Below are 57095 nucleotides of genomic sequence, written 5' to 3'. Positions count from 1 at the left end.
CGCTATCTGGTGCGGCGCCAGCTGGAGGCCAACGGCCTGACCGCCGAGCAGGCCGAGATCGAGCCGGAGGCGCTGAGGCTGATCGTCAAGGGGTACACGCGCGAGGCCGGCGTGCGTAACCTCGAGCGCGAGATCGGCAAGGTGTTCCGCCATGCCGCGGTGCAGGTCGCCGAAGGCACGGCTGCGAAGGTCGTGGTCACGGCGAAGGACATCGCCGACGTGCTGGGACAGCCGCGCTTCGAAGGCGAGATCGCGCAGCGCACCAGCGTTCCGGGCGTTGCCACCGGCCTTGCCTGGACGCCCGTTGGCGGCGATATCCTCTTCATCGAGGCCTCGCGCGTGCCCGGCAAGGGCGGCATGATCCTGACCGGCCAGCTCGGCGAGGTCATGCGCGAGAGCGTACAGGCCGCGCTGACGCTGGTGAAGAGCCGAGCGACGCAGCTCGGCATCGACCAGTCGGTGTTCGAGAAGGGCGACATCCACGTCCACGTGCCGGCGGGGGCAACCCCGAAGGACGGACCGAGCGCGGGCGTGGCGATGTTCACGGCGCTGACGTCACTGCTCACCAATCGCACGGTGAGGAGCGACACGGCGATGACCGGCGAGATCTCGCTGCGCGGCCTGGTGCTGCCGGTCGGCGGTATCAAGGAGAAGGTGGTGGCTGCGGCCGCCGCCGGCCTGAAGCGGGTGATGCTGCCGGCGCGCAACAAGCGGGACTACGACGACATCCCGAAGAGCGCGCGGGACAAGCTCGAATTCATCTGGCTGGAGCGCGTCGACGAGGCCATCGCCGCCGCGCTCGAGCCGGCGCAAGCCAAAGCCGGCGTCAAGGTCGAAGCGGCGGAGTGATGCGATGAAGAAATTGTTGGAAGAAGCAAGGCGATCGCGCAAGACGCAGCGGCTGCGGCAGCTGCTGGATCGCGCTATCGACCGGGTGCGCGATGCGCTTGCAGGACCCGAGCCGCGGCTTCAGCCGATCCCGGTTCGGGTGAAGCGCCGCAAGGGCTGAACCCCTCCGCCTCAGCTCTCGCGGTCACTCAACTCAAAACCAAAGGCCCCCTCTCATCGAGGGGGCCTTTGCGTTATCAGGCCACAGCGTCCTTGGCAGCCTTGACCGGGCGGGCGCGGACGATCTTCCGGGCCGGCTTGGCCTTGAACATCATCTCTTCACCCGTGAACGGGTTGGTGCCCTTGCGCGCCTTGGTCGCGGGCTTCTTGATGACCACGAACTTGGCGAAGCCCGGCACCAGGAACAGGCCGTTCTTCTTGAGCTCCTTGTGGCCGACGTCGGTCAGCGTCTCCATGACGCTCTTGACGTCGCGCTTGGAAAGCTCGGTGGCGGTCGCAATCTTTTCGATCAACTGCGATTTGGACATTTGGGCTGGCATCGTGTCTCCTCTGATTCGTTGCCGGTTGCATATTAGACCAACCGGCGAAGGCCTATAGCCTTCTGCACAGTTTTGTCGCGGTTTTACGGGCTTTTTTGGCCCCCTGAGACAAAAAACCCTGCATTTTAGCGGCTTCCAGAGCGGCCGGCGCCTCAAGCAGCGGTTTTTGCCTTGTTTCAAAGGCCCGCAAGCAGCCTTGCTAAAGCTGATTCGATGCTTTCGACAAGCGACGACCGGCATCTTTGTAAGAGAGGGAGCGCGTTTCACCCTAGAAAATAAGGCTTGATCGTCGCTCCGCGGCGTCTTTCCCTGCGTTTTACGGGGTCGCAGCGAGCTAGATGCGCTCGATGATGACCGCAGGCGCCATGCCTCCCGCGGCGCACATGGTGACGAGACCGCGCTTGAGGTCGCGCCGCTCCAACTCATCGAGCACCGTGCCGATCAGGATCGAACCGGTTGCGCCAATGGGATGACCGAGCGCGATCGAGCCGCCATTGACGTTGACCTTGGCGCGGTCGAGCTTCAGATCGCGGATATATTTTTCCGCAACAACCGCAAAGGCCTCGTTGATTTCGAACAGATCAATGTCGTCGATCGTCAGGCCCGCCTTCGCCAGCACCTTGCGCGTCGCCGGCACCGGCGCGTTCAGCATCAGGGTCGGCGAGTCACCCATGTTGGCCATGGCGACCACCCGGGCGCGCGCTTTGAGGCCATGCGCCTTGGCGTAAGACGGCGATGCCAGCAGGATCGCGGCGGCGCCATCGACGACGCCGGACGAGTTGCCGGCGTGATGCATGAAGTCGATGTCGAGGTCGGGATATTTTTGCAGGATCAGGCCACGATAAGTCGTGCCCTTGTCGTCGAGCGCATAGTCGGCGATTGCCGGGAATGCAGGCTTCAGCGCGGCGAGCCCTTCCAGCGTCGTCTGCGGCCGCGGATATTCTTCATGGTCGAGCGCGAGGCTGCCGTCCTCGCGATGGACGGGAACAAGGCTCTTCTTGAAGTGACCGCCGGCGATTGCCTGCGCGGCGCGCTTCTGGCTTTCGAAGCCGAGCGCATCGACGTCCTGCCGCGTGATGCCTTCCAGCGTCGCGATCGCATCGGCACAGACGCCCTGATGCGACTGCGGATGCCGCGCACGCAAGCGCAGATTGCCCGAATCCATCATCATCGGACCGCCGCCGCGACGCCCTTCCATCGACATCATCTCGCAGCCGCCGGCGATGACGAGGTCTTCCGCCCCCGCCATGATCGAGGATGCCGCCATATTGACGCTGGTGATGCCCGAACCACAGAACCGATCCAGCGTCACCGCGCTGGCGCGCACGTCATAACCGGCATCGAGCGCCGACATGCGGCCGAGATCGCCGCCCTGCGTCGCGACCTGCGCGCTGCAGCCCCAGACGATGTCATCGACATCGGCGGTATTGATGCCGGTGCGGTCGGCGAGCGCGCGTAGCACCGTGGCACCAAGCTGCTGCGGATGAATGCCCGACAGTGCTCCCTTGCCGGCCTTGCCGATGCCGCGCGGAGTGCGGCAGGCATCAATGATCAGCGCGTCGGTCATGGGCGTTGTCCTCTTGTTATGAGTATTGGAGACGGTTTTGAATCACGGGGCGGGCGGAGTCAATGCGCGGTGATTGCGCTCCTCGCCCGCATTTTCCGCCGCGCGTAAATTGCAATTCACGCCCCGGCGGCGTTCTTTGCGATCACGTTGCGATAAAAGCTTGCGCTCAGCTTTGGCGTCCGCACCTGCGTGTCAAAATTGACGTGATAGAGCCCGAAGCGCTTGTTGAGTCCGAACACCCATTCAAAATTGTCCATCAGGCTCCAGAGGAAGTAGCCGCGCACCGGTACACCTTCCGCGGTCGCCCGCTGCAGTTGGGCCAGATAGTTGCGCAGATACATGATGCGGTCGGTGTCGTAGATCTTGCCTTCAGGGGTCACCTGGTCGTCGCCGGAGGTGCCGTTCTCGCTGATGTAGATCGCATCGGTCTTCCAGATCTTCGCGGCGAGCTTCGGCACCCAATAGATCGTCTCGGGGCCAACGCGGAGCCAGTCCGAGTTCATGTGCGGGAACGATTTCGGGATCGGCAGGGGCATGAAGCCCGCGCCCTGGTCGGACGCGACGATATAGTGCTGCGGCGCGTAGATGTTGAGACCGAGGAAATCCACCGGAGAGCCGATGATCTTCAATTCCGCATCCGTGTATTTCGGCGCATCGGCGCCTGCATACTTCAGAAACGCGTCGGTGTAGCGGCCGGTCATGATGACGTTGAGATAGCCCGCATTCAGCTCGCGCAGCGCAATCTCGGCGGCGCGGATGTTCTCGGGCGTGTCGATCGCGGGCATGCAGGCATCGATATTCTCGGCCGGCCCGACGCGCGTGCCACGGCGGCCATGGGCGCGCACCGCCTGCACCGCGAGACCATGCGCCAGCGCGCTGTTGTGCCGGATCTGGTTCACTTCAGCCTGCGGCAGCGTCAGGCCCGGCGCATCGATGCCGATGCCATAGCCGAAATAGACGAAGCGGCCGCTCTCGTTCAGCGTGAAGACATTCTTGACGCGATCGGTCAGGTGTTTTGCAACATAGGCCGCATAATCGCCGAAGATCTTGCAGGTCTCGCTCGAGCGCCAGCCGCCAAAACGGTCCTGCAGAGATTGCGGCAGGTCCCAATGATAAAGCGTGAGCCAGGGCTCGATGCCGTTCTTCAGGAGTTCGTCGACCAGGCGGTTGTAGAAATCGAGCCCTTTTGGATTGGGCTTGCCGTCGCCATCCGGAAACACCCGCGGCCAGGCCACCGAGAAGCGATAGGCCTTGCAGCCGAGCTCCCTGATGAGCGCGATGTCCTCCCTGTAACGGTGATAGTGCTCATTGGCACGATCGCCATTGGTGCCGTCCTCGATCTTGCCGGGAATGCGCACGAACTTGTCCCAGATCGAGGCCCCCCGCCCATCTTCCTCGACCGCGCCCTCGACTTGGTAGGACGAGGTGGCGGTGCCCCAGACGAAGCCCGCCGGGAAACCGCTGGCGGCTTGCGGCGCCGGCTTGGCTTCAGCGAACTCGAGAGGATTTGCGACACCGGCTGCGGACAGCCCCGCGATTTTCGCGAAATGGCGACGCGAGACCTTGTCCGACATTGATGCTGCCCCGAGATGATTGATGCGGCGGCACAATGACGGCGCACGGGCGGTTTGAGAAGCGCCGGCTCCGAGATTTGAGGATGCAGAATTGTGCTGCCCTTGCCTGGGCTTAAGTCGTCGTTAGGTGCCAATCCGGAGGATCGTCCGCAGCCGGCCTCAAGTTCCCTCGACAATGTCCGGGAAAATGCCAGCGCGAGCAGTTCGGGGCGATTTCGCGCGAACCTCGCCGCCTGTTGCACGCTCGGCGTGCTTTTGCTACACCGTGAGGTACGTGCCTCATTTCACCTCACGGGCCGGCTGGTGACCGCCCCCGCCGCTAGGATGCGGACGGCGGCTGACCTGCGCGGGCTGCGCGAGTTGAGGCGCGTGCCCAATTCGGGCTCAAGCAGAGTTGGCCCTCACGAAGGGCTGGCCGCACAAGGGGAGGATGGAATGCAGCGTCTCTTGATCGCAGGTGTATCTGTCGCGTTCGCAATGGCTCTGGGCCTCGGCTCGGCCAATGCGGCGGACAAGAAGGTTCTGGCCTTCGTCGTCAACGGCGCGTCCGACTTCTGGAAGATCGCGGAAGCCGGCGTGAAGAAGGCCCAGGGCGAGCTGCCCAACTACAACCTTCAGCTCAAATATCCGGAACAGGCCGCCGCTGCCGTTCAGCAGCGCATGATGGACGACCTCGTCGCCGCCGGTGCCGCCGGCATCATGGTCAGCGCGGTCGATCCGAAGAACCAGGTCGACCACCTCAACAAGATCGCCTCGCAGACGCTGCTGTTCACCACCGACAGCGATGCGCCGAACTCGAAGCGCATCGCCTATATCGGCTCGTCCAACGTCGACCTCGGCAAGGACGCCGGCAAGCTGATGCTCAAGGCGCTGCCGAACGGCGGCAAGTGCGTCGGCTTCGTCGGTCTGCCCGGCGCCGACAACGCGCGCGAGCGCATCGAGGGCGTCAAGGAGACCATCAAGGGCTCGAAGATCGAGCTGGTCGACGTTCGCGGCGACGAGATCGACCAGACCCGTGCCAAGCGCAACGTCGAGGACATCCTCGCCGCCATGCCTGATGTCAGCTGCATGGTCGGCTTCTATTCCTACAACACGCCGCGCATCTACGAGGTGCTGAAGGAGGCCGGCAAGCTCGGCAAGATCCAGATCATCGGTTTTGACGAGGATCCGATCACGCTGGGCGGCGTCAAGGAAGGCGCCATCGCCGGCACCGTCGTGCAGCAGCCGTTCGAGTGGGGCTATCAGGGCATGAAGCTGATGGCGAAGTACATCGAGGGCGACAAGTCCGGCGTGCCCGCGGGCGGCATCATCATCGTGCCCGGCAAGGTCATCGACAAGGCCAATGTCGACGACTTCATGGGTATGATGAAGACCATGCTCAAGAAGTAGGAGACGTGCGGGCGTTGCCCGCAAGCCTCGATGCCTGATCCGTTTCTCGAACTGATCGATATCAGCAAGAGCTATCCCGGCGTGGTCGCACTCGACCACGTCGGCCTTGCCGTGTCGCCAGGCGAGGTGATCGCGCTGGTCGGCGAGAACGGCGCCGGCAAGTCGACCTTGATGCGCGTGCTTGGCGGCGTGGTCGAGCCGAGCGGCGGCACCATCCGCGTCGACGGCGCCGAGCGGAGCGCACTCACGGTTGGGGATGCGATCAAGGCCGGCATCGCCTTCGTGCATCAGGAGCTCAACCTGTTCGACAATCTCGACGTCGCCGGCAACGTGTTCATCGGCCGCGAGCCGGTGCATGGCGGGCCGCTGCGGTTGATCGACCGCAAGGCGCTCTACGCCAGGACGCAGCCCCTGCTCGACCGCCTCGGTGCCGACTTTGCCCCGGACGCGCCGCTTGCCGATCTGTCGCTGGCACAGCGCCAGCTCGTCGAGATCATGAAGGCGCTTTCGCTCGACGCCCGCCTCGTCATCATGGACGAGCCGACCTCGAGCCTCACATTGACCGAGACCGACCGCTTGATGCGGGTCGTCGCAGCTCTCAAGGCGGACGGCGTCAGCATCATCTTCATCACGCATCGCCTCAACGAGGTGATGCAATGTGCCGACCGCGCGGTGGTGCTGCGTGACGGGCGCATCGTCGGCGCGCTGACCCGCGCCGAGCTGTCTCCTGCGGCGATGATCCGCCTGATGATCGGGCGCGACCTCAAATCGCTCTACGTGCCGCCGGCCGCCCCGCCCGGCGAGGCGGTGCTCGACATCGTCGCGGCCGTCACCGACACCTATCCGGAGCGCCCGGTGAGCCTGTCGGTCCGGCGCGGCGAGATTTTGGGACTGGCTGGCCTCGTCGGCTCCGGACGCACCGAGCTCGCGCGGGCGATCTTCGGCGTCGACCGGCTCCGGGGCGGCGCGATCAAGCTGAACGGCGAAGCCATCCGGGTGACGAGCCCGCGCGGGGCCATCGACCATGGCATCTATCTGATCCCGGAGGATCGCAAGGGCTGCGGCCTCCTGCTCGACGTGTCGATTGCCGAGAACATCTCGCTGCCGGACCTGTCGTCCTATCTGCGCTTCTTGCTGGTCAACACCGCGCTGGAGACGAAGAACGCGCGGGCCCAGCGCGAGCAGCTCAAGATCCGCGCGCCGGACGTTGCAACCTCGGTCGGCTCGTTGTCCGGCGGCAACCAGCAGAAGGTCGTGCTGGCCAAATGGCTGTCGATGCGGCCCAAGGTGCTGATCTTCGACGAGCCGACGCGCGGCGTCGACGTCGGAGCCAAGCAGGAGATCTACGAGATGCTGCGCCGGCTGACCGATTCCGGCGTCGCGATCCTGATGATTTCGAGCGACATGGAGGAGGTGATCGGGGTCAGCGACCGGATCGCCGTCATGCACGAGGGTGCGATCTCGGGTTTCCTCGATCGCAGCCAGTTCAGCGAGCACAACGTGCTCCAGTTGGCCGTCGGCCACGCCGTTGAGATGAGGGTACCTTGAACAAGAAAGATCTGAGCCTGCTGGTCCTGATCCTGGTGGTCGGCGCGGTCGTCGCCTTCATCAATCCGCGGTTCCTCTACGTCGGCAATCTCTCCAACACGCTGAACCAGGTCGGGATGTTCGGCATCTTCTCGATCGCGGAAGCTTTCGTCATCATCATCGGCGGAATCGAGCTCTCGGTCGGATCGGTGATCGCGCTGCTCGGCGTTCTCTTCATCGACCTCATCGTCAATCACGACGTCAACTGGATGCTCGCCTTTGCCGCGATCATCGCGAGCGGCCTCGTGATCGGCCTCGTGCACGGCGCGCTGGTGACGAGGATGCACATCCAGCCGTTCGTGGTGACGCTGTGCGGGCTTCTGATCTATCGCGGCGCGGCGCGCTACTACACCGAGGACGCGACCGCCGGCTTCGGCTTCGGCGCCAGCTTCCCGACGCTGGAATGGCTGACGGCCGGCCGCACCAATTTGCTCGGCTTTCCGCTGCCGCACAGCGTCGTGGCGCTGATCGTCGTCGCCGCCATCGCATGGGTGCTGCTGCATCGCTCGGTGTTCGGCCGCTATCTCTACGCCGTCGGCAAGAACGAGGAAGCCGCGCGCTATTCCGGCATCCGCTCCGAGCGCGTGATGGTCTCCGCCTATGTCATCTGCGGCGGACTGACCGCTTTCGCGGCGATCCTGTTTGCGATGTACACCCGCTCGATCTCGCCGGCCGTGCACGGCTCGTTCTACGAACTCTATGCCATCGCGGCGGCCGTGCTCGGCGGCTGCTCCCTGCGCGGCGGCGAAGGCTCGATCATCGGCGTCGTGCTCGGCACCGTGCTGCTGCAGGTGCTGCAGAACCTGGTCAATCTGCTGGGCATCCCGAGCTCGCTGAATTTCGCCGTGATGGGCGCGGTCATCCTGATCGGCGTGCTCGCCGACCAGTATCTCGTCCAGCGCCGGCAGCGCGTGGTGACGGCCAGGGGCCGTGAACAGGCGAGCGTCGCGTCGGCCCCGCTCGAGCCGATGAAGGTGGAGTGAACGACGAAAACAACCCCATGCACAGTAGCCGGGGATAGTAAAATCAAGGACTTGAAGCGCACTGACTCGGGATGATCCGTCATCGCGCGGGAGGACGGGGGCAGATCCCAGATTTTCTGAAAATCAGCATTCGACTTGACCCGTCGGGCAAAACAGGCGTATGGTGGCATCATCCGCAATATATGGCCGGGCCCGCGATCGACGCGATGCAACTGACTGACGCCGGCAAGGCGTCAGAAGCCACAAGCCGCATAGCCCTTGCGCGCCAGGTGGAAGTGCGATCCGTCGCCGACGAAATCAACGTCCAGACACTCGTTGCCGCGACGAAACGCACCCAGGCCCTCGCAGTGCAGATATTCGAGGTTGATGCGCCATCGCCTTTCCGACGGCAGGTAGGTCGCAAAGTCGTGCTGGGCGCGCGGGCGCCCCTTGCAAATGCCGGCAATATATTGCCGGACTTCGGCAGGAAGGACGTCGATGTGCTCTGAATTCAGGGGATCGTCATGACCAACGCCTCCCGACCGCGCGTCGGCTGGAAGCGCTGCACAAACCGTCAAGCTCAATGCCACCAGGGGTGCTCTGATCCACATTGTCTCTGCCTCATCGTGCCTGGGTCACACTGGCACTATGCGCCGCCGAGCTTACACGCAGCTGGCAGCACGCGCCTTGCGGCCGATCAAGGCGCTCTGCTGTCGCATCTGCCCTCGCGGATGGACAAAACAGGATTCCATCATCCGACTAGCTCGTCAGCGCGCTTAGTCCCGTGTCTTAGATTTCCTTGGACGTGCCATAACCTCGGCTGCACGAGACCGGCCAGATATTGGTGCGGAATAAATGCGGGCACTTGGGTTGCCGCCACTGGCTTACCAAGCAGATAGCCCTGCAGATAGTCGCAACCCAGCTGCGCCAATATCTCGCACTGCGCCTCCGTCTCGAGACCTTCCGCCACCACACGCAGCCCAAGGCCGCGTCCCATCGCAATAATAGCGCTCACCAGCGCAAGACTACGATCATCACTGGTAATTCGGTTGATGAAGCTGCGGTCGATCTTCAGCGTAGTCAGATCGAATTGGGACAAATAGCTGAGTGAGGAATAGCCGGTGCCGAAATCGTCGAGGGACAGCCCGAATCCCGCCTGCCTAAGTCGTTGCAGGAGGGCAACTAGATCCGCGCTGCCGGCAGCGAGCAGGGTTTCCGTCAATTCGAGTTCGATTTGATGCGGCTCGACATTGTGCCTGCGCATCGCGGCAAATAGGTGAGCTTCGAACCCCGGGCTTGTAAACTGACGCGCGGAGACGTTGATGCTCATAACCGGTGCGGCATCCTGATTGATCATTCGCCAGGTGGCCGCCTGACTGATCGCTTCGTCGAGAATCCAGTCGCCGATCTGCAGGATTAGGTCCGATTTTTCCGCCACAGCGATGAACTTGTCGGGCGGCACCCGGCCGAGCACCTTGCTGTTCCAGCGCGCTAGCGCCTCGACTTTAGACAGGCGCCCGGTGACCAGGTCGTAGATTGGTTGATAGTGCAATTCCAGTTCCTGCTTCCGGATCGCCCCTCGCAGCTCGGATTCAAGCCGCAATGATTCCGCGAGACGCTCTTCCATGCTGTGATGGTAACGGATCCACCGGTCGCGTCCCTGCCGCTTGGCCTCGTACATGGCGAGCTCCGCCCGCAGCAACATGAGCTTGGGCGTGAGCGGCTCCGTTCCGGAAACTGCGATCCCGATGCTCGCAGTGGCCTGGATGAAAAGCCCGTCATACCTGATCTCGCGTCGAAGACCGATGCATATCTCGCTGGCCCAGCGCTCGATCAGGTCATCCGCGTCGAGCGGCAAATCGGGTCTGACGATGACGAATTCGTCGCCGCCGAGGCGGGCCAGGATGTCGCCTTGCGCCCGGCTGTCGAGCAGGAACTGCCCGACCTCGGCGATGGTTTTGTCGCCACCGACATGGCCCATGGAATCATTGATATTCTTGAAATGATCGAGGTCGATCAGCAGCATCGCGCACTGGGTATGCTGGCGTTCGCTCTGCCACAGCAGGGTCGTCAGCTGTTCCTCCAGCAGCCGGCGGTTGGGCAGGCCGGTGACGTCGTCGGTCGTCGCCTGTCGCAGCCGTTCCTGCTCGGCTTGCTTGATGCGGCTGAGGTCGCGAACCTGCGTGAGCGTGATCGGGGTCCCGAATTCGAGGAATTTGGAATGAACTACCTCGGCCGGAAACGTCACTCCCGCGTCGGAAGTGGCCGTCTGTTCCTGAACCACCGGCGCCAGATCTTCCGAGCGAAGTATCGCGTCGTCATCCTGAAGCCCGGCGATGTTCGAGAGCTTTCGTCCGACCAGCTTGCTGGCCTTGTCGGTCCCCATCAGGCGGGCTAGCGCATCATTGCAGAACACGATTGTGCCGTCCGGCTGCCGCGCAACCACAGCGTCGGGCAGATGCTTGACGAGTTGATACAAACGTCGGCGCGACTGGGCGGCGGCGAAGGCGACGAGGGCAAATCCGAGCAGGATGGTGGTGGTCCAGTCGAGGACCGACAGCACGGCGGGCTTGTGCGTGGTGGACAGCGTCGTGACATCGACAAATTGCGGCAGATAGGACGCCGCCTTCAGCGCGAACGCAATACCGAGCAGGCGGTGTCGGGATTTCTGCAGAAACAGAACCGCGGACCATGCGTAGGTCAGTATCATGATCAAGCAGACGACCACGCGACCGGCCAGCTGGTCGCCGACAAAACCGACGGCGCCGATGACTGCCGAAAGTGCGAGACTCTGGAGAACCAATTGCTTCGCTGACGTCTGCTGACCGCGCATCGATCGGGTCCCGGCCACCAGCGTAACCAGGAACAAGCCCGTCAGCAGCGTTGCGGTCAGGGCCATCAGAAGGCTGCCGCCGAGCTGAAAACGGAAGCCCGTGAATGCCGCAATGGCCAAGGCCAGGTGGGAAACGCCCCAGAGGAACGCCGTGCGATTTTGCCGGTCACCGCCTGACCAGATCAGCAAGAACGCGAAACCCAACAATGCAACAAGAATAACCGCAACGTCATGAAATGGTATCATTGCTGATTTCCTAAAACGCGCTGATAGGAACCCTATCAAACCTGCATTTAGGACGCGTAAATCGGGCAGCCTGTGGGTTTATGGGGTCTAGCTTGGCCATTGGAGAGCGCACGTCTGCGAAAGCGAGTGCATGGCTCGTCTTGGTGATCGGACAAGCAGCTGGTCAATTGAAAGCCGCGCGGAGCCGGCTTCTCGCTTATCCTGATGAATTGTTCCCCGACTTTTGAAAAGCTTACGCAGCGCGCACCGTCTCGAGGAACTTACCGACCTCGAGCTTGAGACGGTTGCTATCACTTGACAGCGACTCCGCCGCCGAAAGTACCTGCGAAGAAGCCGAGCCGGTTTCGCTAGCGCCGCGCTGCACATCGACGATATTGGACGAGACCTGCTGGGTGCCCATTGCCGCCTGCTGGACGTTGCGGGAGATTTCCTGCGTCGCCGCACCCTGCTCTTCCACCGCAGCCGCGATCGTCGAGGATATCTCCGACAGCTTCTCGATGGTGCCGCTGATCTCCCTGATCGCACCGACCGATTCCTGCGTTGCCGACTGGATGCCGTTGATCTGCTGCCCGATCTCGCCGGTCGCTTTCGCGGTCTGCTCGGCCAAAGCCTTGACCTCGGACGCGACGACGGCGAAACCACGGCCGGCCTCACCGGCACGGGCCGCCTCGATCGTGGCGTTGAGCGCCAGCAGGTTGGTCTGACCGGCAATCGTGTTGATCAGCTCGACCACGTCGCCGATCCGGGCCGCCGCTTTTGACAGCTCTTCAACGCGTTGGTTAGTCCGGCGCGCCTGGTCGACGGCCTCATTGGCCATCCGGGCCGATTCCTGTACCTGGCGGCTGATCTCGTTGACAGACGAACTCAGTTCCTCCGTGGCCGAGGCCACCGACTGCACGTTGGTCGAGGCTTCTTCGGAAGCCGCAGCCACCATCGTGGTGAGTTCTTGGGATCGTGAGGCGGTCGATGTCAACGTGTTTGCCGACGCCTCGAGCTCGTTCGAAGCCGACGAAACGGTTTCGATGATGTCGCCGACCGCGCCTTCGAACTGGTCTGCGAGCTTGAGCATGTCCGCCTTGCGTTGCGCTGCGGAACGCTTTTCCAATTCCTTCTGCTCGGCCTCCAAGCGTATCTTTTCAATTCCGTTCTGCTGAAAGACAAGGGCAGTCCTAGCGACGTCTCCGACTTCGTCTTGGCGGTCGTCGCTGTGAATGGCGACATCGAAATTGCCGGCCGCAAGCTGCTGCAGGAGGGCCACGATTGCCCGGATCGGCCGAGCGATGCCGTATTGGCCGACCATAAAGCCGAGCGCGGCGCCAAGAACGATTCCGGCCGCCGCCAGCATGATCAGCAAGCGAGACGTCGACTCATAGCGTTGGTGCGCGTCCTTGTTCTTGTCTTGGACGCGGGTGTTCAGGCGGTCGGCAACCGCACGGACCTTGGCCTGGACGTTCTCGGCTGCCGCGCGGCTCTTCATTACCATATCACGCAGCCGTTCAGCGCTGTCGCCGAGCTTGGTCGATTTTTCCGCCTCGATCGCCTTCATGGTCGCGTCGAGTTGAGCCTCATAGGCCGCGAATGCGTCGTGGGCGGCGGGAATCATCGCCTTGGCTTGCTCGTCGGGGGTATGGCTGACCTCCTCGAACCGCTCGCGAAACTCCTTGCGCTGCTCGTTGATGATGCCCTGCGCCGCCAGCCGGTTTTCGTCGCGGGGATCGAGCGCGCTGCCGAATTCCGCGCGGCTCATGGCAATCACATTCTGGTTGGCTCGCGCTGCAACCAGCGCGCGACTGGCCGCCGCCGACATGAGGTTTGCCTCTTCGCTCAGTTCGCCGAGCGCCGAGATGCCGAGATATGCGATGATGGCGGCGATACCGCTGAGCAGAACGACGATGGCGAGAACTTTTGTCAGAATCCGGAAGCGACCGAGAAAATGCATTTTCGTTATCCAGAAATAGGAGGTGCGGCTGCTGGAATGCCGAACACTGAAACCGTATTCAACGGCTGTACATAAATTGATTATCAAAAGCGTTAACCTTCCCATCCGTAGGATTGCGGGGCATTATTCTGCACGAAACGTACGACAGTTTTGGCGAGCGGGTCGGCTAAGCCCTCCTTTCCGAGTTGGGCCATCCGCGTCGTTTCTGAAATGTTGCGGCATGCCCGCTATCCCGCTCATATCGGATAGGCAATATGGCGTTGCGAACAGGGAGATAGGCGTGATTCAAGCTCCCGAGACCTTGCCTTCATCAACCTCGCAGCCATTCTGATCTGGCTACGCGCTTGTGAGTCCGCGTCGTGAGTGCTGCTCTATTGGCGGCGATATCCGTTTCCGGGCTGTAAACTCGTCTGGGTCGACGTTCCCACCGCCTTCTCGCGCAACCGATAAAATTGCAGTGCCGTTTGCGCCGTCCTCGACTGCAACCGTGAGAAATTCGCGAAACAGACATCGAGCTGCTGGCGCGAGCTGCCATTCGCACCCGCCTGCAACAACAGCAGCGCCACGGTCGTTGCCCAGCTCAGATCAAGTGCTCTGGCCAGAACAATGATCTGATCGGTTTGCTGCTGCACGAAGACGCGCTCGACCGAGCCGAGCGGCAGGTCGGCCAGCAAAGAAAGCGCAACGGTGACCTTGTCGAAGCTCGCCTCGCCGGCGAACTTCGACAATTGGCTTTCGTCCAGCAGTCCAGACGCGTGGAGTTGTTTGACCAGCGTTTCAGCTTGGGCAAAATCGTCAGAGCCGATCCGCGCGTCCGCCTGAACGCGAGCCGACGCCTCAGTCATCGCGGCTCTGATAAGGTTGACGCGCCTGGGATCGGCTTCCTCCAATTGGCCTTTGACCGCCTCCGATACGTCCACGAACAGTTTTACCAGGTCCTGCCGGGGAATGTCCGGACGCGACCAGATGCGCAGAGCCAGATCATCATCGCTCCTGGCTTTTTCAACGAGCGAGGACATGCCAAGCGCGGAAAAGGCCGCTCCGGCATTCCTAACCGTTCTGACGACGACGGCCTTGTTGCCTCGCTCAACCAGCACATCCGTGACATCCTCGGGCAGGATCTTCCGTCCGGATATGGCGAGCAGGTGATCCTGTCCCTTGGCCTTCGCAACCTCGACAAGCGTTTGCGGCTCGAGCCGTTCGGAATGCTCCAGCACGGGCCCCGCGACCTCGATCGCATCGTGAAAGGCCAGCGTTCGCACGACCCGAGGTGGCGCGTCAGGGATCCTTGCGATCCTGTCGCCGAACTGAACGCGGACCGCGTGTTCGATGTTGTCGAGGAGCCTGCTCATGACATCATCGAACAGCTCGATTTGATCGTCATTGAACTTGCCGGAGCCAACGACAAAGAGATCCGTGACTTTCCGCAGGATTGCGGCGCGTCGCGTCACGTCCTTGCTTGCCAGGGCAGCTTCCAATTGCTCGATAAGGCTGGTTTCCATCGGGATCTCGCATCTGAAGACTTCGGACTGTGGTGGAGGTTCAGGCAATCATCTGATCCGGCCTTGCTGGGTCCGCATCGAGCTGGGTGGCTGGAGCAGGCCAGCCGAACAGATAGCCCTGGACGAAGTCGACGCCCGCCTCGCGCGCATAGTCGAACTGCGCTTCGGTCTCGATACCCTCGGCCGTCGTCAGGATCCCGAGCTCGCGCGCGAGCGCAAGCGTTGCTGCGACCACCGCTCTGAACTCGCGTCGATTCACGGCTCCCTGCATGAACGACTTGTCGATCTTGATCTTGTCGAACGGGAACACGGTGAGATAGTTGATCGACGAATAGCCGGCGCCGAAATCATCCAGCGCAATGGAGATTCCGAGGTTTTTGAGCTGCCGAATGGTCGTGAGATGGGCTTCGCGATTCTCCAGAAAGGCCGTCTCGGTGATCTCAAGCTCCAGGCGCTCCGGCCCAAGCCCCGTCTCGACCAAAGTGCAGAGGATCACATCCAGCAAGTTCGACTTCTTGAACTGGATCGCTGAGATGTTGACGGCAATCCTGACGTCCGCCGGGAACAAGCGAGCATCTCGACATGCCTGCTGGATGATCCATTCCCCGAGCGGGATGATCAGATCCGTCTCTTCCGCAAGAGGGATGAACTGATCCGGTCCGATCAGCCCCCGCTTTGGATGGCGCCAACGGATCAGGGCCTCGACGCCTCGAAGCGACCTCGTTCGGGCGTCGAACACTTGCTGATAATGCAGCTCGAACTGCTCGTGTTCGATGGCATCGCGCAGCTCCTGTTCGGCCGTTTCCCGTACGTTCACCGCCTGAAGCATTTCCGGCTGGAAGATCCGAAAATCATTGCGGCCTTTGGCCTTGACGTCATAGAGCGCCAGATCGGCCTTCTTGAGCAGATCTTCAGGATCGCAGCCGTGTTCGGGCGCCATCGCGATCCCGATCGACGTCCCGACGCTCGCTTGATGACCGTTCAGATCAAACGGCTGGGTGATGACTTGTATGATCCTCAACGCCAGCGCGATGGCACCTTCGTGCTGATTTTTTCCGCCCTCTTGCAAAATGGCGAATTCATCGCCGCCCAGCCTCGCCAACAAGTCGGTCTCGCGAACGACTGATTTCAAGCGACTTGCGACCTCGGCCAACAGCCTGTCGCCGGCGGGGTGACCCAGCGTGTCGTTGACCGCCTTGAACTTGTCGAGGTCGAGCATCAAGACGGTGACGGCATCGCCATTTCGCCGGGAACGCTTGCTGACCTCGTCAAGCTTGGCGTTGAATTGCGCCCTGTTGGCGAGCCCCGTCAAGGCATCATGTTTTGCCAGATAGGCGATTTCGGCCTGCGCACGCCTCTGCTCGGTGACATCCTCGTGGGTCGCGACCCATCCTCCGCCTTCGATCGGGGTCCGCCGTATCATGATCGTGCGCCCATCCGCAGTTAGGATGCTCTGCTGGACGAGCGTCGGAATTTCCTCGAGATTTTGTTCGACAGTCCGGTCATTATCCTTGACCCCCTGCTCGAACTGATACTGGAGCAAGGTCGTCAAGGGGGTTCCGGGTACGGTCAGCGCTTCCGGCAGGCGATACAGTTCTCGAAATCGACTATTGGAGATCACCAGGCGCTTTTCGGCATCGAACAGGCAAACCCCCTGGCTCATATTGGTCAAGGCAGCGTCGAAGCGGCTGTTCAGCCGCGCCAGCTCAGCGGTCTGGTCGAAGACGGCTTTTTCCCTGAAGACTTGATCGGTGATGTCTTCATGCGTCGTCAGCCATCCGCCTCCGTCGAGCTCCTGCCGGCTGAGCTTGATAATGCGTCCGTCAGTGAGTTCTGCGATCCGCGTCGCCCCCGGTACGGCTGCATCTTTCTGAGGATGTGATTCGGGTCGCGAATCCCCGCTCCAAGGAGCCGGAATCCGCCCCTTCGTGATGCCGCTATTGATGATGAAATCCACGATCTCCTGCTGCGGCGTGCCGACCTTCAGCAACTGCGCTGGAAGTCGGTACATTTCGCCATAGCGCGCGTTCCAGACCACCAGCCGCCGTTCGCGGTCGAACATGCTGACGCCCTGCGCCATATTGCTCAAGGCCGCGTCGAACCGGAGGTTCGTTTCGCGAAAAATTCTCGCACCTTTTGCGAACACGCGAGCGATGCGCCAGACGATCAGGCCGAGCAATGCGATAAACCCGACCATGATGACGGCGACGCCGAGTTGGCGGACTGCATTTTCCTGCCAGGGCGCGAGAAGCTCGTCGATAGTTTGAGCAACAGAGATGACGAACGGGTAATCCTTGCCCTGCTCAAAGCTGTTGAGCCGCCGGATGCCATCCGTAGTCGCGGTGATCTCGGCGCTGCCGACCCGCGCTTCCTTCAATTGCCGAAAAATGCCGCTCTTGGACATATCCCGGCCGACATTGGCTTCCACGAACGGCCTCCGCACCAGAAGACTGCCGTTCAAGGACGCCAACACGACGGCGCCGCTCTTGCCCAGTTCGAGCCCGTCATAGAGCCTTTGAAAATAATACGGGTCGAGCGAGGCGATCGCGACGCCCCCAAACCCACCATCGGCCCGGTTGAACCGGCGGGTGACCGGAATAATCCATTCGCCGGTGGTACGGCCGTGAACCGGTTTGCCGATCAGGAGATGACGATCATTATGCTCCCGGTGATAGGCAAAGTAATCGCGGTCGGAAACATCGGACTTAGCATTGGCCACAGTCGAGTTCACGATGATGCGGCCGTCGCTGCCCACCACGGTAAAGCTCACGAACTGGGAAGACTGCGTTACCTCCTGGATGAACCAGTTCCTGAGACGCTGCTGCGCAGGCGCATCGAACTCCGCCTCATTCTCCAGCCTCTCCACCGTCGCAATCAAAAGCGCATCCGCGTTTCGGAACGTCAGGTCTGCATGCTGCGCCAGCGATGCCGCCAGATTGGCGGTATCCCTGCGGGCGCGCGCCATCACCTCGTCGCGCTGTCCAACGACGTGGGATACCTCCAGCGCAAGCAAGGCCAGGCAAACCGTCGCAACGAAACCAGCGATCAGCCTGCTCACGGACAGGAAGCCAAGGATGCTGGCGCCTTGTTGCTCCAGCGAGGGGCCTTTCAATCGTTTATCTCGGCGACTCATTGCAACCCCATGGCCGATGGCGCGCGATACGGTCAGACGCGACGGCACGGCATCCGGGACGAGCCCCGCCAGCTTCGGCCAAGGTTACCGGTCCGTTCTTAAGCCTTGCTTGCGCCGACTATCGAAAATCGGAAACTATGCCCATCGTCCTGCGGTCGAGCGAGGTTTCCTCGTTTTAACGATTGCATCGATAGTATGATATAAATCATACAAACGGTAAAATATGCCTGTCGAGATCCGGCCGAAAGGCTTCTCGATGAACCGGGTGAGGTTCGCCAACGCTTCGCATCAGGGACAGCACCGGCGTCCTCCGACGTGAAGGTGCCGATTTACGCGTCCACGCCTCAGAACGTCACCCGTGCCCCCGCATAGAACGCCCTTGGCCTTGCCGGGCTCAGCGAGCGTGGGTCGGTGAAGGGGTTTCCGCCGTTGGTGAAGTTCGGCAGAGCGCCGGTGTCGAAGAACTGGCCGTAGGTCGCGTACCTGTTGTCAAAGACGTTGTCGACCTTGCCATAGAGCTGGACGTTCCTGGTGACCTGGTAGGACGTGTGCAGGTTGAAGACCGTGTAGGAGGGCAGCTTCGAATATTGATTGGATTCGTCGCCAACCAGATATTGGCTGGAGACGAACAGCGCATTGCCGCCAACCTTCCACGCATCCGTGATGGCATAGTCGACACCGACCTTGACGCGATGGCGCGGGATCGCGGGGATCTGGTTGCCGGGCAGGACCTGGATGTTGCCGGCAGCGTCAGCGAACGGGCTGTTCGAGCCGAGCGTCAACGCGTCGAGGAAGCGGGCATCGACGAAGGTGTAGCTCGCCTGGACCTGAAGCGCCGCCGACTTGATGTCGACCTCGGCCTCGAGCCCCTGCCGCCGCGTCCTGCCGACATTGGTGAAATAACCGAAGCCGGTGCGGCCGGGAACCGGGACCGCCAGGATGTCATCATAGTTTGTGGCGCGGAAGCCGCCGATCTTCCATCCGAGCGTGCCGATGTTCAGCTCCCTGGAGCCGCGCAGCCCCGCTTCCACGGTCTTGGACACGACCTGCTTCAAGGGCGGGTCGGAGACCAGGAACGCCGCGATGAGACAGGGATTTTTCGGATCGGCGCAGCCGAGCTCGAGCGGCGTCGGGACACGGTTGGCCTCGGAATAGCCGGCATAGGCGGTCAGCTCCGGCGCGATCTTGTAGGTCCCGCCGATCACCGGATTGAACCTCGTGTAGGTGTAGTCGCCGTTGAGCGCCGTGCCGAGCTGGTCCTCCAGCGAGATGCGCGCCACGTTGAAGCGGCCTCCGCCCGTGATCGCGAAGGCATCCGTGACGTTGAACGTGTCCATCGCGTACAGGCCGTTATATTGATTGACGGTGCGCAGCGAGACCGGACCGGCAAGCCCGGTCGCGAGCGTGCCCGATGGTCCCAGAAAGACGCCGCTGCCGCTCACGACATAGTTCTCTCCGATCGAACCGATCTCCGCCATGGCATTGTAGCGCGTGACGCTGGCATCATAGCTTGTGCCCATCACGAAGCGGTTGTCGTGCCCGAACAACTGATCGGTGTTGGTGGCCTGCCCGGAGACGCCAAAGCTCGTCGACCGTATCGAGCTGCGGTCGATCTCGCCCAGGATCGTGCCCGGCGCGAACGGATTGCCAAGCTGCGCGCCATCCGCGCCATTCGCAGGCGTCGTACCGTCGCCGAAGCACAGCAGCGTCGCGTCCGCCGCGCACGCGCCGACATTGGTTGGATTGCCGTCGACGATCTTCTGCTCGTACCTGCGCACATGGGCGCTGCCTTCGAGCGTCCAGCTCGGCGTCGCGTCGGCCTTGGCGGTCAGGTTGAGATAGCCGACGCGGTTCGAGCTGGTCTGCGGTGTCGTGTAGGTCGCGCCCCAATAATTATTCAGGAGCTCGGCCGGAACGGTGGCATTGGCGCCGAAATCGTTCTTGGCGGCCCCCACATTGACATGGAATTCGCTGTCGCCCGCCTTGTAGCCGACGTCACTGTAGAAGCGCCGCACGTCCGATTGGGAGAAATTGCGGAAGCCGTTGTCGTGCAGGCCTTCGAGCGCAGCGTAGATGCCCCAGTTCTGGTCGACCTGCTTGCCCCATTGCGCCGAGCCCTGCATGCGGCCGAACGAGCCGCCCATGACGTCGAGCTCCGCGCCCTGATAGGTGAAGCCGTCCTTCATCTGCAGGTTGATCGCGCCGCCGAGCGCGTTGAGGCCGAAGGCGGGGTTGTTGGTGACCAGCGTGACCGACCTGATCGCCGCGGTCGGGATCAGGTCCCAGTTGACGGCGTCCGAGAAGGCTTCATTGATGCGGACGCCATTCTGGTACACGGCCAGGCCCTGCGGCGTGCCTGTGATGGGCGAGGCGACAAAGCCGCGAAACTCGACGTTGGGCTGGAACGGGTTGCCGGTGACCTCGCTGATGCTGACGCCTGCGATGTTGTCGCGCAGCGCATCGGTGACGTTGAGCGAGCCGGTGCGCTTGATCTGGTTGGCATCAACCGCGTTGATCGCCGACGGGACCTTGTCGACCTCGAGACCCCTGCCGGCGCCAGGCGTTGTCGGATAGACGTAGATTCTGCCGCTGCTCCTCGGCTTGCCCGAATTCGCTTCTATCCGCGCAACGGGGCGCGGCCGCGCATGTCGCACGGTCGGCGACGGCGCCACCACTTCGACCGCGGGCAGGTTCTGGACGTTGGTCTCTTGGTCCTGCGCGGCGCGCGCATCTGTTGCGCAAACGAGTCCGGACATCAGCCCTGATGAGACCGAGGCCATCAAGAAACGTCGCGTCTGTCCGGTCCGGCGTAGTCCCATCGTCCCCACCGCAACCATCGGCTGTTTTCGATCGCGCCGTTTGGTTCGAGACGAGTGTAGTCGGCGGCACCTGATGCACTAGCTTCAAAAGGTCGTAGGCTATTCGCACCCGTTTTCCCGGCCGAATCGGGAATTATTCCCGACCTTGAATTTTCCCCGTTTGAACCGGGCGCGATCAGGCCGCTGCGGTTGGAACCAGCGCTTCCACGGTGACGCCGCCCTCGCCCGAGGCGACGTTGAGCGTGCCGCCGAGCGCGAGGATACGCTCGCGCATGCCGACAAGGCCGAAGCCGAGCTTCTGGTTCGGATCCATGCCGCGGCCGTTGTCGCTGACCCGCACCCGGGCGCAGCAGCGACCATCGCGGCCAGGTTGCTCCGCAGGCTCGATTGCCACGACGATCGCGGTCGCGCCGGCGTGCCGGAACGCGTTGGTGAGCGCCTCCTGCACGACGCGGTAGATGGTGAGGTCGGCGGTCTCGCCCGTGACGCCGAGCGCCGGCGAGATCGTGGTCTCGATCGTCACGTCGGGATGCGATTCACGCCAGAGCCGCGACAGCGATTCCAGCGCCTTGCCGAGGCCAAGCTCGGCGAGGCCGACGGGCCTCAAGCGCTCCAGCACGCGGCGGGTGAACTGCTGCAGGGCGTTGATCTGCTCCAGCAGCGCGCCGCCGTGCTTTCGCACGGCCTCTGCACTCGGAGCACGCCCGTCGGCGAGCTTTGCCAGCGCGCTGGCATGCGCGCGGAGCGAGAACAGATACGGACCGAACTCGTCATGCAGCTCGCGCGCGATTTCCTTGCGCTCGACGTCCTGCAGCGACACCGCGCGTTCGGCCAGCCGCTGCTTCTCCTCGACGGCCTCGCCAAGCCTTGCCGCCAGATGATTGAGCCTGGTGCAGATCGCAGCGAGTTCCGGCGCTCCGCCGGGCGTGACGCGCGCATCGTAGTGCCCGTCCTCGAGCTCGCCCATGGTCTGCGCCAGCGATTGCAGCGGCGCGAGCGCGCGGCCGACGACTGTCATCATCACCAGGAACAGGGCCAGCGCGATGACTGATCCGACCTCGAGCTGGGTGACGATGGCGTCCCAGATCTCGGCGATCTCGTCATTGGGATGCGAGGTGATCACCAGCGAGCCGGGCTTGCCATGAACGGACACCGGTACGCTGACAGCGGTCTGCTCGGGATGAACCAGGCTGACGAACCAGGCCGGCGGCCCGGGCATGTCGTCATCGGTCTCGGCCCGAGGTGGCGTCAATGGGTTCCCGCCGGCATCGTGCAGCGCGATGCTGACATGGCGAAGGCGATCGAGATCGCGCGCGATCTGGTTCAGCCTGGCATCGGGATCCGGCGCCTCGTTGAGATCGGCAACGATCATCTCGATGAACTCGCGCGCGAGCCGGATCACGCTCTGGTCCTCGGCCTGCACGCGGGGGCCAGCCTCCGCGACCTGGCGGGTGATGTTGACCGCGAGCCCGAGCGCCAGCAGCAGCGCCAGCAGAAGGTTGATGCGCCCGCGCAAGGATAGATTTTGCCACATTGCTTTCGCTCATGCCCCGCCAGAGATCACTCGCACCCGTCCGATGTCGTTGACAGGAGCGAAGCGCCCGATATCTAATCGGAAGCGTACAGCAATCCCGGCCGGGTTGCATGAGCCGGGAGGCTTCCTCGTTCGGTATCATGCGGCGCGAAACAGAAGTCCGACGCTGTCACGGGGAACGCCTATGCGCATTCTGATCGTCGACGATCATCCCATTGTCGCCTCCGGCTGCCGTGCCGTGCTGGCCGACGCAGGCGAGATCGAGATCCTGGAGGCCGCCGACGCTGAAGACGGCGAGAGCGTCTTCATCGTCGAGCGCCCCGACCTCTGTGTCGTCGACATCAACCTGCCCACGGTCTCCGGCTTCGAGCTCGCGCGCCGCATCCTGGAACGCGCACCTGACGCCCGCATCATCATGTTCAGCATGAACGACGATCCGGCCTTCGCGGCGCGCGCGATCGAGTGCGGCGCCAAGGGCTATGTCTCCAAGACCGGCGACCCCGACGATCTCGTCGAGGCGATCCGCACCGTCGGCAGCGGCGGCACTTATCTGCCGAGCGCGATCGCGCGCAGCATCGCCTTCGCAGGGCCTGCGCTGGCGCAAAGCCCGCTGTCGAAGCTGAATGCGCGTGAGATGGAGATCCTGCGGCTGCTCAGTGCGGGAAAGAGCCTGTCCGAGATCGCATGGCTGGTGCAATCGTCCTACAAGACGGTCGCCAACACCTCCTCGATCATGCGCCAGAAGCTCGGGGTCAAGACCTCGGTCGAGCTGGTGCGGCTGGCGATCGACAGCGGCGTGGCCTAGAAGAGCGCCACAAATTTCGGTCACACAAGCATTGCATTCTCGATGTGGTGAGATGCCGCGGAGCTATCAGACATGACGATCCAGACAGTCTCGACCAACGCATCCCATGGCGGCGTGCAGGGCGTGTATCGCCATGCGAGCCAGGCGACCGGAACCGACATGGTGTTCTCGGTTTATGTCCCTGCGCATGCCGAAGGCGCCAGGCTGCCGGTGGTCTGGTATCTCTCCGGGCTTACCTGCACCCATGCCAACGTCACCGAGAAGGGCGAATTCCGCAAAGCCTGCGCCGAGCTCGGCCTGATCTTCGTCGCGCCCGACACCTCACCGCGCGGCCCCGACGTGCCTGGTGATGCCAACAACGCCTATGATTTCGGCCTGGGGGCCGGCTTCTACGTCGATGCCACGCAAGAGCCGTTTGCGCGCAATTATCGCATGTGGAGCTATGTCACCGACGAGCTGCCCAAACTTGTGGCGGGACATTTTCCCGTCGATGGCAAACGGCAATCGGTCATGGGCCATTCCATGGGTGGCCACGGCGCACTGACCGTAGCGCTGCGCAACCCGCATCGCTATCGCGCCGCCAGCGCCTTCGCCCCGATCGTGGCGCCGTCGCAGGTGCCATGGGGCATCAAGGCGCTGACGGGCTATCTCGGGCCGAACAAGGATGCCTGGCGCAGCCATGACACGGTGGCGCTGATCGAGGACGGCGCGAAATTCTCCGGCTTCCTCGTCGATGTCGGCGAGGCCGACAATTTCCTGAAAGAACAGCTGAAGCCGGAGTTGCTGCAGGCGGCCTGCACCAAGGCCAACATCCCGCTGACGCTGCGCCGCCAGCCGGGCTACGACCACAGCTATTACTTCATCTCGACGTTCATGAGCGACCATCTGCATTGGCACGCGGAGCGGTTGAAGGGGTGAGTTTTCTTACCCTCCCCTGGAGGGGGAGGGTCGATCGCGCAAAGCGCGAGCGGGGTGGGGTGACGGTCCATCCGCGACGAACATTGCCCGAGTGGAGAGATCACCCCACCCCGTCACGCAATCTCGCTTTGCTCGATCGCGTGCCGACCCTCCCCCTCCAGGGGAGGGTAAGCACCGCCCTACTCCGGCTTGCCGTAATTCGGCGCGAGAATGCGGTTGCGGATCAGATAGCTCATCGTGCGCGACCAGGATTCATCGGTGTTGCCGCGCATGTCGGCGCTGGCCGCCGTGATCATGTTACCGGTCTTCACGTCGCGTAAGTAGACGTTGAGATTGATGATCAGGTTCGAGACCTTCTGCACCATGCCGGTGATCTCGAGGTCGGCACCGAGCTGTCCGGCCAGCTTGAGGTCGCAGCCGCCACAAGCCTGCAGATTGGCGTGATGGGCGGCATCCCTGACCGGCGCGATGTCGAGCACCTGGAACCGGCCTGACTCGGCCAGTTCCTTGCGCAGCTGGTCGCTGATATGCGCGAGCCTGATCTCTTCAGGCTTCGAGCCATAGAACTCGCCGGGCAGGCTGGTGTCGATCAGCTCGAAATCGAATATCGCAAGCTTCGGCGGATCGGCGAATGCCGGCGCACCCATCAGCAGCAAAGCTGCGCAACATATCAGCGCTCGCATGATCGTGATTCCGCATGTGGTGTCGCGACGACCAAATGCGGGGTTGCAAGCCCTGCCAAATCGGTCATGCTTGAAGAGAAACAATTCTCCACCGGCGGTCAAGCCGGGGAGAACGGCAGGAGGAAGCATGATCCGATGGTTGCTCGGCCCGATCGGCCTGTGTCTGGCGGCGATGCAAGCGCTCGCGGCCGACCCGGTCACGATCGGCGTCGGCTATCTCGGCGTCGCCGGCACCAGACCGACGCTGTCGCTGGTCGAGCAGCCCGCGGAGAACGACGGCACAGCCGGCGCCAAGCTCGCGATCGAGGACAACAACACGACCGGAAAATTCACCGGCCAGCGTTTCACGCTGGAGGAGCGCCGGATCAAGGAAGGCGAAGACCCGGTCCAGGCTGCGACTGCGCTTGCCGAGCGCAACGGTTTCATCGTCGCCGACCTGCCGGCCGATGCGCTCTTGAAGGTGGCGGATGCGCTCCGCGATCGCGGCACGCTGCTGTTCAACGCCGGCGCGATCGACGACCGGCTGCGCGAAGCCGATTGCCGCGCCAACATCATTCACGCTGCACCGACACGGTCGATGCTGGCGGATGCGCTCGGGCAATATCTGGTGTGGAAGAAATGGTCTCGCTGGCTGCTGGTTGTGGGCTCGCATGACGGGGACAAGCTCTATGCCGACGCGCTCCGCCGCGCCGCGACGCGGTTCGGCGCCAAGATCGTGCAGGAGCGGACCTTCGAGGACACCGGCGGCGCGCGCCGCACCGATAGCGGCGTGACGCTGATCCAGCGCCAGATGCCCGTCTTCACGCAAGCCGCGCCGGCGTATGACGTGCTGGTCGCCGCCGACGAGAGCGAGGTCTTCGCCGCGTACCTGCCCTATCGCACCTGGGATCCGCGGCCTGTCGCGGGTTCGGCCGGCCTGATGCCGCGCAGCTGGGATGCCGCGCAGGACCAATGGGGCGCGACGCAGATGCAGAACCGCTTCATGAAGCTGAATGCGCGTCGCATGACCGCGCTCGACATGCAGGCCTGGACCGCCGTGCGCATGATCGGCGAGGCCGCCTCCCGCACCAATTCCGGCGATGTCAGGAAGATCACCGACTTCATCAAGGGACCGAACTTCGAGGTCGCGGCCTTCAAGGGCACAAGGCTCACCTTGCGCGACTGGAATCTGCAATTGCGCCAGCCGATCCTGCTGGTCGACGGCCGCATGGTGGTGTCGGTGTCGCCGCAGGAAGGATTTCTGCACCAGGTCTCCGAGCTCGACACGCTCGGCTACGATCGCCCGGAGAGCAAATGCAGGCTGAAATGAGCGACGTGATGCGATGCAGCCGCCGCGGAGATGGTGTGCCCCCTCCCCCGCTTTCGGGGGAGGGTTGGGGAGAGGGTGTCTCCACGCGCGAGAGTCCCCAAGAGGAGAAAACCCTCTCCCGCATCGCATCTTGCGATGCGATGCGACCTCCCCCGCAAGCGGGGGAGGTAAGAACCGCCCGCGGACAAATATTGCCTCTGCTGAGGGCAACGGTGCTCGTGGCAATCGCCCTCGCCGCCATGCCCGCGCATGCCTTCATCGCCTATGTCTCGAACGAGAAGAGCAACACGGTGTCGGTGATCGACACCGACAGCTGGACCGTGACCAAGACCATCAAGGTCGGCCAGCGCCCGCGCGGCATCGAGTTCACCCGCGACGGCAAATTCGTGATGGTCGCGGTCGGCGACGACGACACCATCCAGATGATCGATGCCAGGACGCAAGGCGTCGTGGACACCCTGCCCTCCGGCCCCGACCCCGAATTGTTCACCCAGGATGCCGCCGGCAAGACGCTCTATGTCGCGAACGAGAACGACAACACGGTGACGGTGATCGACCTCGAGAAGCGCGCCCGCCTCGGCGACATCCAGGTTGGCGTCGAACCCGAGGGCATGACCATCAGTCCTGATGGCAAGACCCTGATCAACACGTCCGAAACCACCAACATGGCGCATTTCATCGATACCGGATCGCGCCAGATCGTCGCCAACGTGCTGGTCGATCCGCGGCCGCGCTTTGCCGAGTTCAAGCACGACGCATCCGAATTATGGGTCTCCTCCGAGATCGGCGGCTCCGTGTCGATCATCGATCCCGGAAAGCACGAGGTGATCGGCAAGGTCACCTTCGAGATTCCAGGCTTGAGGAAGGAGGCGATCCAGCCGGTCGGCATCGGCATGACCAAGGACGACAAGACCGCGTTCGTCGCGCTCGGCCCGGCCAACCGCGTCGCCGTGGTCGACACGGCCACGCGCAAGGTGACGAAATATCTGCTGGTGGGCCAGCGCGTCTGGCACATGGCGTTCACGCCGGATGAAAAATACCTGCTCACCACCAACGGCGTCTCCAACGACGTCTCCGTCATCGACGTCGCCGCGCAAAAAGTGATCAAGACCATTCAGGTGGGCGAATTGCCCTGGGGCATCACGATCGCACCATGACCAGCCCTGCCCCCATCGCCGAACCACTTCAGATGCCGAAGCCCGATCCGGCAGCGGTGCCGGCGCTGTCGATCGACGGCGTCAGCCATGCCTATGGCCCGCGCCGCGCGCTGATCGACGTCTCCTTCGGCGTAAGGCCTGCGAGCTTCACCGCGCTGCTTGGCCTCAACGGCGCCGGCAAGAGCACGCTGTTCTCACTGATCACGCGCCTGTTCGGCATCCAGTCCGGCCGCGTCGGCATCTTCGGCCATGACGTCAGCCGCACACCCGGCGAGGCGCTGCGCCTGCTTGGCGTCGTGTTTCAGCCGCGCACGCTCGATCTCGATCTGTCGCTGACGCAGAACCTGCTCTATCACGCAGCTCTGCACGGCATCATCAGGCGCGAGGCGGCCGCGCGCAGCGCCGAGCTGCTCGCGCGCATCGGGCTTGCCGACCGCGCCCGCAGCAAGGTGCGCGATCTCTCCGGTGGCCAGATGCGACGGCTGGAGATCGCACGTGCACTGCTGCACAGGCCGCGGCTGCTCCTGCTGGACGAGCCGACCGTCGGCCTCGACGTCAAGGCGCGCGCCGACATCATCAGCCATGTGCGCCAGCTCGTGACCGAGCAAGGCATCGGCGTGCTCTGGGCCACGCATCTGTTCGACGAGATCACGACTGGCGACGATCTCGTGGTGCTGCACCAGGGCAAGGTGCTGGCGCAAGGCCCGATGGGCCGCGTCATTTCCGAGGCAGGCGCGCAGGACGTCAACACCGCCTTCATGCGCCTGACCGGCGCGCAGATGATGGCGGGAGGCGGCGCATGAGCAGCATCACCACGCACGACGCACCGCGCGGCTTCTCTGCTCGCGAATACATGACCTGCCTCACCGGCATCGTCTGGCGCGAAGGCTTGCGCTTCCTGCATCAGCGCGAGCGCTTTGTCTCGGCGCTGGTGCGGCCATTGGTGTGGCTGTTCATCTTCGCCGCCGGCTTTCGGCAAGTGCTCGGCATTTCCATCATCCCGCCCTACGAGACCTACATCCTCTACGAGGTCTTCATCGCGCCCGGGCTGATGGCGATGATCCAGCTCTTCAACGGCATGCAGTCCTCGCTCTCGATGGTCTATGACCGCGAGATGGGCAATATGCGGACCCTGCTGGTGAGCCCGCTGCCCCGCGGCTTCCTGCTGTTCTGCAAGTTGCTCGCGGGCACCGCGGTGTCCTTGCTCCAGGTCTATGCGTTCCTGATCATCGCCTGGTTCTGGGACATTACCCCGCCGCTATCAGGCTATCTCACCGTGCTCCCGGCGCTGATCCTGTCCGGATTGATGCTGGGCTCGCTCGGCATGCTGATATCATCAGGGATCAAGCAGCTGGAGAATTTTGCCGGCGTGATGAACTTCGTCATCTTCCCGATGTTCTTTGCGTCCTCCGCGCTGTACCCGCTCTGGCGCGTGCAGGAGGGCAGCCCCTATCTCTATTATGTCTGCGAGGCCAATCCGTTCACCCATGCGGTCGAGCTGATCCGTTTTGCGCTGTATCGACAGATCAACTGGATCTCGCTCGCGGTGGTCGGAGCATGCACAATCGTCTTCATGATCGGAGCGATTTTCGCCTATGATCCCTCGCGCGGGCTGGCGCGGCGTGGGCCGGCGGGAGGCGAAGGATGAGCGTTCGGACATTTGCGCTTGTCGCCATTGCATGCGCGGTCTCGACCGTTGCGGCGCGCGCCGCCGATCCGCGCTATCCCAACTGGCCCTGCGCGCAGGCCAAGGTGCCGGAGATTTCGCTCGCGGCGGTCTGGGCCGGTCCTGCGCTTGACGATGCCGAGACCAAATGGAAGGAGGACGGCAAGGTCAGCGCGCTGGTCTCCAGGCTCGCGGCCCGCAAGACACCGCTGGACGAAGCCGAAAAATCGGTGAAGGAATTCTTGGCCGGCTCAGCCGCCGACAAGACCTCCAACGCAAAGCTGCTGTTCGCCGGCCTGTTCGACACGCTCAACGCCCAGCGCGCCCAGGTGATGAGCGGATTAGAGCGCGTCAGCCGCAAGCAGCGCGAGGCCGCCGACAAGATCCGCGAGGAGACGATCCAGCTCCAGGCACTCCAGGACGCCACGCCGCGCGACGACGGCAAGGTCGACGCCCTGAGCAACCAGCTGATCTGGGAAACCCGCATCTTCGAGGACCGCCGCAAGGTGGTGCGCTTCGTCTGCGAGGTTCCGACCGCGATCGACCAGCGCCTGTTTGCACTCGGTCGCGTGATCCAGCAGGAAATGGAATAACGCAAGTCTCATAGGGTCAGGCTTGCTGACAGCTTTCGTAAGAGTTCCCGCGATATCAACGCGATCATTAATGTTTGCGGCGCTATCGGCCGGAACCAAATCGATCTAGGATGTCTTGTCGATGTGAATCTCTCCAGTGCCGGGAGGCCTCGATGGGAAAAGCGAAATTCATCCTCGCGGGCGCAGCCATCACCCTGCTCGCCTCCAGCGCCTTTGCTGACGACCTGACCGGAACGGTCACCAGCATCAACAGGCTCAACAACACGATCGCGATCCAGCAGACGCAGAAAGGCACGGTCGGCGGCAGCGCCGGCGGCGCCGGCGCGCTGCAGCAGTACAAGGCTAAGGACGCCGCGATGCTGGATGCCGTCCATGCCGGCGACCGGGTGACATACACCGCGACCGACACGGATGGCGCAGCCATGCTGACGAAGTTGCAGAAGCAGTAGGGTTGGACCGACGCCGCAGTCCGACTAGCCGACATACGCGATGCTGCCTCCACGCCGTCATTGCGAGCGCAGCGAAGCAATCCAGAGTCCCTCCGCGGAAAGATTCTGGATTGCTTCGCTGCGCTCGCAATGACGGGGTGAGAGCTGGGCTCACTGCTCAGGCCGCGGCTCCGGCTGCGCCTCCTCCGTGGGCAGCTTTGCCTGCTCCCAGCCGTCGGTCCCCTCGGGATACCAGGCAACGTTGGAATAGCCGTAACCCAGCGCGCGCTTGGCCGCGTTCCAGGACATCCAGCAGTCGGCGAGGCAATAGACCACCAGCAACGCGGCCTTGTTGCCGTGCGATGCTTGCACGAGGCCGCGCTGGAAGTAGTCGTCCATCGCCGGCGGCAGCGCGCCGTAGCCGGTGTCGGGCAGCCAGATGCTGCCAGGAATATTTTTCCGCGGCATGTCACGCCACACGGTGCCCGCCGGAAGGTTCTTCGGCTTCGGTGCGCGCGGCAGCACATCGATGAAGGTGCCGCTCCTGGCTCGCCAGATTGCTTCTGCCTCCGACGTGGTGAGCACGCGCGCGCCTTCCAGCGTCGCCGGCACCGGCGCGCGGTAATTGTCGGTACGATAGCCCTCCGGCTCGAACGGCTCCTGCTGCCGGGCGGGGTTCTGCTGCGCCGACACTTGTTGCGCCGACACTTGCACCGCCAGCATGACGGCCAGCAGCGCGGCAACACGCGGCCATCTCATGGCGCCTTCCTGGCCGCCTCCACGCCGAGCGGCCGATCGTTCTCGTCGAGCAGAGGCACGCCAAAGTCGAGCAGGATCCTGTTGATCTCGCCCTGGTTCTCCTGGATCAACTTGTTGAGCTGCCGCTTCCAGTTCTGGTCGGCGGCACGCACGCCCATGCCGATGCGATAGACCAGTTTCGGACCGGTGGTTTCCTTCACCAGCGGCGTCACGTGCATCGAGCCGGCCTGCTTGGCGTAATAGCCGGCCATCGGACCCCACAGCACGCCGGCATCGATTTTCCCCGAGGTGAGATCGTCGATCATCGCCTGCGCCGAATTGTCGTAGCGCGTGTCGATCATCAGCGGATACGGCTTGGCGTCGCTCATCAGCCCGGCGATCGCCATGTTGGTCGCCGGCGGCGTGCCGGCGATGATACCGACATGCTTGCCCTTCAACCTCGGATCCTCGAGCGTATCGACATCTTCGAGCCCGCTGCCCGATTTGGCGACCAGCGCATAGGTCGTGCGGTAATAGGGATTGGTGCCCTGCACGATGTCGTCGCCCTGCGGGAAGCCCATGATGACGTCGCAGCGATGCGCCCCCAGCGTCATGCGCACGAAGCCCGTCGCTTGCGGGAAGTAGACGTAGTCGAGCTTCTTCTGCAGCTTGTCGGCGAACAGCTCGGCGAGCTTGTTCTCGATGCCCTCGCCCTTCTCGTTGGAGAACGGCATGTTCCTGGGATCGGCGCAGACCCGCAACACTTTTGGATCGACCAGCTCGAACGAGAGATCGCCACCATCCGTCGTCTGCGCGCGGGCCATTTCGCCGAACGCACAAGACGCCGCCGTCGCACACAGCAAGAACAACCAGCGACGAAGTCGTCGGGCCTCCATCGCGCTTTCTCCTCATTTCATTCGAATGCTATCCATGCAACGCAGGACGCACCCTATTTGCCAAGCTTGGTGTTGGCTTGTTGTGCTGCAGTGCAACGCGGCAAATCCTGAACCGAGGCGGAAAAGTGTCGCATCTCGTATCAAAGATCGCAGCCCTGTCCCTGCTGGCAGCAGCGACGCTAGCACGCGCCGGCGCGGCCGAATTGCCTGTGAGCGAAGTCGCGACCGGAATCTTCGTGCACTCCGGGGCCATCGCCCTGATGACCCGCGAGAACGAGGGCGACATCGCCAATGTCGGCTTCATCGTCGGCGCGGATGCGGTGGCCGTGATCGATACCGGCGGCAGCCTGCGTGAGGGCGAAGCGCTGCTCGCGGCCGTGCGCTCCCGCACCAACAAGCCGATCCGCTACGTCATCAACACCCACGGTCATCCCGACCATGTCTTCGGCAATGCCGCGTTTGTCGCAGAGGGAACCAGCTTCGTCGGCCACAGCAGGCTGCCGCAGGCGCTGGCGACGCGAGGGCCGTATTACCTCGACAATTTCCGCCGCATCATGGGCGGCGAGCTGATCGATCCCGTGAAGATCGTGCCGCCCACGGTGCTCGTGAAGGACACGGTGACGCTCGATCTCGGATCGCGCCGGCTCATCTTGCGGGCGTGGCCGGCCGCACACAGCGACAATGATCTGACTGTGTTCGACGAGACCACCAAGACGCTGTTCGCAGGCGACCTCGTCTTTCTCCGGCACATTCCGGTGATGGATGGCAGCATCCGCGGGTGGCTTGCCCTGCTGAAGGAGCTGGAGGCCGTTCCGGCGGTTCGCGCCGTACCCGGTCACGGCGCTGTGAGCGACTGGCCTGCCGCGCTGTCGGATGAACGGCGTTATCTCTCGTCTCTGCTGTCGGATGTCCGCACGTCGAACAAGAAGGGCGATCCGATCCGAACCGCGGCCGAGAAGGCCGCCGCGACCGAGCGCTCGCATTGGGAACTCTTCGACGACTACAACGCCCGCAACGCAACCGCAGCATTTTCTGAAATTGAATGGGAATAGTGGGCGCGCTACCTTATAAGTGAAACTGCTTCGTCCGCGCAGGACCTTGACCATGACGGGATGCACGCGCCGCCTGATCCTCGCTGCCGCATTGCTCGGCACCGCCTTCGCGCGGCCCGTGAGCGCCGAAGAGGCCTACGATCCCTGGCCGGGCCTGGTGCAGGACATCTTCAATAGCCGTCCCATGAACGACGGCAGCGATGTCATCGCCATCGAGATGCCCTATCGCGCCGAGGACGCCGCGATCGTGCCGGTGACGCTGCGCAGCAAGCTCTCCCCCGCTGACAGCCGTCGCATCCGATCGATCACGCTGGTGATCGATCGCAACCCGGCGCCGATGGCCGCCAAATTCGATCTTGGGCCGGATGCCAATGTCAGCGAAATCTCCACGCGCGTGCGCGTCAACAATTACACCGACGTCCATGCCGTGGCCGAGCTCAGCGACGGGCAACTCTACGTCTCCAAAGTTTACGTGAAGGCCTCAGGCGGTTGTTCGGCACCGGCCGGCAAGAACGCCGAGGAGGCGCAGAACCACCTCGGCCAGATGCGCTATCGGCAATTCGCACGGGAGGGCGCACCGGCAAGCCGCATCCGCGAAGCCCAGATCATGATCGGTCATCCCAACAATTCCGGCCTGCAGATGGATCAGGTCACGCAGCTCTACATTCCCGCCTTCTTCATCAACCAGTTGAAGTTGACACAGGACGACAGCCCGGTGCTGTCCATGGAAGGCGGCATCTCGATCTCGGAAGATCCCAATTTGCGCTTCACTTATGTCTCTAACGGCGCCAAGCGCTTCCGCGCGGAAGCGAGGGATACGGACGGACATGTGTTCCGCAATGAGTGGGATGTGGAGAAGCCGGCGACGTGAGGCGAGGACCACCCTCCCCTGTTGGGGGGGAGGGTCGGCTCACATTGAGCGCAGCGAAATGTGAGACGGGGTGGGGTGGCGGTCTCTCCACGTGACACACTGCCCGAGTTGAGAGATCACCCCACCCCGCTCGCGCTACGCGCGATCGACCCTCCCCCTCCAGGGGAGGGTGAGACGCAGTCGACACAAATCAGAAACACCTCACCTCGGCCTCGGCCTGCGCGCGCCTGAGATCATTCACCGCCGCGTTCGCCTGCTCTGAGGTCCGGAACTGGGTACCGAGATTGCCGCGGACCTGCGACATGCTGAGCGCGGTCTCGGCGGTCACGTAGCGATCGTAGGGAACGATCGAGGCGACCACGTCGATCGAGCAGGAGCATTGCTCGATCGCCTGCCGCGTCTCGCCATTCGCCTTCATGCAGCCATAGACATATTCCGCGCGCGCCGAGGTTGGATAATCATTGGCCTCTTCGGCGCGCGCCGCGCAGGCGGTCGCCGCGAGGACGACCAGAGCGGCGACAATCAGCCGTCCCTGTCCCGTAAACCTCATGCGCGTCCTCCCGCTGGTTGCGATGGAAGCTATGCTATGCGTATTGTCCTGAAAAGCACTCTGTCCGAGGAAATGGCTCACAAGGTGATGAGAGTTTTGGCGCGAATAATAGTGCTCGCGATGATACTTGTGCTGGGCCCGGCGGCCCATGCCGCTGATGTCATCCGCCTGGCAGTGCAGAAGACCGGAACATTCTCCTGGGAACTGGCTACCATTCGCGAGGCCGGTCTCGACAAGGAGGCCGGCCTGGCGCTGGAGGTCACCGAGCTTGCGAGCCCCGAGGCCGGCAAGATCGCGCTCCGCGCCGGCAATGCCGACATCATGTTGTCGGACTGGCTCTGGGTGTCGCGCGAGCGCGCACTCGGCGCCAAGCTCACCTTCTATCCCTATTCCAGCGCGCTCGGCGCGGTGATGGTGCCCGCCGCTTCTCCGATCAAGACGCTCGCGGACCTCAAGGGCCACAAGCTCGCCGTCGGTGGCGGTCCGATCGACAAGAGCTGGCTGCTGCTGCAGGCACGGATGAAGCAGGACGGCATCGACCTCAAGTCGGATGCCACCATCGTCTATGGCGCCCCGCCCCTGATCGCCGCCAAGGCGCTCGACGGCGAGATGGATGCGAGCCTCAATTTCTGGAATTTCTGTGCGCAGCTCGAGGCCAGGGGCTTCAGGCGCCTCGTTGGCATCGAGGAGATCTTGCCGAAACTGGGCGCCAAGGGCGCGGTCTCCGCGGTCGGATACGTCTTCGACGAGAGCTGGGCTGCGAGCCATCGCGACGCGGTGACGCGCTTCATCGCCATGACCCGCAAGGCCAAGCAGCTGCTGGTCACCTCGGACGCGGCGTGGGGCAAGATCGCCCCGCTCACCGGCGCCACCGATCCCGCCATGCTGAAGACCTACCGCGACCGCTATCGCGACGGCATTCCGCGCCGGGGCATCAGCGACGAGGAGGCGGATGCGCGCGTGCTCTACCGCGTGCTCGCCGAGATCGGCGGCCGCGATCTGGTCGGGCCCGCGGCCGAGCTCGACCCAGGCACGTTCTATCACGCAGTCCCCGGAGACTGAGGTGCTGCGCCCGCTCTCGTTCGCCCTGTTCCTCGCGATCTGGTGGATTGCCGCGCTTTTCGCGGGCGGCGCAAAGCTGCCCTCTCCGCCCGTCGTGCTCGACGTTGTCATCGCGGAAGCCGCAAGCGGCGCGCTGTTCCTGCATCTTGGCGCCACGCTGGCGCGCGTCGCGCTCGCCTTCGTGCTGGCGATGTCGGTCGGCAGCGCCATTGGCTACCTCATGGGGCGGGTGAAGCTCGCCGACCGGCTCGGCGATCCCTGGCTGATCCTGTTGCTCAACCTGCCGGCGCTGGTGGTGATCGTGCTGGCCTATATCTGGGCCGGGCTGACCGAGGCAGCAGCCATCGCCGCCATCGCCATCAACAAGCTGCCGACGGCGGTCGTCACCTTGCGTGAGGGCACGCGCGCGCTCGACCGTTCGCTCGACGAGATGGCGAGCGTGTTTGCGATGCCGCGCTGGCGCGCCTTCCGGCATGTGGTGCTGCCGCAGCTTGCGCCCTATATCGCGGCTTCCGCCCGCTCCGGCCTGTCGCTGGTATGGAAAATCGTGCTGGTCGCCGAACTCCTGGGCCGGCCGAACGGCGTCGGCTTCGAGATCGGCGTGGCCTTCCAGCTGTTCGACACGCCGCGACTGCTTGCCTATTCCCTGACATTCGCCGTGGTCGTGCTCGCGATCGAGACCGCGCTGGTGCAGCCGTTCGAGGCCCGCGCAACGCGGTGGCGGCCCCGTGCGGCTTGAGATCGAGATCACCGGCAAGACCTTCAAGAGCGCCGCGGGCGGAACGCACGAGGTGCTGGCGCCGATGAAGTTCGCGCTTCAATCCGGCGAGGTCGGCGTGCTGATCGGCCCGTCCGGCTGCGGCAAGAGCACGATGCTGCGCATCATCCTGGGGCTCGACCGGGATTTCGACGGCCATGTTGCGCGCCCGCCGGAGGCCCGGATCGGCATGGTCTTCCAGGAGCCTCGGCTTCTGCCGTGGCGTTCGGTCGAACAGAACGTGCGGCTGGCGGCTCCCGATGCCAGCGATGCGAAGCTGTCAGAGCTGTTCAGGATCCTGGAGCTGGACGCCCATCGCAGCCACTTCCCGGGCGAATTGTCGTTGGGCCTTGCCCGGCGCGTGGCTCTGGCTCGCGCCTTTGCGGTCGAGCCCGATCTGCTCGTGCTTGACGAGCCTCTCGCCTCGCTCGACGACGCACTCGCGGGCCGCCTGCGCGACGAGATCGCGACTCTGGTGGCGAGCCGCCCGATGATGACTCTGCTCGTCACGCACAGCATCGACGACGCGATCCGTCTCGGCGACCGCCTGTTTGTCCTGTCGCCGCGTCCGGCGCGCATCGTGCAGGAGTTGACGATCGCGATTCCGCGCACAGAGCGCGGCGAGGCTGAGCTTGCCCGGATCAAAGCAGAACTTGCGGCGTTGCAGCTTGAATCGAAATGAGAACTCGTGGTCAACTGCACCTAACGAGTATGTCGGGGAGGTTATCATGCGCCGTCAGCTGATTGCGATCGGCATCCTGTTGGTTGCGATGCCAAGCGCGGCGCTTGCGCAGACCAAGGGCAAGGGCATCCGGCTCTGGAATCTGACGAGCGAGACGATCTCCGGCTTCCAGCTCGCGCCATCGGGCAAGACCGATTGGGGTCCGAACCAGTGCCTGAACGACAAGGATAAGGAGGTCGACCACGACGAGCGGCTGCGCATCACCGGCATCGAGCCCGGCCGTTACGACGCCAAGATCAGCTATCCCAACTCACGGCAATGCGTGGTCCGCGACATCGAGATCAAGGCGGACGCGGTGTTCTCGATTTCAGACAAGGACCTGAAGGACTGCACGAAGTAGCGGTTCACGCCTTGTCGTTCGGGTGCGGATATTCGCAGCGCCAGCGCACCGCCTGCCATTTCGGATGCTCGCCAACCCATTGCGCGATGTAGGGCGGCGCGGCCATCGCGCATTGCGTGGGCGAGCCCGCATAATTGAACACGATGTGCTGCTCCTCGCAGGTCGCAGGCGAGAGCACCGCACACACAGTCACCACCAGGTCGATCGGGTTCATGCCGGGATCCTCGCGCGGGAACGATCAAGACTAACACAAGGGGATACGCCCCGAGGAGCCGGAAGTTTCAAACGCGCGTGAGGGAACCGCCTGGCTAGAAGTTGACGCCGAACACCAATCGCGCCTGGTGGCGCTCGAAATTGACGAGGTCGAGATTGGCGCCCGATCCCGCCGGGCGCCCCCAGGCCTGCATGCTCCAGCTCAAGGTGAGCCGCGACTGCTCGGAAAGCTGGACATAGGCAGTCGGTCCGACAAATAACGCTTGCCCTGAGAACTCGCCGAGGCCGATGCCGTCATACTGGCGGAAGTAGCGCAGCTCGCCGCCGAGCAGAAAATCCGGCCGCACGCGCACCATGCCGGCGAAGGCTGCGCCGATGGTGGAGCTCTTCTCCGACAGCCCTGACACCTCGAAGCGCGCCCATTCCGGCTGGTAGATCAGATTGAGCGCACCGATGACGACGTTCGGGACCAACTCGCGGTCAAGGGCGAGCGTGAAGTCGGTGCCGTACATCCTGCCCTTCGCGCCGCTGATCTCATCGATGCGATCGCCATGAGTCTCGGCGGCGATCGTAAGGCCGAACGGCGCGCTCCCGCGATCCAGCAGGCGATAGCGCAGGTCGAGCGCGAGGCCCTGGAAATTGAACTGGCGTCGGTCATCGATGTCGGGGACGCCGGTGATGTCGTGTAGCGTCGCGCTGCCGCCGACCTCGACGCGAAAATTCGGCAGCGGGACGACTTCAATTTCGACCTGTTGGCCAACGGCACGATAGCTGCCGCCGCCCTTGCCGAACCGCCCCGTGGTCTCGGTCTGGAATTCGCGCTCGCCGACATTGCCGACATCGCTGCCGATCATGAATCCGAAGATGTGTTCCGTATCGAACCCCTCTTCCGCACTCACACTGGCTGGAGCGAGCGCGACGGTGCACGCAATCGCAGTCCGGAATGTGGCGGCCCCCAAGCGCATCCCGGATCCTATCACGGCTTCGACGGCATCCGCCATCGAAGCCGCGACAGGTCGTCGGTTTTACTTGCGCGCAGCGCAGGCGTACATGTTGATTTCCATGCCGACCGGCACTTCCACGATCTTCGGAGCTTTCCAGGCCATTCGGGGTCTCCCCAACTATTGAGTCTAGTCTTGAGCGCGACATCGCGCCGGGCAAAACCTAGGGCTGCCTCACGCACAGCGCAAGTCTGGAATCGAACCGCAAGCCCAGCGAAGTATCGCGTAACACATGCAAATTTCGCTCTCGGGCAAAGCGCCTTCGCTCCCAGTCAAGCGTCGATGACCTCAGCGCAACAATCGCAGCAAGGCGCGCCCTGCCCGCGAATTCAGCTCCTTGGCGTCGAGCGTGGCGTCCTTGTCGGGGTTTGCGGCGTTGAAGCGCTGCTCCACGACGGCGAGATATTCTTCGAGCGTCAGCGTGCCGTCGTGATCGGGATCCGCGGCGGCGAGTTCTTTCGCCGATAACCGTCCGCGCAATTCGCGCACGTCGAGCGTCCCATCATGGTCGGGATCGAGCTTGGCGAACAGCGCGGCTGCGGCCTTCTTCACCTCGGCCAGATCGAGCGTCCCGTCATTGTCGGTGTCGAACATTTTGACCGCGCTGCCGGAGGCCGACCAGGCCGGCCCGAACAGCGCAGCGAGCGCAAGCGCAACTGAGCGACGCGATATCATTCAGACCTCCCTGACATGAGCCCGATTCGCCGGGTTCACGACAAGATAAGTCCGCAAGACGACCGCGGTTCAAGTCTGGAATTGCAGCGTGCGCACTGCACAACCGGCAGAACCGGACTGCCCATGCAACCGCTCATTGCAGGCCTTGCATCATCGCGCGGAATTTTTTCAGCGTCTGCGCACAAGTCGGAGTTGCTCGTCAGGTTTCCGCCAGGTGACCTGTGCCTGGCATCCAACATATCGGCAGCGCAGCTTCGACTTTCGTATTGACGTGTTTTGCTTTCCGACGGAGTGTTGCGGTCGCAGCGTCAAAAGACGCGCATATTGGGAGGAACGGATGAAACGCCTTACGATGGCCGCAAGCCTCGTCATATCCGCATGCTCGGTTGCGAGCGCACAAACGACCGATCAGTTGGTCAAGGGCGCAACCGATACATCGAACGTTCTGAACTACGGGATGGGCTACAATCTGCAGCGCTTCTCGACGCTGAACCAGATCAACAAGGACACCGTCAAGAACCTCGTCCCGGTCTGGAACTACTCCTTCAACGACGATCGCAGCGAGGAATCGCAGCCGCTGGTCTACCAGGGTGTGATCTACGTGACCTCGCACAATGCGACCATGGCGGTCGACGCCAAGACCGGCAAGCAGATCTGGAAATCCAAGATCGAATATCCGGCCGAGACGCCGCGCATCGTCTGCTGCGGCATCATCAATCGCGGCGGCGCGCTGTTTGACGGCAAGCTGTTCCGCACCACGCTCGATGCCAACGTCATCGCGATCGACATCAAGGACGGCAAGGAGCTGTGGCGGCAGAAGGCGGCCGACATCAAGGAGGGCTATTCGATGACGGTGGCGCCTCTGGTCGCCGACGGCGTCGTCATCACCGGCATCTCCGGCGCCGAGTTCGGCACCCGTGGCTTCATCGACGGCTGGGATCCCGCGACCGGCAAGCATCTCTGGCGCACCCATTCGGTTCCGTCACCGGACGAGCCCGGCGGCGACACCTGGAAGGGCGATACCTGGAAGCTCGGCGGCGGCTCGACCTGGATCACCGGGTCCTACGATCCGGAGCTCAACACGGTGTATTGGGGCATCGGCAATCCCGGCCCGTTCAATGCGGCCGTGCGTCCCGGCGACAATCTCTACACCTGCTCCGTGCTGGCGATGGATCCCAAGACCGGCAAGATCAAGTGGCACTACCAGTTCTCGCCGAACAATCCGTTCGACTACGACTCCGTGGCCGAGATGGTCCTCGCCGACATGAACGTCGAGGGCAAGCCGACCAAGGTGCTGATGGACGCCAACCGCAACGGCTTCTTCTACGTGCTCGACCGCACCAACGGAAAGCTGCTCGCGGCCAATCCGTACGTGAAGGTGAACTGGGCGACCGGCATCGACATGAAGACCGGCCGGCCAATGGAAACCGACGTGGTCAAGGATGCGCGCGACGGCAAGAAGGTCACGGTCTATCCGTCGATCCTCGGCGGCAAGAACTGGGAGCCGATGTCGTTCAATCCGCAGACGGGCCTTGCCTATGCCAACACGCTTGCTTTCGGCGGCAGGTACAAGTCGGAGCCTGCCACCTTCAAGCAGGGTGAATGGTATCTCGGCATGGACCTGACCGATCCCTGGGAATGGGGTGACGGCGCGCGCGGCCATCTGAAGGCGATCGACCCGATGACCGGCAAGGCGAAGTGGGAAGCCGCCAGCGACATCCCGCGCTTCTCGGGCGTGCTGTCGACCGCGGGCGGTGTCGTGTTCACGGGTTCGCTGACCGGCGAGTTCGAGGCCTTCGACGCCGACAGCGGCAAGAAGCTCTGGCAGTTCCAGACCGGCTCCGGCATCGAGGGGCAGCCGGTGACCTGGCAGCAGGACGGCGTGCAATATGTCGCTGTGACCAGCGGCTATGGCGGCGTCTACTCGCTGTTCTCCGGCGACGAACGTCTGGCCAAGGTGCCGCCCGGCGGCTCGCTCTGGGTCTTTGCGGTGAAGCAATAGCGGCAAGACACGTTGAGGGACCTATCTCACAGGACGGTGGCGATGCTCGCCACCGTCGCGGTGCTGGCGGTCGCGCTTGCGGCGACCGTCCGTGCCGCGGATGATTCGAACGGCAATCCGCTGCAGGCGCAGATCGACCACGGCAAGTCGACCTATGCCGAAAAGTGCTCGCACTGCCACGGCCCCAATCTGATGAACTCCGGCACCATCACGCCGGACCTGCGCGCCTTCCCCGATGACAAGACGCGCTTCGTCACCACGGTGAAGAACGGCAAGAACAACAGGATGCCGCCCTGGGGTGACATCCTGAACGATGACGAGATCGGCAGCCTCTGGGCTTTCATCTCGAGCCGGAGGAAGCCATGAGATACCGGCTCGCAGCGCTCGGTCTGGCCCTGATGCTCGCGGCTCCGGCAACGGCGCCTTGGACGTCAGCTTGGGCGGCCGATCCCCTGAGCATCTGCCTCGATGAGGATCGCCCGCCGCTCTCGGCCCATCACAAGGGCAAGCCGGACTCCGGCTTCGACGTGCTGCTGGCGCAGGCGATCGCGGACCGGATGGGACGACCGCTGAGGATCCAGTGGTTCGAGAGCAAGCTGGATGAGGATTCGAGCCCGCAGCTCGAGGCCAATGCCCTCCTCTCCGACGGGCGTTGCTCGCTGGTCGGAGGCTACGCGCTGACGACGGATACGCTGGTCAAGCCCGGCATGAAAACGGCGCGCCTGCCGGATTTCTCCGGCGCCACGCGCGAGGACCGCCGCCGCCGCGTCGCGCTTGGCGTGCTGGCGCCAAGCCAGCCTTACGTCTATTCGCCGATGACTGTGGTGCTGGGTGCGAAGGCGCGCGAGCGCAAGATTGCCGACATCGGCGCTCTTGCAGGTCTTCGCCTTGCGATCGAGAGCGGCTCGCTGGGCGATGCGATCCTGATGACCTTCGACAAGGGCAAGTTGATCGACAACATCACCCATCTCGTCCCCGGCCGCGACGACCTTCTGGGCGCGCTCGAGCGTGGCGACTATGATGCGACCTTGATCGACCTCGCCCGCTTCGACGCCCATCGCGCGGCCCATCCCGACACCGCGATCACCGCCTCCGGATATTACTATCCGATCGGCGCCAATCGCGGCTATGTCGGGCTTGGCAGCGATCCTGCCTTGATCGAGGCCGTCAACAAGGCACTGACGGATCTCGCCGCCGAGGGCAAGATCGCCGCGTTGGGCAAGCAGGCCGGCCTGACCTACCTGCCGCCACGCGAGCCTGCGATCCTCGGCGATGTCTGGACGAAGATCATTCAGCGATAGCAGCCGACCGCGGCGCGCCGTGGCTGCCGTACCGCTCTGCGCACGTCGCCCACGTCATCATCAGAAGCGGGTGCGGGCTCATCGCGGTGGCCCTGACCGACATCGTCTGGGGCCGCCTTCGCATCCGACCAAAGCCTGGTGTCGCAAGCACCTCGACTGGCTATCATATGAACTGCCGCCGGAAGTTCCTTGCCGCCCGAACCAGAAAGGACGCTTCGCATGAGTCCCGATGCCGTCGCCGTGGCGGCCCTCGTGATCCTGCTTTTTCCGATGGGCTATTTCCTGCTGGCGTCGCCCGCGTTCCTGCTGGTGAAGCTCGACATCCCGCAAGTCACACAGTTGCTGCGCGGAATGTTCAACGTCCAATTCAGAATGATGAGCGTGACCGGCGTCTTTGCGACCGTGGCTTTCCTCGTCGCAGGTCGGCCGCTATTCGCCCTGGGCATTGGCTTGGTCGCAATCCTCTCGATCCGGGGGCGCGGTCGGTTCATGCGACGAATGGATGACGAAATCAGCGCCAGGGATGCGGGCGACGCCGAGGCCGTGCGCCGACTACGTCGACTGCATTGGAGTGGAATGCTCTGCAACGCGACGCTGGTTGCCGCCCTCCTGACCAGCATTCCCTACGTTGCCCCATCGTCGTGAATGGATCGATCGCGGCCTAGTTCTCGCCCGCCGCGGCGCTGTGCTGCGCCTTGTGTATCGAAGACGGCACGATGCCGAAATATTTCCGGAACACGCGACTGAAATGCGATGAGCTGGAGAAGCCCCAGGAGAACGCGACGTCAGTGATGGTCTTGCCACCGTGGGCCTCGAGCTCCTGACGGCAATTCTGCAGGCGCGCCTGCCAGATGTAGTCGCTCACCGTGGTGCCGCGCTCCGAGAACAGCATATGCAGATAGCGCTTGGAGCAACCGAGCTCGGCGGATATCTGGTCAATACACAAATCCGGATCGCGCAGATGCTCGCGGATGAAGAACTGCGCGCGCACATACATCGCCTCGGGCCCGACGCGATCGAACATGGTGTCGGCTTCGCGGAGCGGCAGCAGCAACAGGTCGATCAGCGAATCGGCGACGCCGACGGCGCTGTTGGCCGACAGCTTCGCCGCTTCGTCGAACGTGGCGTGGACGAAATCATGAGCGATCCGCCCCGTGCCCGTCTTCGCCGTCAGCTTGCAGGCCGGCATGCGCTGTGACGGGAAGCCGCGATCGCGCAAGAGCGTCTTCGGTACGATCACCACGTCGTGGCGCGTGAAGGCGGGGCTGACGATCAAGTGCGGACAGGAGACATCATAGGCGATGATGTCGCCCGGGTTCAGTTCGATGTGGCGGCCTTCCTGTTCGAAGTAGGACACGCCATAGGTCTGGAAGTGGATCTTGATGTACGGGTGCTCATTGGCCCCGGCGCGGGCGAGCGTGTGCGCAATCCGATGCTGGCTGACCTCGATTTGACAGAGCTTCAGGCGCGAGACCGTGGTGTAGTCGATGCGCCCTTCGAGCGAGGACGCCTCCAGCGGATCGACATCGAAGTGACCGCAAAGACTCGTCAGTCCGTCGACCCAGCTCTGGATCTGCCGCTTGGGCGTCAGTCCCGTCGTCGAGAGCGTGTGAATTGTGTCGGACATTCATCCAGCCGCTGGTGTTGTCAGAGAGATTCGACGCGAATCGCGGCCAGCGCCTGCTGGAGCCCTCAGCCATGATTGCGTGACGTTTACCTCAAATTTGGGCGGTCTTTTGAAACGAGCGCCATCGTTCCGCTGCCACCCTGACAATTAATCCTCCGCCTTAGTTGCACCGTCGTCAAGGGGTACCTGAGCGTCGAGCATGGCGCCGCGCCGCACGGAAGCCGCTGAATTCGCTACCGCAAAATCAAAAACATTGCCTCCGTGCGCTGCTGAGCAAAGCGCCTTCACTCTTGGGCAAGTTTCCCGTTGACGAAGTCGTTAGGGATTGCGGCAGGAACAAAAAGAAACGGGCCGTTCCTGCACGCGGACCCGGAGCTCTCATCAGGAGGAGGAAACAGCACAGCATCGTTTCTGGTCCCCAACCTGACCACCCTGCACGAGCAGACGCCGGACGAGAAGCCCGGCGATTGAGCAATGCTTCGGAAAAAATAAACGAGACCAACGGAGGAATGACTATGCGCAAGGTGCTACTCGCGACCTTTCTCGGCTCCGCGGCGGCTCTCGCCGTCGGAACTGCGTCAGCCAATGACGAGTTGAACAAGATGTCGCAGAACCCGAAAGATTGGGTGATGCCGACCGGCGACTATGCCAACACCCGCTACTCCAAGCTCAACCAGATCAACGCACAGAATGTCGGCAAGCTCCAGGTTGCCTGGACCTTCTCGACCGGCGTGCTGCGCGGCCACGAAGGCGGCCCGCTGATCATCGGTAACATGATGTATGTCCACACGCCGTTCCCGAACAAGGTCTACGCGATTGACCTTTCGAACGAGAACAAGATCGTCTGGAAGTACGAGCCGAAGCAGGATCCCAACGTCATCCCGGTGATGTGCTGCGATACCGTCAACCGCGGCCTCGCTTTCGGTGACGGCAAGATCTTCCTGCATCAGGCCGACACGACCCTCGTCGCGCTGGACGCCAAGACCGGGCAGGTCGCATGGACCGCGAAGAACGGCGATCCGAGCAAGGGCGAGACCGGCACCTCGGCGCCGATGGTCATCAAGGACAAGGTGCTGATCGGCATCTCCGGCGGCGAGTTCGGCGTTCAGGCCCACATGACCGCCTACGACATCAAGACCGGAAAGGTAGCCTGGCGCGGCTATTCCGAAGGTCCGGACGATCAGATCCTGGTCGACGACAAGACCACCGCACTCGGCAAGCCGATCGGCAAGGATTCGAGCCTCAAGACCTGGCAAGGCGATCAGTGGAAGATCGGCGGCGGCGCCACTTGGGGCTGGATCTCCTATGACCCAGAGCTGAATCTCGTTTACTACGGATCGGGCAACCCCTCGACCTGGAATCCGAAGCAGCGTCCCGGCGACAACAAATGGTCGATGACCATCTGGGCCCGCAACCCGGACACCGGCGTCGCCAAGTGGGTCTATCAGATGACGCCCCATGACGAATGGGACTATGATGGCGTCAACGAGATGATCCTCTCTGACCAGTCGATCAACGGCCAGCCGCGCAAGCTGCTGACGCATTTCGATCGTAACGGTCTCGGCTACACGCTCGATCGCACCAACGGCGAATTGCTGGTCGCCGAAAAGTACGATCCGAAGGTGAACTGGACCTCCGGCGTCGACATGGACAAGAACTCCGCCACCTATGGCCGGCCGAAGGTGCTCGACACAGCTTCGACCGACAAGGCCGGCGAAGACCACAACGTGAAGGGCATCTGCCCGGCCGCGCTCGGAACCAAGGACGAGCAGCCGGCAGCCTACTCGCCGGACACGCAGCTGTTCTACGTCCCGACCAACCACGTCTGCATGGACTACGAACCGTTCAAGGTGAGCTACACCGCTGGCCAGCCCTATGTGGGGGCGACGCTCTCGATGTATCCGCCCCAGGGCGATACCAACATGGGTAACTTCATCGCCTGGGACGGCAAGACCGGCAAGATCGTCTGGTCGAACAAGGAGCAGTTCTCGGTCTGGTCGGGTGCGCTCGCAACCGCCGGCGGCGTGGTGTTCTACGGCACGCTCGAAGGCTACCTGAAGGCGGTCGACGCCAAGACCGGCAAGGAGCTCTACAAGTTCAAGACTCCGTCCGGCATTATCGGCAACGTCACCACCTATGAGAATGGCGGCAAGCAGTATGTCGCAGTGCTCTCCGGCGTCGGCGGCTGGGCTGGTATCGGTCTGGCAGCAGGTCTGACTGATCCGACCGCAGGCCTCGGTGCGGTCGGTGGCTACGCAGCCCTCAGCAATTACACGGCACTCGGCGGCACGCTGACCGTGTTCGCGCTGCCCAACTAGCCTCCGTTCAGTATCGCTCCGGCGCGTGGATCAACTCCACGCGCCGGCTCGTCTCCACCTGACGCCTTCGAGGAACAGCTCTTGCGTAAAATTGGCTCCGTCATTGCCGCGATGATCTTGGTTGTCTCAGGAGGAGTTGCTGTCGCGGACGGCTCGGGCGATCCGACCGCCGTCAAGCAGAACGAAACTGGCGAATGGCTCGATAAGGAGGGGAATCCGACTTACAAGGTCAACGGTCAATCGGTCGACTGGTACACCTATTCCGGATACCGCCGCTATCACTCGGACTGCCATGTCTGTCACGGCCCGGATGGCATGGGCTCGACCTATGCGCCCGCGCTGAAGGATTCGCTCAAGACGATGAGTTATGCCGACTTTCTCGGCGTCGTCGCCTCGGGCCGCAAGAACATCTCGACCGCCTCGGAGAACGTGATGCCGGCCTTCGGCGACAACCCGAACGTCGCCTGCTACATGGACGATCTCTACGTCTATCTGCGCGCCCGCTCCAACGAGGCCTGGGGCCGCGCCCGTCCGGGTCAACACGAGGATAAAAACGACGCCTATACCAGGAATGAAGACTCGTGCATGGGCAAGAAGTGAACGTTTGCAGTCCGCCTGAGACTTATGTCTTGGCATCCTGCGAGATCTTGAGGAGTTACCGATGAAGACACGTGCCGCCGTCGCTTTCGAAGCCAAGAAACCGCTCGAAATCGTCGAGGTCGATCTGGAAGGGCCGAAGGCCGGCGAAGTGCTGGTCGAGATCAAGGCGACGGGCATCTGCCATACCGACGCCTACACGCTCGACGGCTTCGACAGCGAGGGCATCTTCCCGTCGATCCTCGGCCATGAGGGCGCGGGCATCATCCGCGAGATCGGCGCCGGCGTGACCTCGGTGAAGCCGGGCGATCACGTCATTCCGCTCTACACGCCGGAATGCCGGCAGTGCAAAAGCTGCCTGAGCCAGAAGACCAATCTCTGCACCGCCATCCGCGCCACGCAGGGCAAGGGCGTGATGCCCGACGGCACCAGCCGCTTCTCCTACAAGGGCAAGCCGATCTACCACTATATGGGCTGCTCGACCTTCTCCAATTTCACGGTGTTGCCGGAGATCGCGGTCGCGAAGATCCGCGAGGATGCTCCGTTCGACAAGAGCTGCTACATCGGCTGCGGCGTCACCACCGGCGTCGGCGCCGTCGTCAACACCGCGAAGGTGACACCCGGCTCCAACGTCGTCGTGTTCGGCCTCGGCGGTATCGGCCTCAACGTGATCCAGGGCGCCAGGATGGCCGGCGCCGACAAGATCATTGGCGTCGACATCAACGACTCCAAGGAGGAATGGGGCCGCCGGTTCGGCATGACCGACTTCGTCAACCCCAAGAAGCTCACCGGCGACATCGTCCCCCACCTCGTCACCCTGACCGACGGCGGAGCCGACTACACGTTCGACTGCACCGGCAACACCAATGTGATGCGCCAGGCGCTGGAAGCCTGCCACCGCGGCTGGGGCACCTCGATCATCATCGGCGTTGCCGAAGCCGGCAAGGAGATCGCCACCCGTCCGTTCCAGCTCGTCACCGGCCGCAACTGGCGCGGCACCGCCTTCGGCGGCGCCCGCGGCCGCACCGACGTGCCGAAGATCGTCGATTGGTACATGAACGGAAAGATCGAGATCGACCCGATGATCACCCACACGCTCAAGCTCGAAGAGATCAACAAGGGCTTCGACCTGATGCACGAGGGGAAATCGATTCGTTCAGTCGTCGTGTTCTAGCCCGAAAGCGTCACACCCAAGGAGGATCGACCCATGACTGCACTCCATCCCTCGATCGACAACGGCCTCAAGCAAGGCACCGGCCATTTTGCCGGCGGTACGCTCGCCTGCAAATGCAGGGATCACCAGGTCAAGGTCGGCATCAAGGGCGACGTGGCGCACAACCACGCCTGCGGCTGCACCAAGTGCTGGAAGCCGCAAGGCGCGATCTTCTCGGTCGTCGCGGTCGTACCGCGCCAGAACGTCTCCGTTCTGGAGAACGGCGACAAGCTCCAGATCGTCGACGCCTCGGCGGTGATCCAGCGGCACGCCTGCAAGGCGTGCGGCACCCACATGTTCGGCCGGATCGAGAACAAGAACCATCCGTTCTACGGCCTCGATTTCATCCATCCGGAACTGTTCCAGGAACAGGGCTCGCAGGCGCCGCAATTCGCCGCCTTCGTCTCCTCGGTGATCGAATCCGGCGTGAAGCCGGAGCAGATGGCCGGCATCCGGTCGCGGCTGAAGGAAATCGGCCTCGAGCCCTATGACTGCCTGTCGCCGGCGCTGATGGATGCGATCGCGACTCATGTCGCGAAGGCCAAAGCTGCCTGAGAAGGCCACCCGAGCAAGGCCGCAAGAAGGCCGCAAGACGATTGCCCGTCCGCTCGCTGCTCGCCAGCGGGGCGGACGGGTGCGGCCCGCGAATGATCGCGGCTGCTCTGCCGCTCATGCACCTTGCGTATGCGAGCGCGTTTCGCTCCCTCAGTCCTGGTTTCTGAATGACTGCGCAGTGCCGCCTTCTTCCATCTTGAAGTCAGCGCGCTCTGCGTTTCTCCCTCCCTCGACTGAGGACGACTGCTTCGTCCGCGCAGTCCCTCTGGCGGACGAAGCTTTTTTCAATGCTTGGATTTTTAATGCTTGGATTTCGTGATTGCCTGTCGCGCGACGCCTTGCCACGCCCTGCTTTTGACAAATGGCAGATGCAACCTGTTCACGTCGAGAACAGCTGATCAAGAACACGCTGATCAAGAACACGCTGGTCAAGACACTTGGCTGTGAAGACCGGTCCGGCGCGTTTCCTGCTACGATCGCGTCGTCACGATGCCGCGCGAGTTCAATCAATCAAGAACAAAACGGGAGGTATCGAGCACTTCAGGACATCACGATTCGCATTCCAGCTTCCTGCCGGGACCTGCCCGCGCGGGACGAAGGGCAGGAATGCAGTCACACGACGCAACGGACATTGCGCCGACTGAACTCGGCAACGGTGAAATCAACAAGCTTATGAAGAGCGAGGGACGATCATGATCAAGGTGAAGATCAACGGCCAGGAACAGAGCTGGGACGGCGACCCGGATCTCCCGCTACTCTGGTTCCTGCGCGACGAAGCCGGGCTGACCGGCACCAAGTTCGGCTGTGGCCAGGCCCTGTGCGGCGCCTGCACCGTCATCGTCGACAAGGAAGCGGTGCGCTCCTGCATCACCTCGATCAACGACGTCGCGGGGCGCGAGGTCACCACGATCGAGGGCCTGCATCCGGATGGCGATCATCCCGTCCAGAAGGCCTGGCGTCAGGTCAACGTTCCCCAATGCGGCTTCTGCCAGGCCGGCCAGATCATGCAGGCCGCCGCGCTGCTGATGGAGAATCCAAAGCCGTCGCACGACCAGATCCGCGAGGCGATGGCCGGGAACATCTGCCGCTGCGGCTGCTACCAGCGGATCGAAAACGCCGTCCATCTCGCATCGACGGGAGTGTGACATGAATTTCATCGACAAACCTGGCAAGCTCCGTGGCTTCGAAAAGAACATCAAGGTCGAGAAGGTCTCGCGCCGCAGTATCCTGAAAGGGCTTGGCGTCACCGGCGGCTTCGTGCTCGCCGCACCCGTGATGACGCGCCAGGCGTTCGCCTACGAGACCGGCGCCGGCAAGATGCCGCATGGCGTCGTGGTCGATCCGCGCGTGTTCGTCGCGGTCGCGCCCGACGGCACCGTCACCATCCTCGCCCACCGTTCCGAGATGGGCACCGGCGTGCGCACCAGCCTGCCGCTGATCGTCGCCGAGGAGATGGAGGCCGACTGGTCGAAGGTCAGGGTGCAGCAGGCGCACGGCGACGAGGTCAAGTTCGGCAACCAGGACACCGACGGCTCGCGCAGCACGCGGCACTATCTGATCCCGATGCGCCAGATCGGCGCCTCCGCCCGCACGATGCTGGAACAGGCCGCCGCCAAGCGCTGGAACGTGCCGGCGACCGAGGTGAAGGCGGTCAATCACGAGGTCGTCCACAGCGCGAGCGGACGCAAGCTCGGCTTCGGCGAGCTAGCTGCCGACGCCGCCAAGGAATCGGTGCCCAGCATCGAAGGCCTCAAGCTGAAAGACCCCAAGGATTTCCGCTATCTCGGCAAGGGCCAGGTCAGCATCGTCGATCTCCACGACATCACCACCGGCAAGGCCCGCTACGGCGCCGACGTGCGCCTGCCAGGCATGAAATACGCCGTGATCGCGCGCCCGCCGGTCACCGGCGGCAAGCTCACCTCGTTCGATCCGGACGCGGCGTTGAAAGTATCCGGCGTCGAGAAGGTGATGAAGGTTCAAGGCTGGCCGTGGCCATCGAAATTCCAGCCGCTGGGCGGTGTCGCCGTCATCGCGCGCAACACCGGCGCCGCAATCAAGGGCCGCGATGCGCTCAAGCTGGTCTGGGATGACGGGGCCAACGGCAGATACAACTCGGTAGCCTACCGCAAGGACCTCGAGGAGGCTTCGCGCAAGCCGGGTCTCGTCGTACGCAGGGAGGGCGATGCGGACGCCGCGCTGAAGACGGCCGACAAGGTCGTAACAGGCGAATATTATCTGCCGCACCTTGCCCATGTCAGCATGGAACCGCCGGTCGCGGTCGCCGACGTCAAAGGCGACAAGGCGGAGATCTGGGCGCCGGTGCAGAGCCCCGGCGGCACCCGCGAGGACGTCGCCAAGACGCTCGGGATTCCCGAGGCCAACGTGACTGTCAACGTGACGCTGCTCGGCGGTGGTTTCGGCCGCAAGTCGAAATGCGATTTTGCGCTCGAGGCCGCGCTGCTGTCGAAGGAGCTTGGCGCACCGGTGAAGGTGCAGTGGACGCGCGAGGACGACCTCCATCACGACTTCCTGCACACCGTCTCGGTGGAACGGATCGAGGCGGGTCTCGACAAGGACGGCAAGGTGATCGCCTGGCGCCACCGCAGCGTGGCTCCGACCATCGCCTCGACCTTCGCGGCAGGCGCCAATCACGCCGCGGCGTTCGAGCTCGGCATGGGCCTCGTCGACATGCCGTTCGAGATCGCCAACATCTCCTGCGAGAACCCGGAAGCCGCGGCGTTCACCCGCATCGGCTGGTTCCGCTCGGTCTCGAACATCCCTCGCGCCTTCGCGGTGCAATCGATGGTCGGCGAGATCGCGAACGCGACCGGACGCGACCAGAAGGAGACGCTCCTTGCGTTGATTGGAAGTCCCCGCATCGTCAAGCCCAACGTCAAGGACCTCTGGAACTACGGCGAGCCCTATGACAGCTACCCGATCGACACCGCGCGCCTGCGCAAGGTGGTCGAGCTGGTCGCCGAGAAGGGGGAATGGGGCCGTCAGGTTCCGAAGGGCCACGGTCTCGGCATCGCCGTGCACCGCAGCTTCGTCAGCTATATCGCGACCATCGTCGAGGTGGCCGTCGACGACAAGGGCAAGCTGTCGGTCCCGCGGGTCGACACCGCGATCGACTGCGGCACCTATGTCAACCCCGAACGCATCGCCTCGCAGATCGAGGGCGCGGCGATCATGGGCCTGAGCCTCGCCAAATATGGCGCAGTCACCTTCAAGGACGGCAAGGTGCAGCAGAAGAATTTTGACGACTTCCAGGTCGTCAGGATGGACGAGGCTCCGCTGGTGACCAATGTCCATATCGTCCCGCCGGCACCGGACACGCCGCCAAGCGGCGTCGGCGAACCCGGCGTGCCGCCGTTCGCGCCGGCGCTGATGAACGCCATCTTCGCCGCGACCGGCAAGCGCATCCGCGCGCTCCCGATCGGCAAGCAATTGGAGGCGTAAAGGAACGGACGCGGCCTCGCGCCGTTTCTCTTCGATCTGACAGGAGCAGATCGATGATCAGTATCCCCAGGGCGCTCGCAGTCTCGCTGCTGTCGAGCGCCTTTCTTCTGACCACTGCAGCCGCGTTCGCCCAGAACAGCAACACCACGCCGCCGACGACGGCGACGCGCCCCACCACGCCGGAGCAGAGCTCGCTCCCCAACGCAAGCGCCCCGCCCGCCACGACGACCCAGACGACCGGGCAGAGCCCCAGCGATCCGAAGGTTCGCGAGATGAACCAAGCGGAGAAGGACAAGGTGGAACGCGAGGGGAAATAGTGTTCTTCACGGACCAACCTACTCCCTCCGTCATGGCCGGGCTTGTCCCGGCCATCCACGACTCTTTTCCGCAGCACTGAGAACGTGGATGCCCGGGACAAGCCCGGGCATGACGAGTTTGTGGCGCGAAAATGCGGCGGACGTTGCCGTCCGCCGCACTCGCCACCCCCCGCTGCTCCGCGTCTCTCGATCCGCCTGCGGAGCTTATTTCTTCAGCGCGAACACCCAGATCACGCCGCCTTGCGGCACGTTGGACTCGATGCCGATATTGTTGGTCGCGAGCGCATCCTGGATGCGTTGCGCGTCCACGCCCCAGCCCGACTGGATCGCGATGTATTGCGTGCCGTCGATCTCATAGGACATCGGCATGCCCATGATCCCGGAGTTGGTCTTCTGCTCCCACAACAGCTCGCCGTTCCGGGCGTTGAAGGCGCGGAAGTTGCGGTCGTTGGTGCCGCCGGCGAACACAAGATCGCCGGCGGTGGCCGTCACCGAGCCGAACAGCTGCGACTTCGGGAAATTGTGCTGCCATACCTTCTTGCCCGTCGCAGGATCCCAGGCCTGGAGCTCGCCGAAATGATCGGCGCCCGGCTTGGCCTTCAGGCCAATGTCTTCCGGCTTGGTGCCGAGCCAGAGTTCGCCGGGCTTGAGGGGGATCTTCTCGCCGGTGAAACCGCCGCAGAAGTTCTCGTTGGCGGGGACATAGACGAGGCCGGTCTTCTGGCTGTAGGCCGCCGACGGCCAGTCCTTGCCGCCCCACAATGACGGGCAGAACTCGACGCGCTTGCCGACAACAGGCTTGTGATCGGGATCAAGGATCGGCTTGCCGTTCTCGTCGATGCCCTTCCAGACATCGGTGGAGACGAACGGCCAGCCGGCGACGTAGTTGATCCTGGTCGGTGTACGCTCGAGCACCCAGAAGATCGCATCGCGGCCGGGATGGACCAGGCTCTTGATGCTGCGACCGTCGCGCTGAAGATCAATCAGCATCGGCGCGTCGACCTCGTCCCAGTCCCAGGAATCGTTCTGGTGATACTGATGATAGGTCTTGATCTTACCGTTGCCGGGATCGAGCGCAATCACCGACGAGGTGTAGAGATTGTCGCCGGGATGCATCTCGCCAGGCCAAGGTGCCGCGTTGCCGACGCCCCAATAGATCGTCTTGGTGTCCTTGTCGTAAGTGCCGGTCATCCAGGCCGAGCCGCCGCCATTCTTCCAGTCGTCGCCCTGCCAGGTATCATGACCGGGCTCGCCCTCGCCGGGGATGGTGTAGGTGCGCCACAGCTCCTTGCCGTCCTTGGCATCGAAGGCGGCGACATAACCGCGCACACCGAACTCGCCGCCGGAACCGCCGACGATGACCTTGCCGTCGACGATCAGCGGCATCAGGGTCATGTACTGACCCTTCTTGTAATCCTGCACCTTGGTATCCCACGCTACCTTGCCGGTCTTGGCGTCGAGCGCGACCACATGATCATCAGTGGTGGCGAGATAGAGCTTGTCCTGCCACAGGCCGACGCCGCGACTGGTCGGATGCAGCTGAAACAGATCGTCCGGGAGCTGCCGCTTGTAGCGCCAGTACTCGTCGCCGGTCTTCGCGTTCAGCGCGATCACCTGCCCCATCGGCGTTGCCACGAACATCACGCCATTGTTGACGATCGGCGGCGCCTCGTGACCTTCGACGACGCCGGTGGCAAACGTCCAGACCGGCGTGAGATCCTTGACGTTCGAGGTGTTGATCTGGTCGAGCGGGCTAAAGCCCTGCCCGTCATAGGTACGTCGATAGAGCATCCAGTTGCCGGGTTCCGGATTCTCCAGGCGCTCCTGAGTGACGGGCGAATAGCTCTCGATCGGGCCGGCGACGGCAGCGGTCGAGGCGACACAAGTGAAGGCGACGAAGCCGGACAGCAGCAATTGCTTCCTGGTCACGTACGTTTTCGTTGACGTTTTCTTTGACGTTTTCCTGGACCTTTTCATGGACGTTCCCCTTTTCATCCGATTGAATTCTTGTTTTGAATTTTGAATTCTTGTCGTTCGTCCCAAATCCGCTTCTCGGCGGATGCGACCTTTGATGACGCGGGCACATCCCGCGCCGTCAATCATCCCGGCTGCGCGCCACCTACCTTTCCAACGAAGCCACCTGCGACGCTGAGCGAGCCGCCAGCGAGCGCCAGCGGCAGTGCGGCAAGCCGCCGCGGCGCTGGCCCGAACACCACTTGCGCACCCGCGCGCGGATCGTATTCGGAGTTGTGGCACATGCATTTGAACACTTCGATGTCGCCAACATCGCTCTTGACCCACGCGGTGACGGGACAGCCGGCATGGGCGCAGATCGCCGAATAGGCGAGGATGCCATCGACGGCGCGAGCGCGCGTCGCATCGTCGAGCGAGGCGGGATCGAGGTTGACGATCAGCAGCTCGTTGAGCCGCGAGCCGCTGCGCACCACTGACGTCTTGGGATCCTGCGGCCAGGCGTGGACAGGCGGCCCGCCGCGCGGCAGATCGGCTGCAGTGATGAGCTTGCCTTCCCTGTCGCCTTCGGAAAACACAAGCACATCGCCCTTTTGCGGCCGCTCGTCCGAGCCCGGCGGATCTTCGCCCGCACGCACGGGCGCGGAACAGCCGAGACACGCGGTGGTGGCGAGCGCACCGAGCAGCAGCGCGCGCCGCGTTTGCTCCGCGCGGGATTCAGCTTCCGCAATGTTGTCGGAGAATGACGATGCGATGTTGGACGATCCATTCGACATGCACGCCAGCAGGCGCTGGAACTCTGCCGAAATGAAGGCGAAGGATTGGCGCCGCAGTGCATCAATATGGCTTTACTCGCTTTGATTGAACACGATGGCACGCATTCAAACGCGTTTTTGTCCTTTCAACGTCATGCCGCGCGATCGGCATGATGATTTTGCAGATCAGACCGATGATGCGGGAATTGGTGCAGCGCGTTGTCGGCGGCGCGACGCAACCGCAAGACCATTCAGCTGCACGTTCATTGAGCAGGAATTTTGTATGTCAGGATCTGAGCACGTGGCGCGGCGATGCGATCCGGCCCGCGATGGTCGCCGACGCCATCTCAAAACTGTCGGCGATGCGGCGCGCCCTGTCGATGAAGAGGTGGGCGGCCGGCAGCGGACAGACTTCGCGTGCGGTCTGCTCGAACAAATCGAGCCAGCGGTCGAAGTGATCGCCGGAGAGGCTCAGCGGCATGTGCGCCCGCATCGGCGAGCCGTGATAACGCCCGCTCATCAGCGCCACCGACGACCAGAAGTCCTTGAGCTTGGCGAGATGCTCGTCCCAATTTTGCACCGATGCGAACACGGGCCCGAGCAGCGCATCCTCGCGCACGCGTCCGTAGAAGCGGGTGACGAGTTCCCCGATCATCTCCTCGGTAATCCCGGTGCGCTCGATCGCGTCCTGGGTCAGCAGGTTTCGCCGCGCGGCCGCCGCTTCGCGCTCGGCCTTCAGTCGATCCGACATGTCGTTCTTTGTCCGTTTCGTTGTTCCCGCGTTCCCGCGAGCCGCCCGTTCGACCTTGTCGGGCCAATTGCGCGCGACGTCTTTGTCGCAGCGCAAATCGCGGGATGGAGTGGCGGACGTTTCTAGCCGGGCGCCCGCGTCTTGATCAGTATCGTAGGGTGGGCAAAGGCGCGCTTGCGCCGTGCCCACCATCTCTCTCCATCGCGAAAATGCGTGGGCACGCTTGCGCTTTGCCCACCCTACGGCACCGTCGTTGTAGCGACTACGAGATCACGCCCCGTAGCTATAGAACCCCTGCCCGGTCTTGCGGCCGAGATGGCCGGCATCGACCATTTCCTTGAGCAAGGGGGCCGGACGGTATTTGGGATCGTTGAAGCCCTTATAGAAGACCTCCATCACCGACAGCATGGTGTCGAGGCCGACCAGATCGGCCAGCGCCAGCGGCCCGATCGGATGGTTGCAGCCGAGCTTCATGCCAGCGTCGATCTCCTCGGCGGTCGCGATGCCTTCCTGGAGCGCGAAGATCGCCTCGTTGATCATCGGGCACAGGATGCGGTTGACGGCGAAGCCCGGGCTGTTCTTGGCCGTGATCGCCACCTTGCCGACGCGCTGGGCGAAATCGAGCGCCTTGGCGTGGGTCTCGTCCGAGGTCTGCAAGCCCCGGATGAGTTCCAGCAGCTGCATCACAGGCACCGGGTTGAAGAAGTGCATGCCGATGAAGCGATCCGGGCGATCGGTCGCTGCCGCAAGCTTGGTGATCGAGATCGAGGAGGTGTTGGTGGCAACCAGCGTGCGCGGCGACAGCGTGGCGCAGAGATCTTTCAGGATCTTGACCTTCAGCTCTTCATTCTCGGTCGCGGCCTCGATGACGAGATCGCAGTCCGCCAGCTTGGCCCGGTCGGTCGTGCCGGTGATGCGCTTGAGCGTTGCATCGCGGTCTGCCGGCGACATCTTCTCCTTCTTGACCAGGCGCTCGAGGCTGCCGCTGACGGTCGAGATGCCGCGGTTCACCGCCGCGTCGGAGATGTCGACCATCACGACCGACAGCCCGGCCGTGGCGCAGATCTGGGCGATGCCGTTGCCCATGGTCCCAGCTCCGATGATGCCGACGGTATTGATCATAGCCTCGCGTCCTTCTCGTTGGGCGGGTTCGGCCTCTTGCAGCGTACCCGGCTTGACCTGAATTTCGGTCCGCGGCGCCTCGAGTGCTGCACCGCATCCAGGCTCTTCCTTAGCGCATCCGTGGCCAGAATAAAGTCGCCTTTCCGTTCGCAGGAGGCATGATCTGGCAGTCTTGCGG

At 63.2% G+C, this 57095-nt stretch carries 53 protein-coding genes (1 of these 53 only partly in view); 31 read left to right on the top strand and 22 right to left on the bottom strand.

What is annotated here, in order from left to right:
* Both lon and JQ621_RS13885 read left to right on the top strand, forming a co-directional pair.
* Positions 1-849 carry the end of an endopeptidase La gene (lon, locus tag JQ621_RS13890; RefSeq protein ID WP_212235265.1) on the top strand. It extends 1545 nt beyond the left edge of the window, so only the last 849 of its 2394 coding nucleotides appear in the window; its start codon lies off the left edge, out of view; it ends in the stop codon at positions 847-849.
* Between the two features lie 4 nt (positions 850-853).
* On the top strand, positions 854-1009 hold the full coding sequence (locus JQ621_RS13885; protein WP_212235264.1) for a hypothetical protein: 156 nt from the start codon (positions 854-856) through the stop codon (positions 1007-1009).
* A gap of 76 nt (positions 1010-1085) precedes the next feature.
* Here JQ621_RS13885 and JQ621_RS13880 read toward each other — a convergent pair whose 3' ends face one another.
* From JQ621_RS13880 to JQ621_RS13870, 3 genes are all read right to left on the bottom strand, one after another.
* The gene (locus JQ621_RS13880; protein WP_008139488.1) at positions 1086-1388 is read right to left on the bottom strand and encodes an HU family DNA-binding protein; all 303 of its coding nucleotides are present in this window, start codon (positions 1386-1388) and stop codon (positions 1086-1088) included.
* Between the two features lie 334 nt (positions 1389-1722).
* Complete coding sequence (locus JQ621_RS13875) at positions 1723-2955, bottom strand: acetyl-CoA C-acetyltransferase (RefSeq protein ID WP_212235263.1); 1233 nt, start codon at positions 2953-2955, stop codon at positions 1723-1725.
* A gap of 116 nt (positions 2956-3071) precedes the next feature.
* On the bottom strand, positions 3072-4529 hold the full coding sequence (locus JQ621_RS13870) for a GH1 family beta-glucosidase (protein WP_212235262.1): 1458 nt from the start codon (positions 4527-4529) through the stop codon (positions 3072-3074).
* Positions 4530-4964: 435 nt separating this feature from the next.
* Here JQ621_RS13870 and JQ621_RS13865 point away from each other — a divergent pair, with 435 nt between their 5' ends.
* The 4 genes from JQ621_RS13865 (at position 4965) to JQ621_RS13850 (ending at position 8976) form a co-directional block, all read left to right on the top strand.
* Positions 4965-5918, top strand: a complete 954-nt coding sequence (locus JQ621_RS13865; protein ID WP_212235261.1) for a sugar-binding protein — start codon at positions 4965-4967, stop codon at positions 5916-5918.
* 30 nt (positions 5919-5948) lie between these two features.
* Positions 5949-7466, top strand: a complete 1518-nt coding sequence (locus JQ621_RS13860) for a sugar ABC transporter ATP-binding protein (RefSeq protein ID WP_212235260.1) — start codon at positions 5949-5951, stop codon at positions 7464-7466.
* Positions 7463-8488 carry an ABC transporter permease gene (locus JQ621_RS13855; RefSeq protein ID WP_212235259.1) on the top strand — a complete coding sequence of 342 codons (1026 nt, stop codon included), beginning with the start codon at positions 7463-7465 and terminating at the stop codon, positions 8486-8488. The genes JQ621_RS13860 and JQ621_RS13855 overlap by 4 nt, the downstream gene beginning before the upstream one ends.
* Positions 8489-8559: 71 nt before the next feature.
* On the top strand, positions 8560-8976 hold the full coding sequence (locus tag JQ621_RS13850; RefSeq protein ID WP_212235258.1) for a hypothetical protein: 417 nt from the start codon (positions 8560-8562) through the stop codon (positions 8974-8976).
* Between the two features lie 242 nt (positions 8977-9218).
* On the opposite strand, the gene JQ621_RS13845 is transcribed toward JQ621_RS13850, so the two are convergent.
* The 6 genes from JQ621_RS13845 to JQ621_RS13820 form a co-directional block, all read right to left on the bottom strand.
* Entirely contained in the window at positions 9219-11546 is a 2328-nt protein-coding gene (locus JQ621_RS13845) for a putative bifunctional diguanylate cyclase/phosphodiesterase (RefSeq protein ID WP_212235257.1), read from the bottom strand.
* Between the two features lie 232 nt (positions 11547-11778).
* The gene (locus JQ621_RS13840) at positions 11779-13485 is read right to left on the bottom strand and encodes a methyl-accepting chemotaxis protein (protein ID WP_212235408.1); all 1707 of its coding nucleotides are present in this window, start codon (positions 13483-13485) and stop codon (positions 11779-11781) included.
* 371 nt (positions 13486-13856) lie between these two features.
* Positions 13857-14987, bottom strand: a complete 1131-nt coding sequence (locus tag JQ621_RS13835; protein ID WP_212235256.1) for a DUF2336 domain-containing protein — start codon at positions 14985-14987, stop codon at positions 13857-13859.
* Positions 14988-15027: 40 nt separating this feature from the next.
* Positions 15028-18168, bottom strand: a complete 3141-nt coding sequence (locus JQ621_RS35870; RefSeq protein WP_212235255.1) for a bifunctional diguanylate cyclase/phosphodiesterase — start codon at positions 18166-18168, stop codon at positions 15028-15030.
* Positions 18169-18464: 296 nt separating this feature from the next.
* Positions 18465-20939 (bottom strand): TonB-dependent receptor, encoded by a 2475-nt coding sequence (locus JQ621_RS13825; RefSeq protein WP_212235254.1) that lies wholly within the window; start codon positions 20937-20939, stop codon positions 18465-18467.
* A gap of 175 nt (positions 20940-21114) precedes the next feature.
* On the bottom strand, positions 21115-22473 hold the full coding sequence (locus JQ621_RS13820; RefSeq protein ID WP_212235253.1) for a histidine kinase: 1359 nt from the start codon (positions 22471-22473) through the stop codon (positions 21115-21117).
* A gap of 184 nt (positions 22474-22657) precedes the next feature.
* Between JQ621_RS13820 and JQ621_RS13815 the strand changes: the two genes are divergently transcribed.
* Both JQ621_RS13815 and fghA read left to right on the top strand, forming a co-directional pair.
* A complete protein-coding gene (locus JQ621_RS13815; protein ID WP_212235252.1) occupies positions 22658-23278 on the top strand; it encodes a response regulator in 621 nt (206 codons plus the stop codon).
* Between the two features lie 72 nt (positions 23279-23350).
* Positions 23351-24196 carry an S-formylglutathione hydrolase gene (gene fghA, locus JQ621_RS13810; RefSeq protein ID WP_212235251.1) on the top strand — a complete coding sequence of 282 codons (846 nt, stop codon included), beginning with the start codon at positions 23351-23353 and terminating at the stop codon, positions 24194-24196.
* 179 nt (positions 24197-24375) lie between these two features.
* On the opposite strand, the gene JQ621_RS13805 is transcribed toward fghA, so the two are convergent.
* Positions 24376-24879, bottom strand: a complete 504-nt coding sequence (locus JQ621_RS13805; protein ID WP_212235250.1) for a DUF3280 domain-containing protein — start codon at positions 24877-24879, stop codon at positions 24376-24378.
* 127 nt (positions 24880-25006) lie between these two features.
* Between JQ621_RS13805 and JQ621_RS13800 the strand changes: the two genes are divergently transcribed.
* The 6 genes from JQ621_RS13800 (at position 25007) to JQ621_RS13775 (ending at position 30053) form a co-directional block, all read left to right on the top strand.
* A complete protein-coding gene (locus JQ621_RS13800) occupies positions 25007-26188 on the top strand; it encodes an ABC transporter substrate-binding protein (RefSeq protein WP_212235249.1) in 1182 nt (393 codons plus the stop codon).
* Between the two features lie 239 nt (positions 26189-26427).
* Positions 26428-27345, top strand: coding sequence for a YVTN family beta-propeller repeat protein (locus JQ621_RS13795; RefSeq protein ID WP_249125290.1), 918 nt, complete (start codon positions 26428-26430; stop codon positions 27343-27345).
* A complete protein-coding gene (locus tag JQ621_RS13790) occupies positions 27342-28148 on the top strand; it encodes an ABC transporter ATP-binding protein (RefSeq protein WP_212235248.1) in 807 nt (268 codons plus the stop codon). The genes JQ621_RS13795 and JQ621_RS13790 overlap by 4 nt, the downstream gene beginning before the upstream one ends.
* Positions 28145-28993, top strand: a complete 849-nt coding sequence (locus tag JQ621_RS13785) for an ABC transporter permease (RefSeq protein ID WP_212235247.1) — start codon at positions 28145-28147, stop codon at positions 28991-28993. Before JQ621_RS13790 ends, JQ621_RS13785 begins: the two co-directional genes overlap by 4 nt.
* Positions 28990-29604: a hypothetical protein gene (locus tag JQ621_RS13780; RefSeq protein WP_212235246.1), complete on the top strand. Its 615-nt coding sequence runs from the start codon at positions 28990-28992 to the stop codon at positions 29602-29604. The genes JQ621_RS13785 and JQ621_RS13780 overlap by 4 nt, the downstream gene beginning before the upstream one ends.
* A 152-nt stretch (positions 29605-29756) precedes the next feature.
* Complete coding sequence (locus JQ621_RS13775) at positions 29757-30053, top strand: copper-binding protein (protein WP_212235245.1); 297 nt, start codon at positions 29757-29759, stop codon at positions 30051-30053.
* Between the two features lie 150 nt (positions 30054-30203).
* Here JQ621_RS13775 and JQ621_RS13770 read toward each other — a convergent pair whose 3' ends face one another.
* Entirely contained in the window at positions 30204-30791 is a 588-nt protein-coding gene (locus tag JQ621_RS13770) for a PQQ-dependent catabolism-associated CXXCW motif protein (RefSeq protein ID WP_212235244.1), read from the bottom strand.
* On the bottom strand, positions 30788-31666 hold the full coding sequence (locus JQ621_RS13765) for a substrate-binding domain-containing protein (RefSeq protein WP_212235243.1): 879 nt from the start codon (positions 31664-31666) through the stop codon (positions 30788-30790). The genes JQ621_RS13770 and JQ621_RS13765 overlap by 4 nt, the downstream gene beginning before the upstream one ends.
* Positions 31667-31926: 260 nt before the next feature.
* Here JQ621_RS13765 and JQ621_RS13760 point away from each other — a divergent pair, with 260 nt between their 5' ends.
* Both JQ621_RS13760 and JQ621_RS13755 read left to right on the top strand, forming a co-directional pair.
* Positions 31927-32718, top strand: a complete 792-nt coding sequence (locus JQ621_RS13760; protein ID WP_409334228.1) for a quinoprotein relay system zinc metallohydrolase 2 — start codon at positions 31927-31929, stop codon at positions 32716-32718.
* Between the two features lie 52 nt (positions 32719-32770).
* Positions 32771-33589, top strand: a complete 819-nt coding sequence (locus JQ621_RS13755; protein WP_212235241.1) for a quinoprotein dehydrogenase-associated SoxYZ-like carrier — start codon at positions 32771-32773, stop codon at positions 33587-33589.
* Positions 33590-33779: 190 nt separating this feature from the next.
* On the opposite strand, the gene JQ621_RS13750 is transcribed toward JQ621_RS13755, so the two are convergent.
* Positions 33780-34139 carry a hypothetical protein gene (locus tag JQ621_RS13750; protein ID WP_212235240.1) on the bottom strand — a complete coding sequence of 120 codons (360 nt, stop codon included), beginning with the start codon at positions 34137-34139 and terminating at the stop codon, positions 33780-33782.
* Between the two features lie 120 nt (positions 34140-34259).
* On the opposite strand from JQ621_RS13750, the gene JQ621_RS13745 reads away from it, so the two are divergent.
* Genes JQ621_RS13745 through JQ621_RS13730 form a run of 4 tightly spaced genes read left to right on the top strand, consistent with a single transcriptional unit; the run spans position 34260 to position 37040 of the window.
* On the top strand, positions 34260-35201 hold the full coding sequence (locus JQ621_RS13745) for an ABC transporter substrate-binding protein (RefSeq protein WP_249125261.1): 942 nt from the start codon (positions 34260-34262) through the stop codon (positions 35199-35201).
* Between the two features lies 1 nt (position 35202).
* Positions 35203-35940, top strand: a complete 738-nt coding sequence (locus JQ621_RS13740) for an ABC transporter permease (protein ID WP_212235239.1) — start codon at positions 35203-35205, stop codon at positions 35938-35940.
* Positions 35930-36640 carry an ABC transporter ATP-binding protein gene (locus JQ621_RS13735; protein ID WP_212235238.1) on the top strand — a complete coding sequence of 237 codons (711 nt, stop codon included), beginning with the start codon at positions 35930-35932 and terminating at the stop codon, positions 36638-36640. Before JQ621_RS13740 ends, JQ621_RS13735 begins: the two co-directional genes overlap by 11 nt.
* 46 nt (positions 36641-36686) lie before the next feature.
* A complete protein-coding gene (locus JQ621_RS13730; RefSeq protein ID WP_212235237.1) occupies positions 36687-37040 on the top strand; it encodes a hypothetical protein in 354 nt (117 codons plus the stop codon).
* Between the two features lie 4 nt (positions 37041-37044).
* On the opposite strand, the gene JQ621_RS13725 is transcribed toward JQ621_RS13730, so the two are convergent.
* From JQ621_RS13725 to JQ621_RS13710, 4 genes are all read right to left on the bottom strand, one after another.
* On the bottom strand, positions 37045-37254 hold the full coding sequence (locus JQ621_RS13725) for a hypothetical protein (RefSeq protein ID WP_212235236.1): 210 nt from the start codon (positions 37252-37254) through the stop codon (positions 37045-37047).
* 94 nt (positions 37255-37348) lie between these two features.
* A complete protein-coding gene (locus JQ621_RS13720) occupies positions 37349-38254 on the bottom strand; it encodes a hypothetical protein (RefSeq protein WP_212235235.1) in 906 nt (301 codons plus the stop codon).
* 24 nt (positions 38255-38278) lie between these two features.
* Complete coding sequence (pqqA, locus tag JQ621_RS13715; RefSeq protein ID WP_012029362.1) at positions 38279-38359, bottom strand: pyrroloquinoline quinone precursor peptide PqqA; 81 nt, start codon at positions 38357-38359, stop codon at positions 38279-38281.
* A gap of 183 nt (positions 38360-38542) precedes the next feature.
* The gene (locus JQ621_RS13710) at positions 38543-38929 is read right to left on the bottom strand and encodes an EF-hand domain-containing protein (protein WP_212235234.1); all 387 of its coding nucleotides are present in this window, start codon (positions 38927-38929) and stop codon (positions 38543-38545) included.
* A 337-nt stretch (positions 38930-39266) separates the two neighbouring features.
* Between JQ621_RS13710 and JQ621_RS13705 the strand changes: the two genes are divergently transcribed.
* From JQ621_RS13705 to JQ621_RS13690, 4 genes are all read left to right on the top strand, one after another.
* Positions 39267-40931 carry a methanol/ethanol family PQQ-dependent dehydrogenase gene (locus tag JQ621_RS13705; RefSeq protein ID WP_212235233.1) on the top strand — a complete coding sequence of 555 codons (1665 nt, stop codon included), beginning with the start codon at positions 39267-39269 and terminating at the stop codon, positions 40929-40931.
* A gap of 42 nt (positions 40932-40973) precedes the next feature.
* On the top strand, positions 40974-41297 hold the full coding sequence (locus JQ621_RS13700) for a c-type cytochrome (protein ID WP_212235232.1): 324 nt from the start codon (positions 40974-40976) through the stop codon (positions 41295-41297).
* Positions 41294-42232: a substrate-binding periplasmic protein gene (locus JQ621_RS13695; protein WP_212235231.1), complete on the top strand. Its 939-nt coding sequence runs from the start codon at positions 41294-41296 to the stop codon at positions 42230-42232. The genes JQ621_RS13700 and JQ621_RS13695 overlap by 4 nt, the downstream gene beginning before the upstream one ends.
* A gap of 219 nt (positions 42233-42451) precedes the next feature.
* Positions 42452-42877 carry a hypothetical protein gene (locus JQ621_RS13690; RefSeq protein WP_212235230.1) on the top strand — a complete coding sequence of 142 codons (426 nt, stop codon included), beginning with the start codon at positions 42452-42454 and terminating at the stop codon, positions 42875-42877.
* Positions 42878-42893: 16 nt separating this feature from the next.
* On the opposite strand, the gene JQ621_RS13685 is transcribed toward JQ621_RS13690, so the two are convergent.
* Complete coding sequence (locus tag JQ621_RS13685; protein ID WP_212235229.1) at positions 42894-43859, bottom strand: helix-turn-helix domain-containing protein; 966 nt, start codon at positions 43857-43859, stop codon at positions 42894-42896.
* 515 nt (positions 43860-44374) lie between these two features.
* On the opposite strand from JQ621_RS13685, the gene xoxF5 reads away from it, so the two are divergent.
* The 7 genes from xoxF5 to JQ621_RS13650 all read left to right on the top strand — a co-directional run bounded on the left by xoxF5 (position 44375) and on the right by JQ621_RS13650 (position 52318).
* Positions 44375-46177, top strand: a complete 1803-nt coding sequence (xoxF5, locus tag JQ621_RS13680; protein WP_212235228.1) for a lanthanide-dependent methanol dehydrogenase XoxF5 — start codon at positions 44375-44377, stop codon at positions 46175-46177.
* Between the two features lie 111 nt (positions 46178-46288).
* A complete protein-coding gene (locus tag JQ621_RS13675) occupies positions 46289-46777 on the top strand; it encodes a c-type cytochrome, methanol metabolism-related (protein WP_212235405.1) in 489 nt (162 codons plus the stop codon).
* A 61-nt stretch (positions 46778-46838) separates the two neighbouring features.
* Positions 46839-47948 carry an S-(hydroxymethyl)glutathione dehydrogenase/class III alcohol dehydrogenase gene (locus JQ621_RS13670; RefSeq protein WP_212235227.1) on the top strand — a complete coding sequence of 370 codons (1110 nt, stop codon included), beginning with the start codon at positions 46839-46841 and terminating at the stop codon, positions 47946-47948.
* A gap of 33 nt (positions 47949-47981) precedes the next feature.
* Positions 47982-48542 carry an S-(hydroxymethyl)glutathione synthase gene (gene gfa / locus JQ621_RS13665; RefSeq protein ID WP_212235226.1) on the top strand — a complete coding sequence of 187 codons (561 nt, stop codon included), beginning with the start codon at positions 47982-47984 and terminating at the stop codon, positions 48540-48542.
* 692 nt (positions 48543-49234) lie between these two features.
* Entirely contained in the window at positions 49235-49687 is a 453-nt protein-coding gene (locus JQ621_RS13660; RefSeq protein WP_200472898.1) for a (2Fe-2S)-binding protein, read from the top strand.
* Position 49688: 1 nt separating this feature from the next.
* Positions 49689-52001: a xanthine dehydrogenase family protein molybdopterin-binding subunit gene (locus JQ621_RS13655; protein ID WP_212235225.1), complete on the top strand. Its 2313-nt coding sequence runs from the start codon at positions 49689-49691 to the stop codon at positions 51999-52001.
* A 53-nt stretch (positions 52002-52054) separates the two neighbouring features.
* Positions 52055-52318: a hypothetical protein gene (locus JQ621_RS13650; protein ID WP_212235224.1), complete on the top strand. Its 264-nt coding sequence runs from the start codon at positions 52055-52057 to the stop codon at positions 52316-52318.
* Positions 52319-52522: 204 nt separating this feature from the next.
* On the opposite strand, the gene JQ621_RS13645 is transcribed toward JQ621_RS13650, so the two are convergent.
* From JQ621_RS13645 to JQ621_RS13630, 4 genes are all read right to left on the bottom strand, one after another.
* Complete coding sequence (locus JQ621_RS13645) at positions 52523-54247, bottom strand: methanol/ethanol family PQQ-dependent dehydrogenase (protein WP_212235223.1); 1725 nt, start codon at positions 54245-54247, stop codon at positions 52523-52525.
* Between the two features lie 170 nt (positions 54248-54417).
* Positions 54418-55065 (bottom strand): QcrA and Rieske domain-containing protein, encoded by a 648-nt coding sequence (locus tag JQ621_RS13640; RefSeq protein WP_212235222.1) that lies wholly within the window; start codon positions 55063-55065, stop codon positions 54418-54420.
* Between the two features lie 265 nt (positions 55066-55330).
* Positions 55331-55795 (bottom strand): group III truncated hemoglobin, encoded by a 465-nt coding sequence (locus tag JQ621_RS13635; RefSeq protein ID WP_212235221.1) that lies wholly within the window; start codon positions 55793-55795, stop codon positions 55331-55333.
* Between the two features lie 270 nt (positions 55796-56065).
* Entirely contained in the window at positions 56066-56917 is an 852-nt protein-coding gene (locus JQ621_RS13630; protein WP_212235220.1) for a 3-hydroxybutyryl-CoA dehydrogenase, read from the bottom strand.
* Between the last annotated feature and the right edge of the window lie 178 nt (positions 56918-57095).

The organism is Bradyrhizobium manausense (assembly GCF_018129685.1).
GTDB classification, from domain to species: domain Bacteria; phylum Pseudomonadota; class Alphaproteobacteria; order Rhizobiales; family Xanthobacteraceae; genus Bradyrhizobium; species Bradyrhizobium manausense_D.
This window is presented reverse-complemented; position numbering and strand designations above follow the sequence as displayed.

Coding starts and splice junctions, on each gene's coding strand:
- JQ621_RS13885 (WP_212235264.1), top strand. CDS start 854: ATGAAGAAATTGTTGGAAGAAGCAAGGCGATCGCGCAAGACGCAGCGG.
- JQ621_RS13880 (WP_008139488.1), bottom strand. CDS start 1,388: ATGCCAGCCCAAATGTCCAAATCGCAGTTGATCGAAAAGATTGCGACC.
- JQ621_RS13875 (WP_212235263.1), bottom strand. CDS start 2,955: ATGACCGACGCGCTGATCATTGATGCCTGCCGCACTCCGCGCGGCATC.
- JQ621_RS13870 (WP_212235262.1), bottom strand. CDS start 4,529: ATGTCGGACAAGGTCTCGCGTCGCCATTTCGCGAAAATCGCGGGGCTG.
- JQ621_RS13865 (WP_212235261.1), top strand. CDS start 4,965: ATGCAGCGTCTCTTGATCGCAGGTGTATCTGTCGCGTTCGCAATGGCT.
- JQ621_RS13860 (WP_212235260.1), top strand. CDS start 5,949: ATGCCTGATCCGTTTCTCGAACTGATCGATATCAGCAAGAGCTATCCC.
- JQ621_RS13850 (WP_212235258.1), top strand. CDS start 8,560: ATGATCCGTCATCGCGCGGGAGGACGGGGGCAGATCCCAGATTTTCTG.
- JQ621_RS13845 (WP_212235257.1), bottom strand. CDS start 11,546: ATGATACCATTTCATGACGTTGCGGTTATTCTTGTTGCATTGTTGGGT.
- JQ621_RS13840 (WP_212235408.1), bottom strand. CDS start 13,485: ATGCATTTTCTCGGTCGCTTCCGGATTCTGACAAAAGTTCTCGCCATC.
- JQ621_RS13835 (WP_212235256.1), bottom strand. CDS start 14,987: ATGGAAACCAGCCTTATCGAGCAATTGGAAGCTGCCCTGGCAAGCAAG.
- JQ621_RS13825 (WP_212235254.1), bottom strand. CDS start 20,939: ATGGGACTACGCCGGACCGGACAGACGCGACGTTTCTTGATGGCCTCG.
- JQ621_RS13820 (WP_212235253.1), bottom strand. CDS start 22,473: ATGTGGCAAAATCTATCCTTGCGCGGGCGCATCAACCTTCTGCTGGCG.
- JQ621_RS13815 (WP_212235252.1), top strand. CDS start 22,658: ATGCGCATTCTGATCGTCGACGATCATCCCATTGTCGCCTCCGGCTGC.
- fghA (WP_212235251.1), top strand. CDS start 23,351: ATGACGATCCAGACAGTCTCGACCAACGCATCCCATGGCGGCGTGCAG.
- JQ621_RS13805 (WP_212235250.1), bottom strand. CDS start 24,879: ATGCGAGCGCTGATATGTTGCGCAGCTTTGCTGCTGATGGGTGCGCCG.
- JQ621_RS13800 (WP_212235249.1), top strand. CDS start 25,007: ATGATCCGATGGTTGCTCGGCCCGATCGGCCTGTGTCTGGCGGCGATG.
- JQ621_RS13795 (WP_249125290.1), top strand. CDS start 26,428: ATGCCCGCGCATGCCTTCATCGCCTATGTCTCGAACGAGAAGAGCAAC.
- JQ621_RS13790 (WP_212235248.1), top strand. CDS start 27,342: ATGACCAGCCCTGCCCCCATCGCCGAACCACTTCAGATGCCGAAGCCC.
- JQ621_RS13785 (WP_212235247.1), top strand. CDS start 28,145: ATGAGCAGCATCACCACGCACGACGCACCGCGCGGCTTCTCTGCTCGC.
- JQ621_RS13780 (WP_212235246.1), top strand. CDS start 28,990: ATGAGCGTTCGGACATTTGCGCTTGTCGCCATTGCATGCGCGGTCTCG.
- JQ621_RS13775 (WP_212235245.1), top strand. CDS start 29,757: ATGGGAAAAGCGAAATTCATCCTCGCGGGCGCAGCCATCACCCTGCTC.
- JQ621_RS13770 (WP_212235244.1), bottom strand. CDS start 30,791: ATGAGATGGCCGCGTGTTGCCGCGCTGCTGGCCGTCATGCTGGCGGTG.
- JQ621_RS13765 (WP_212235243.1), bottom strand. CDS start 31,666: ATGGAGGCCCGACGACTTCGTCGCTGGTTGTTCTTGCTGTGTGCGACG.
- JQ621_RS13760 (WP_409334228.1), top strand. CDS start 31,927: ATGACCCGCGAGAACGAGGGCGACATCGCCAATGTCGGCTTCATCGTC.
- JQ621_RS13755 (WP_212235241.1), top strand. CDS start 32,771: ATGACGGGATGCACGCGCCGCCTGATCCTCGCTGCCGCATTGCTCGGC.
- JQ621_RS13750 (WP_212235240.1), bottom strand. CDS start 34,139: ATGAGGTTTACGGGACAGGGACGGCTGATTGTCGCCGCTCTGGTCGTC.
- JQ621_RS13745 (WP_249125261.1), top strand. CDS start 34,260: ATGATACTTGTGCTGGGCCCGGCGGCCCATGCCGCTGATGTCATCCGC.
- JQ621_RS13730 (WP_212235237.1), top strand. CDS start 36,687: ATGCGCCGTCAGCTGATTGCGATCGGCATCCTGTTGGTTGCGATGCCA.
- JQ621_RS13725 (WP_212235236.1), bottom strand. CDS start 37,254: ATGAACCCGATCGACCTGGTGGTGACTGTGTGTGCGGTGCTCTCGCCT.
- JQ621_RS13720 (WP_212235235.1), bottom strand. CDS start 38,254: ATGGCGGATGCCGTCGAAGCCGTGATAGGATCCGGGATGCGCTTGGGG.
- pqqA (WP_012029362.1), bottom strand. CDS start 38,359: ATGGCCTGGAAAGCTCCGAAGATCGTGGAAGTGCCGGTCGGCATGGAA.
- JQ621_RS13710 (WP_212235234.1), bottom strand. CDS start 38,929: ATGATATCGCGTCGCTCAGTTGCGCTTGCGCTCGCTGCGCTGTTCGGG.
- JQ621_RS13705 (WP_212235233.1), top strand. CDS start 39,267: ATGAAACGCCTTACGATGGCCGCAAGCCTCGTCATATCCGCATGCTCG.
- JQ621_RS13700 (WP_212235232.1), top strand. CDS start 40,974: ATGCTCGCCACCGTCGCGGTGCTGGCGGTCGCGCTTGCGGCGACCGTC.
- JQ621_RS13695 (WP_212235231.1), top strand. CDS start 41,294: ATGAGATACCGGCTCGCAGCGCTCGGTCTGGCCCTGATGCTCGCGGCT.
- JQ621_RS13690 (WP_212235230.1), top strand. CDS start 42,452: ATGAGTCCCGATGCCGTCGCCGTGGCGGCCCTCGTGATCCTGCTTTTT.
- JQ621_RS13685 (WP_212235229.1), bottom strand. CDS start 43,859: ATGTCCGACACAATTCACACGCTCTCGACGACGGGACTGACGCCCAAG.
- xoxF5 (WP_212235228.1), top strand. CDS start 44,375: ATGCGCAAGGTGCTACTCGCGACCTTTCTCGGCTCCGCGGCGGCTCTC.
- JQ621_RS13675 (WP_212235405.1), top strand. CDS start 46,289: ATGATCTTGGTTGTCTCAGGAGGAGTTGCTGTCGCGGACGGCTCGGGC.
- JQ621_RS13670 (WP_212235227.1), top strand. CDS start 46,839: ATGAAGACACGTGCCGCCGTCGCTTTCGAAGCCAAGAAACCGCTCGAA.
- gfa (WP_212235226.1), top strand. CDS start 47,982: ATGACTGCACTCCATCCCTCGATCGACAACGGCCTCAAGCAAGGCACC.
- JQ621_RS13660 (WP_200472898.1), top strand. CDS start 49,235: ATGATCAAGGTGAAGATCAACGGCCAGGAACAGAGCTGGGACGGCGAC.
- JQ621_RS13655 (WP_212235225.1), top strand. CDS start 49,689: ATGAATTTCATCGACAAACCTGGCAAGCTCCGTGGCTTCGAAAAGAAC.
- JQ621_RS13650 (WP_212235224.1), top strand. CDS start 52,055: ATGATCAGTATCCCCAGGGCGCTCGCAGTCTCGCTGCTGTCGAGCGCC.
- JQ621_RS13640 (WP_212235222.1), bottom strand. CDS start 55,065: ATGTCGAATGGATCGTCCAACATCGCATCGTCATTCTCCGACAACATT.
- JQ621_RS13635 (WP_212235221.1), bottom strand. CDS start 55,795: ATGTCGGATCGACTGAAGGCCGAGCGCGAAGCGGCGGCCGCGCGGCGA.
- JQ621_RS13630 (WP_212235220.1), bottom strand. CDS start 56,917: ATGATCAATACCGTCGGCATCATCGGAGCTGGGACCATGGGCAACGGC.